The sequence below is a fragment of the Clostridium bornimense genome, from assembly GCF_018917145.1.
Taxonomy (GTDB): domain Bacteria; phylum Bacillota; class Clostridia; order Clostridiales; family Clostridiaceae; genus Clostridium_AN; species Clostridium_AN bornimense_A.
Genome location: NZ_JAHLOD010000025.1, coordinates 1 through 53508 on the forward strand (window position 1 = coordinate 1; position 53508 = coordinate 53508).

A 53508-nucleotide genomic window follows, 5' to 3' on the forward strand; every position below is an offset into this window, starting at 1 on the left:
ACCACCGCGAGTATTACCATACTTAATTCCAAGATCTAAACATATTTGACGACAACTTCTAGTTCCTGAAATATAATCTTTTGATGCCTTGATTTTATCTTCAAAAGAATATTTATATTGTCTTCCCATAAAAAATACCTCCAAAGTAGATTTTGGTTATTTACCATGTCTACTTTAGAGGTATCATATCAAAGTGTGACAGCTTTTTATTTAAATAAAATATAAATGTATTCAGACTAGATTTATTAAATTAGAAAACAGAGTAGATTGTATTTTATAACAAATATTATAATTAAAGTATAATTATTAATTTTATATAAGAAATTGATTAGAGGATGTGGGGGCATATGAGAATTGCATTGGCGCAAATGGATATAGCATGGGAAAATTTTAATGTAAACATAGAAAAAATAAAAAAGTTTACAAAGAAGGGAAAAGATGAGGGAGCTGGTTTAATCCTATTTCCTGAGATGTGTCTAAGTGGGTTTACTAATAATTTAATAATATTAGATAAAGATCAAGATGAGATAATAGGAAATATTGTAGATATAGCAATTGAAAATGATATAAACATAGGACTAGGATTTGCTATTAAGGTGGAGAACAAAGGAAAGAATAAGTTTGTTTTTATATCAAGAAGGGGAAAGGTTTTAAGTGATTATACTAAGATACATCCTTTTACTTTTTCTGGTGAAGATAAGGTATATCATAAAGGGAATATTATAAATTTTTGTGAAATAGATGGGGTTAAGTTTTCTTCATTTATATGTTATGACTTAAGATTCCCAGAAATTTTTCAAGTGGCTTCTAAAAATGCTGAAGTTATAACTGTTGCTGCTAATTGGCCCAAAGAAAGGGAAGAATACTGGATAACTTTATTAAAAGCTAGAGCTATAGAGAATCAGTGTTATGTATTAGGAATTAACAGAGTTGGTGTAGGAAATGGATTAAAATATGGTGGGGCATCTTTATTTGTGTCTCCCAATGGTAAAGTATTAAATGAAGTAAGTTCAAAGGAAGAAGTTATAGTGAGAGATATAAATATTAATTTGATACAAGTAATACGAAAAAGTTTTGATATAAAAAAAGATAGAAGAGAAGATTTATATATTAGTTTTTATTAAATTGAAGTGGGTGAATAATTTTATTTAGTATAGGAGGAGAAAAGTGGCAAAGATATTAATTGTTGAAGATGATAATGATATAAATTTATTAATTCAAAAGCTATTTAAGAAAGAGAAATTTGAGGTTATTTCAGCATTTTCTGGAACAGAGGGAAAACTATTAATAGATATGCATAATGTAGATATTGTTATTTGTGATTTAATGCTTCCAGGGTTAAGTGGTGAGGAGTTAATAAGTTATATTAGAAGTAAATATGATATGCCAATTATTGCATTAACGGCGAAAGGTAGTCTTGAGGATAAAACGAATATATTTCAACTTGGAGCTGATGATTATATAACAAAACCTTTTGAACCTAAGGAACTTATTTTGAGAATAAATGCACAGCTTAGGAGAATGGGAATTATAGCTGAGAATGTATTAAAAAAAGAGAGTATATTGAAATTTAAAGATATTGTTATTCATTTAGATTCAATGATAGTAGAAGTAAAGAAGAGTAAAGTAGAATTAACGTTAAAAGAATTTCAAATACTTGAGATAATGATGAGAAATCCTAATAGAGTATATTCAAAAGATTTTTTATATGAACAAATTTCAGGTAATGGATATTATGGAGATGACAATACAATATGTGTACATGTAAGTAACATCCGTAAGAAAATAGAAAAGGTAACAAAAGAAGAATATATAAGTACTGTTTGGGGAATAGGATATAAGCTTAATACTTAGAATCTTTAAACTTTCTTTAGACTTTTTTTAGTATTTATTTAAATGAAAAGATTAAAATGATGGTAATTAGAGAAGAAAGAAGGTACTAAAATGAGTGAAGTTATATTGTCGATGAAAGATGTTACGAAGATTTACAACGAAACGAAAGCGCTAGATAAAGTATCTATAGAGATAAATAGAGGAGATATTTACGGTATTATAGGTAATAATGGAGCAGGGAAAACAACAATTATGAGGATAATTTCAGGACAATCATTTGTTAGTAGTGGAACTATGGAACTTTTCGGAAGCAAAGATGATGATGTAAGAAAACAACGTAAAAGATTAGGCTGTCTAATTGAGAATCCAGGATTTTGTTATTCAATGACTGCATATGAAAACTTAGAGTATTTTAGAATTCAATTTGGTATACCAGGAAAAGAGAATATAAATAAAGTTTTAGAAGAAGTTGGACTTAGAGATTGCGGTAAAAAGAAATATAAAGATTTTTCTCTTGGTATGAAGCAGAGGTTAGGCATTGCACTAGCAATTCTTAATAGTCCTGAATTATTAATTCTTGATGAACCTACAAATGGTCTTGATCCAGAAGGAATTATTGAAATTAGAAATATATTAATAAATCTTAATAAAAAGAAAAATACTACTATACTTATTTCTAGTCATATATTATCTGAGTTATCTAATATAGCTACTAAATATGGATTTTTGAAAAATGGAAAAATAATAGAAGAAATATCAATGGAAGATCTTCAAAGAAAATGTGAAAGTTATATAGATATAACTGTAGATAAAGTAGAGGCAATGTGTATAGTGCTAGAAAAGGAACTTAATTATAAAAATTATAAGGTGTATGCTAACAATCATATTCATTTATATCAAGGAATAGATGATATTAAAAAAATATGTGAAACTGCTGTGTTAAATAATATAGGTATTTTAGAGGTAGTAAGGAAGGTAAAAAATCTTGAGAATTATTATATGAATATGATGGAGGAAAATTAATATGATTAATTATATTAAAAGTGAATTATATAGAAGTATTAAGAATTCTAATCTTAAAATAATGTTTATTATTTTTACTGTACTTATTGTAGCATCTGTATTACTGCTTAACTATATGATGAAAGTTGATCCAACATTTAGGTATGGTAACACAAGATTTTCATTAGGAAATGTTTACGCACAAATGACTATGATTTTTACCGTTATAGTTGCGTTTTCTGCAATAATGAATGATGGAGAAGGAAATAATACAACTAAACAATCTATTTCATTTGGTGTTAGTAGAAATAATATATATATATGTGGGTTTGTTGTACAAGCTATAGTTGGGATTTTAATATACACAATAATGTCTATTTTACTAATAGTATTATCATTTTTATTATTAGAACATAGTAATGTAAATGAAATTTCCATATTTATTAGAGTTACTATAGGTAGTGCAACATGTCTTTTAGCTGTACTTGCAGTTACGTATTTCTTCAGTATGAATAGTAAAAGTGTAGTAGGAGCATTAACTTTACCAATAATTATAATGGTTCTTATTCCAAGTGTTTTAAATATAATAGGAAGAAAAATAAGTTTAATTAAGTCAATTGCATATTACTTGCCTTATAATCTTGTAGGTTATGATAGTAAGTTAGTACAATCACAAAGTACTATAGGTATTGTTTTACCTTTGATAATAGGATTAATATGGTTAGTTATATTTATTTTTGGTGGAATATATCTTTTTAATAAGAAAGAAATCAAATAAGAAAAGATGGTGTATAAATTGATATTTGTAATAGTATTACTTGTTTTAATAGTGGTGTATTTGTTTATACACCTTATTTTATTAAAGAAATCTATAAAAGATTTAAAAAATGATTTTATTTCAATAAAAGATACCAAGGAGGTTGAAAGGTATCTTACTATTAATTTTCCTGATAAAAATTTAGAGGAATTAGCAATGGAAATTAATGATTATATAGATAGTTATTTTAAAAACAATTATCAATTAAAAAATACTATAAGAGAAGTAAGAGGAGAAATAACAAATATTTCACATGATTTAAGAACTCCATTAACTTCTATCTTAGGATATTTAGAACTTTTTAATGAAGAAGAATTAACAAATGAACAAAAAGAAATCATATCCGTTGTAAAAAGAAGGAGTATTGGCCTTAAAGATTTAATAGAACAACTTTATGAATATACTAGGCTAGAAAATAAGGAATATAATATTAAAATTGAAAAGATAGACTTATATAAAGTATTACAAGAACATATTCTTGAGTTTTATATGGAATTTGAGAAAAAAAACATAGATTTTAAGTTAAATATGTCTAAAGAAGCAAAGCCAATATGGATAAATGGAGATATAAAATGTATAAAAAGAATTTTAACTAACTTAACAAATAATGCTTTGAAATATACAAATGGAGAAGCAGAAGTTAACCTTAAGGTAAAAGGTAATATTGTAAGTTTTACATATATAACGACAAGAGGATCTTTAACAGATTATGATATTAAACATATATTTGATCGATTTTATAAAAAAGATTTATCAAGATCAGTAACTAATAGTAGTGGTCTTGGACTTACTATTACTAGAATTTTTACTGAGAGGATGGGTGGAAATATTTATGCCTATGGAGACGATGAATATCTGTATATAGTATGCATTTTTCCTATGGTAGATTCTATATAGTAAACTAGTATAATTAAGTGTTGTTTATTGATAGGTCAGTAAAAACAGCACAATTTGATTAATAAATGTGAATATTATTTGTCACTTTATCAGAAGATTGTAAGAAGCTACATGTAAAATATAAACCATAGTAGATGATGAGGTGATAAAAAAATTTAATCAAACTATAGTAATGATTACTCATAGTGAAGAAATAGCTCAACTAGCAGATAGAATTGAGTATACAAAGCGATGAGATGTTTGTAAGAATTGATATTGAAGATAATGGTATAGGAATAAAAGAAGAAGAACTCCCTAAAATATTTGCTAGATTTTATAGAGAAAAAGATGTTGGAGATATAGAAGGAATAGGAATAGGATTATATTTAACTAGGGAAATAGTATCTAAACATGAAGGATATATAAAGGTAAACTCTAATGATGAGGGATCTAAATTTTCTGTTTATTTGCCTAATAAATAAGTAAGGAATTAAACATATTAAGTTTGTTAATATTAGTACTCTATGATATTATATAAGCCGATATTAAATTGAAAACATAGGAGGAAATGAAAAGATGGATCAATTACCAAATTGCCCAAAGTGTAATTCAGAATATACTTATGAAGATGGAAATCTTTTAGTTTGTCCAGAATGTGCATATGAGTGGACACCAGGTTCAGAAAGTGAAAATGGAGATGAATTAGTAGTAAAAGATGCTAATGGAAACATATTAAAAGATGGTGATACTGTAACAGTAATAAAAGATCTTAAAGTTAAAGGAAGTTCATCACCAATTAAAATAGGAACAAAAGTTAAAAATATACGTTTAGTTGATGGTGATCATAATATTGACTGTAAAATAGATGGATTTGGAGCTATGAGTTTAAAATCTGAATTTGTTAAAAAAGCATAATTAAATTTTAAATAAGAAGGGTTGTCGCAATAACGAAGAGATTCGTGAGCGAGGCCTTTTTTTATTTATATAAAAATTTCATTTAGAGATGAATTTCACGAGGAAGCGAGGATAAAATTTTAATTTAGCTAACTCATCCTAAAATAAGGAAAAATATTATAATATATGGTAAAATAAAAGAAAATATAATATTAGTTTTTCAATTTGAAAGGAGGATAAAGTGAGTATAGTAAAAAGATTTTCGAATATAATGACATCTAATGTGAAGCAATTATTTAATAAATCAAAAGATCCAATGAAGGACATGACAAAATATATGAGGGAACTTGAAGAGGATGTAAGAACAGTAAAAGGTGAAATGGAGGCATTAGATTCTAATAGGGCAAGACGAAAAAGAGAGATGGATGAATATGAGGAAAAGATAGAGAAGTATGAAAGATATTCTGAAAAATATATGGAACAAGGTAAATCAAGGGATGCAAAAATATACTTATCTAAAAAAGAAGAATTAATGCCTAAATTTGAAGAATTGAAAAAAGTTTATGATTTAGAAGAAGACAATGCTGAGAAGATGAAAAAAATTCATGAAAAGTTATTGATGGATATAGAAGTATTAAAATCAACAATGAATAGAATTACAGTAGATGAAGGAAAGGGATTCTCTAAAGTTGAAGAGGTTCAGCAAAATGTAGATAAGATGGTATGTAGAGCTGAAGCTATAGAAGAGATTAATAATTTATCCAATAGTAAAAGTGATTTAGATAAGGAATTCGATGAGTTATTAAGACAAGATAGTAATAATTAGGGGGATTAATAAGTATGTCAGAGAAAACTAAAGTATATAGATGTGATGCTTGTGGTGGAATAATGGAATTTGACATAAAGACTCAAGGGTTGAAATGCCCTAATTGCGATAGTACAAGGGTAATTGAAAATGAAAAAGGTACTATAGTTGAACATGAATTAACATTAGATGCTAGAAGAAAAGTTACTGTAGAAGAGAAAACTACAAGTACTATGACTTGTAGTGGATGTGGAGCTAATATTGAGCTAGATTCTAATGATACAGCAGCAAAATGTCCTTATTGTGGTTCTAGTTATGTATTAGCAGAAAAGCAAGTTGAAGCATTAGTTCCAGATGGGGTAATACCTTTCAAGATTGATAAAAATGAAGTTGTTGTTAAATTTAGAACATGGATAAAAAGAAGATGGCTAGCTCCAAATGAATTGAAAAATTTATATCAACATGGAGGGTTTCAAGGAATATATATACCATACTGGACATTTGATGCAAATGTAAGTTGTGATTATAGAGGTGAAGGTGGACGAGATAGAGAAGTAGTTGTAAAAGATAAAGATGGAAATGATACTACTAAAACTGAAACAGATTGGTATCCTGTATCAGGCCATATAGATAACTTTTTTGATGATATACAAGTAGCAGCTTCATCTAGATATAAAAAGGGATTTTTTAATGGTATACAACCATTTAATTTCAAAGAAGTTAAATCATATTCACCGGATTATATATCTGGATATATGTCTGAGAATTACTCTATAAGTTTAGAGGAAGGACATGATGATGCCGTTGATAAGATGAAGAGAGAATTAAAAAGTATGGCAGGAAGCGAAATTAGGAGAAGTTATGATCATGCAAGAAATATAAGTATATATCCTAGATTTTATGATGAGACATATAAGCATTTATTATTGCCTATTTATGCCACATCATATTCGTACAAAAATAAAAATTATACAGTAATTATTAATGGACAAACTGGAAAAATTCAAGGAGATTATCCAAAGAGTGTTGCAAAGATCATAATATTAATTATTATAGGCTTAATTATTATAGGTCTTATTATGCACTTTAGTAATTAGATGTTAGGAGGATTATTATGGGTTTATTTTCAAAACAATTTGCAAATGTAGTAGAATGGGAAGAATATAGAGATGATTTATTATTTTGGAAGTGGAGTAATAAAGAAATAAAAAAAGGTTCAAGGCTTATTATACGTCCGGGACAAGATGCAATATTTATGTACAATGGAAAAGTTGAAGGTGTCTTTAAGGATGATGGTAGTTATGATATAGAATCAGAAATTATTCCTTTTTTATCAACACTTAAAGGATTAAAGTTTGGATTAAATAGTGGAATTAGAGCAGAAGTATTATTTATAAATACTAAGGAGTTTACAGTAAAGTGGGGTACTAAACAACCAATAAATATAGCACATCCTAGTTTACCAGGAGGGTTACCAATAAGAGCATTAGGAACATTTACATGTAAATTATCAGATTATATGAATTTTATAGATAATATTGCAGGTGTAAAAAAACAATATTCAATAGATGATGTAAAAGAAAGAGTTATGTCAATGTTAAATCAACTTCTTATGAAGTGGATTACTAAGGAAGGAAAGGATATCTTTAATCTTCAAGGAAATTCTTTTGATATATCTAATGGAATATGTGAAGATCTAGATATGGAAATGGGTAAGATCGGTATTGAAATTACTAGTTTTAGTATTAGTAATTTTTCATATCCAGAAGAAGTACAACAAATGATTACTAAAGCTGCATCACAAAGTATGTTAGGTGATGTAGATAAATATCAAAAGATTAGTATGGTAGATGCTATGGCATCAGGAAAAATGAACAATAATGGATCATCTATGGCAGCAGATATGATGAGCATGCAAATGGGAATGATGATGGGACAACAAATGATGAATAGCATGCAACAAAATCAGCAACAAATGCCAGGTACTATGCAACAAAATCAACAACAAGTACAAAATACTCAACCACAAGGTGGAAATAATGGAGCTGTTCCTAAGTTTTGTCCAGAGTGTGGAACTAAAACTAATGGAGCAAAATTCTGTTCAGAATGTGGAACTAAGTTAGTATAAATATAGTATTGCAGTATTATTTTTCACAAGTAGTAAGTAAAACATATACTATAAAGTAAATAATATTGTTAGGGGGAAGTATAGTTGGAGCATGAATATAATTATTATAACTTTAGTGAAAGCGATATAGAAAACTTAAAGTTACTATATGAGCAGCTTCGTGCTCAAACTATGTTTATATATTCTGATTTTTTATCATATCTAGCTACAATTGAAGGTATACAACTTATTTATAGTAAGTATGACCCTAATATTCCTTCCGATATATACAATCCAGATATTACAGCATTACAATCATTATATGTAGCTATTATCGCAAGGTTAATGATTGCCAATGTAGCATTCACTAAATATGATATTTTAATAAATAAATTTTATAATGGAGAGATTGATTTTTCACTTCAACCTAATATAGATATTAATATTTCAAATGTATTGTCTACATTAGGATATATGTATGCCTTACGTGGTGCTCGAGGAATTTATGAAAGGGATATTACTCAGCCGGTATTTGGTGTTAGATGATGTCAAGGTATAGTTTCATGTACCTTTAATTAAAATATGCTTATGTAATAAATATAGAAACAACGCTTAAGTATAATAGCCAAATATAGCAACTAAAAACATAAATATACAACCATAATTATGAAGTGTGAACTGCGAAATTATAATTAATATTTTATGTGTTACAAATAAAAGAATATATTATATAAAAAAGGAATTTAAAGATAAAAATTCAAATGAAAACCTTTGTATTTTAACTATATATGTATTAAAAGTAAATATAATGAATAAATTACTAAAAGTTGCATTATAAATGTACAAATAATATTAAAAATATACAACATCAACATGAATAAACTTGATAAAATATAATTGTCTTCAGAGGAAGCGATTTCAATATAACGTAACTAACAAATTATAAGTTATATAATAAATATAAATTTAAGGTGAGGGAAAGTATTATGTTAGAAAATAACTTAAATGAAATTTTAACAAAAAGATTTAACAAATCAATTAGTGAAGCTAGTAATGAAGAAGTATACTTAGCATTATTAGAATTAACAAAATCAAATATTAAGAAAAAGGGAACTAACAAAGGAAAGAAAAAGCTTTACTACATTTCTGCTGAATTCTTAATTGGTAAGCTATTATCTAACAACTTAATTAACTTAGGTCTTTATGATGAAGTTAAAGAAGTATTAGCTAAAAACGGAAAAGAATTAACTGATATAGAAGAAGTAGAATTAGAACCTTCTCTAGGAAACGGTGGTCTTGGAAGATTAGCAGCTTGTTTCATAGATTCTATTGCAACTTTAGGATTAAACGGGGACGGTGTTGGATTAAACTATCACTTTGGATTATTCCAACAAGTATTTAAAGATAACAAACAAACAGCAGTTAAAAATCCATGGATTACAAGTGAAAGCTGGTTAAATAAATCAGATATTAAATTTGAAGTTCCATTTGGAGGATTTACTTTAAAATCAACATTATATGATATAGATGTAACTGGATACAATGAAGCATCAAACAAACTTCGTTTATTCGATATTGATACTTTAGATGAATCATTAGTTAAAGATGGAATAAATTTTGATAAGACAGATATTAAAGAAAACTTAACTTTATTCTTATATCCAGATGATAGTGATGAAGCTGGTCACTTATTAAGAGTATATCAACAATATTTCATGGTAAGTAATGCTGCTCAATTAATTTTATTAGAAGCAGAAGAAAACGGATATGACTTACACAAATTACATGAACATGTAGTTGTTCAAATTAATGATACACACCCATCAATGGTTATTCCTGAATTAATCAGATTATTAGGATTAAAGGGAATTGGAATGTCAGAAGCTATAGAAATAGTAACAAAGACTTGTGCTTACACAAACCACACTATCTTAGCTGAAGCATTAGAAAAATGGCCAATAAAATACTTAGAAAAAGTTGCTCCACAAATTGTGCCAATTATCGTTGAATTAGATAACAGAGTTAAAGCTAAATATGACGATGAAAAAGTTTATATCATAGACAATGAAAACCGTGTTCATATGGCTCACATGGACATCCACTATGGATTCAGTGTAAATGGAGTTGCAGCACTTCATACAGAAATATTAGAACAAGAAGAATTAAAACCATTCTATGATATTTATCCAGAAAAATTCAATAACAAAACTAATGGTATAACTTTCAGAAGATGGTTATTACATTGTAATAATGAGTTAGCTAGCTATATTAGCGAACTTATCGGAGATGATTACAAGAAAGAAGCTACTAAGTTAGAAGACTTAATGAAGTTTGTTGATGATAAGAAAGTATTAGCTAAACTTGATGAAATAAAGAAACATAACAAATTAGCATTAAAGAAATACTTAAAAGAAACTCAAAACTTAGATTTAAACGAAAACTCTATATTTGATATTCAAATTAAGAGACTTCATGAATATAAGAGACAACAAATGAATGTGTTATACATCATTAATAAGTACTTAGAAATCAAAGGTGGTAAGAAGCCAGCTACTCCAATTACTGCAATTTTTGGAGCAAAAGCAGCACCAGCTTATATCATAGCTCAAGATATTATTCATACTATCCTTTGCTTACAAGAAATCATTAACAACGATCCAGATGTTAACAAGTACTTAAATGTATTTATGGTTGAAAACTATAACGTAACAAAAGCTTCAAAATTAATTCCTGCTTGTGATATTTCAGAACAAATTTCACTTGCATCTAAAGAAGCATCTGGTACTGGTAACATGAAGTTCATGTTAAATGGTGCTTTAACTCTTGGAACTGAAGATGGAGCAAACGTTGAAATTCATCAATTAGTTGGAGATGAAAATATCTACATCTTTGGTGAATCAAGTGAAACAGTTATAGAACACTATAAGAATGCTGATTATGTTGCTAAAGACTTCTACAATAAACCAGAAATCAAGAAGTTAGTTGACTTTATCGTAAGTGATGAAATGATGAAAGTAGGAGATAAAGAAAACTTAGAAAGACTTCATAATGAATTAATCAATAAAGACTGGTTCATGACTTTACTAGATCTTGAAGATTATATTAAGACTAAGGATAAAGTATTTGAAGATTATGCAGATAGAGAAACTTGGATGAAGAAAGTAGTAGTTAATATTGCTAAAGCTGGATTCTTCTCTTCTGACCGTACAATTGCTCAATACAACGAAGATATTTGGCATCTATAAGATAAATTACAAAGGAGTTGTCGCACAATGTTTGTGCTTCAACTCCTTATTTTTATATTTTGAAAAGTAGATATTATTGACATATGACAAGTTATCATATAAAATTTGAATGTGACATGTTGTCATAAAAATGTTTTTAGGGAGGAAATATGGGATTACTAAAGTTAAAAAATATTAATAAGAGATATACACTAGATAATAAAGAAACTTTTCATGTATTAAAAGATATAAATGTTTCTTTTAGTAAAGGTGAATTAGTATCTATTATCGGAGAATCCGGTAGTGGAAAGTCTACTTTGATGAATTTGATAGGTGGATTAGATTCAAATTTTGAAGGAGAATTATTTGTAAATGATAAAGATATAAATAAGTTTTCTGAAAAAGAATTAGATAGATATAGAAAAAATACAATTGGATTTGTATTTCAAAGTTGCAATCTTATACCGCATCTTTCTATATTAGATAACGTTACTATTGCATTGACTTTATCTAACGTGTCTAAGGAAGAACGTATAGAAAAGGCAAAAGTTGCATTAAAAGAAGTTGGTCTTGAAAAACATATTTATAAAAAGCCAAATCAATTATCAGGAGGGCAAAGACAAAGAGTTGCAATTGCAAGGGCATTAATTAATAACCCAGATATAATTCTTGCAGATGAGCCAACGGGAGCTCTTGATTCAGAAACTACAGAGCAAGTTCTAAATATAATCAAGGATATTGCTAGCAAAGGCAAATTAGTTATAATGGTAACTCATTCAGAGAAAGTAGCAAATCATTCTAGTAGGGTAATAAAAATATTAGATGGTAAAATAATTGAAGATGTACAAAAGGATAAGAAGAAAGTACATGAAGTTAAAGATGAACTAGCAAATACTTCTGTAGATAAAAGAAAAGAAGAAAACTTAAGTTTTATATCAGCAATAAAGTTAGCGTATAACAATATGAAACAAAAGCTTAAGAGAAATATATTGGTTTCTATTGGCGTTAGTATAGGGATAATGAGTGTTATTGCTATGTTAGCATTAGGTAATGGAGTAAAGTCTTATTTTAGTGATATGATTGATAGTTTTATGAATCCTTTAGTTGTTGAAGTAAGTATGAAGCAGGAACAATCAGAACCAACAAATCCAGCTGCTGCAATGCAATCAATGATGTCAACAACACCATTTGAAAAAGAAAATATTGATGAACTATCAAAACTTCAAGGAGTAAAGAAGGTAGAAAATGGTTTTCAATATATAACTATGCCTGGTACAAATAAATTAACATATAAAGATAAGAGTAGCGACTTAATGGTATTAGCTAGTATGTCTTCAGTTCTTACAAAAGATAATGTTAAGGATGGATCACTTCCAGGAAAGAATGAGCTTATAGTAAATGATTCAGTTATAAAGGATCTTGGTAGCGATGTTGTTGGTAAGACTGTTACTTTAAATGCTGTTATAGATGGACAACCTATAAGTGGTGATTTTGTAATTAGTGGTATTTATACTGTAGGGGAAAGTAATCAGTTATCTGATGGTAGTAACTTAGCTTATATTAATTATTCTGATATTGAGACACTCTTAAGTGATGCAGGTAAGGAATTAAAACCTACTATGGTTTACTTAGTAGCAGATAATGAAGAAGATGCCAGTGATCTTAAGTCAACAATTAGAGACTTAGGTTATAGTGGGTCAACTCAAGAAACTATGGGAGATCAAATGTTAACTATGCTAAACATTGTAACAATAGTTTTAGCAGGAATTGCTGGAATTTCACTTTTAGTTTCATCAATTATGATATTAGTAGTTTTATATATAAGTGTTGTAGAAAGAACAAAAGAAATTGGATTACTTAGAGCTATAGGAGCAAGAAACAAAGATATAAAAAGAATTTTTGTTTCAGAAGCATTCTTGATTGGAATCTCTAGTGGAATATTAGGAACAATAAGCTCATTTATTATTTCGATTTTAGTTAATAAAGCATCTATGAATGTATTTGATATGAAGGTAATGAATATTACTGGTGGATATGTTATTATAGGTATTGGAATTAGTGTGATTGTAAGTATGTTAGCAGGTCTTTCTCCAGCTAATAAAGCATCAAAACTTGATCCAGTAGATTCATTAAGAACAGAATAGAAAATATATTGAGGAGATTTATATGCCTAAAAATACATTTTTTAATTTACCTAAAGATAAAAGAAATAAGATAATAAAATGTGCTAAAAAGGAATTTAGTAAATATAATTTTTATGATGCATCTATAAATAGAATAATCAAAGAAGCTAATATTTCTAGAGGTAGTTTTTATCAATATTTTGAGAATAAAGAAGATTTATTTATATATTTATTAGGTGAATTTAGAGATAGAATTTTATCAGACTTAGAGCATAAAATTATTGATATAGATTGTGATATTTTTCAGTTTCAATTATTAATTTTTGATTATATTACAACTGAGGTTGTTAAAAGTAAGGATAAAGATTTTATTATTTCTATTATATGCAATATGGATATTAGGTTAGAAAAACATTTATCTCAATTTATTCAGTGTAAGGAGTTTACATCAGTAGATAAGTTACCTCCTCATATAAAATCTACAAAAAATATAAGAATTAATGAAGATAATGAATTAGAAATATTAAATAACTTATTAATATCATCGTTAATAAATGAATTAGTGGCTTTTTTTACAATATCAAAGTCACTAGAATCATGTAGAGAATCATTAATGGTTACAGCAGATATTTTAAAACATGGTGTTATTAATAATAAATAAATAGAAGGACTAAGTTACAAAAGTAGGAATTTGTGATTTAGTCCTTTTTTATATATAAAGTTATATTATTTTATTAAGTTTAAAATGATAAAATTTTATTTTTAATGCTTAAAATTTAATATAATGAAAATAATAGAAGGAAAATTTTAAAATATATCAATAAAAGTATCACAAACCTTAATTGTTTTATATAATTTAAATATGAAGAATATTAGGGGGAGGGAAGATAGATGGTTAAGCTAATGATTATTTGTGGATTAGTATTATTAATTTCTATTACATCTAGTAAGGTACTATATAAGTTTGGTGTACCAATATTATTAGTATTTATAATACTTGGAATGTTATTTGGTTCTGATGGAATTGTAGGAATATATTTTGATAATTATCAGCTTACTAGTGAACTGTGTTCAATGGCATTAGTGCTCATAATGTTTTATGGTGGATTTGGTACCAATTGGAGTATGGCTAAGTCTTCAGCTATTCCTTCAATACTTATGTCAACAGTAGGTGTAATAATAACGGCAGTATTAACAGGATTATTTTGTGATTTTGTATTAGGTACTACTTTATTAGAAGGATTGCTTATTGGAGCGGTGGTAGCATCTACTGATGCAGCAGCTGTTTTTGCTATATTAAGATCGCAAAGGTTAAACTTGAAAGGATCATTGGCGCCATTGTTAGAGGTGGAAAGTGGCAGTAATGATCCTATTGCATATATGTTTACATTAACAATACTAACTCTTATGAAAAGTAGTAGTATAGGAAGTATAGTACCTATGCTAATAAAACAAATTGTCTTTGGACTATTAGTTGGTACAATTTTAGCTAAGGGTGCTGTTTACATTATTAGAAAAGCAAATTTTGAGGTAGAAGGGTTCTATACAATATTTGTAATAGCCATAGCAATTTTATCCTATGCATTAAGCGAATGGTTGGAGGGAAACGGATATTTAAGCGTATATATGGCGGGAATCTTAATAGGAAATAGCAAGATACCACATAAAAAAAGTATGTTTCGTTTTTTAGATGGAATCTCATGGATTATGCAAATAGCATTATTTTTTACATTGGGATTATTATCATTTCCTTCAAAATTCCCTAGGATTTTTGGAACAGCTACATCCATATCACTGTTTATGCTATGTGTTGCAAGACCAGTAGCTACATTTTTAACATTGCATCCATTTAAATTTTCGATAAAGGAAAAAATATTTATTTCATGGGTAGGGCTTAGAGGAGCTGCTTCAATAGTTTTTGCAATATATGCTGTTACTTATGGAGTGCATATAGATGATGATATTTTTCATATAATATTTTTCATAGCATTATTTTCAGTATCAATTCAGGGAACGTTGATACCGGTAATAGCAAAGAAACTTGATTTAGTTGATAATACTACGACAGTATTAAAAACTTTTAATGATTATTCAGGAGATATGAGTACAAGGCTAATTGAACTTAATGTAGACAATAATAACAAGTGGATTAATAAAAGCATTATGGATGCAAATATACCAGAGGAAATATTAATAGTTATGATAAAACGTAAAGGTGAAGTATTGATTCCTAAAGGTGCAACAATTATAGAAAAAGGAGATATTTTAGTATTAAGTGGAGAAAATATAGAAAAATTAATAGAAAAAGAGCTGCAAAGAATTCCAAGTTAGAAAATATCTTGGAGTAGATTTTTTTTATAAACGTAAAGAAGTAGAACTTTTAATATTGATTAAATCGTATAAAATTTTATTGAAATATGTCAATATTCATAATATAATACGAAATATAACATAATGAATCTCGTATATAATCGATAATATGGATCGAAAGTTTCTACCTGCAAACCGTAAAAGTGCAGACTACGAGGAGTTGTATTTCATTTGTATAGCAAAAGAAGATAGCTTTTGAAATAGAACACCTCAATTTTTTTATTGAGGTGTTTTTTTATTAAAAGAAAAAGGAGTTTTATATGAGTAAGAACAATGAGAATACTATTGGCTTAACTTACCAGGTAGATGATAATCCTTCATTACCGAAGAAAATTTTATTTGGACTTCAACATATATTTGCAGCATTTTCAGGAATTGTTGTAGTTCCGTTGGTAATCGCAGGAAGCTTAGGCTTTGATAGTACAATGACAACAGCATTGATTAGTGCCTCTATTTTGGCATCAGGTATTGCAACTATAGTACAGGCAAGAGGTATTGGAAAAGTAGGATCAAAAGTTGCTTGTATTATGGGTACAGATTTTACATTTGTATCACCAGCAATTTCAGTAGGACAAACATTAGGAATGGCAGGTATAGTTGGAGCTACAATTTTGGGATCGTTTTTTGAAATTATTTTAAGTTATTTTATAAAACCATTAATGAAGTTCTTTCCTCCAATAGTTACTGGAACTGTAGTATGTTTAATTGGCCTAACATTATTGCCAGTGTCAATAGATTGGGCTGCTGGAGGAAGTGGAGCAGCTGACTATGGAAGTTTAAAAAACTTATCTATTGCAATGATAGTAATGGTAATAACTCTAGTTCTGAATAGTTATGGCAAGGGAATGTTAAGCAGTGCATCTATTTTAATTGGAATGACTATAGGATATTTAATATGTATTCCTCTTGGAATGGTTGATTTTTCAGCTGTTAAAGAAGCAACATGGTTTTCAATGCCTAAAATATTTCAATATGGAGTAGTGTTTAATTGGAAAGCATTATTAGCATTTATACCAGCATATTTTGTTACTACAATAGAAACTGTTGGATGTTTAAAGGCTATAGGGGAAACTTCTAATATAGAAATGGATGAAAAGAGAGTTGGAGCTGGAGTTTTAGCTGATGGAGTAGGTAGTATTGTTGGTGCTACAGTGGGTTCTTTCTCAAATACATCTTTTAGTCAAAATGTAGGATTAATTTCTCTTACAAAAGTTGCAAGTAGGCATGTAGCAGTAATGGCAGGGACACTTTTAGTGATTTTGGGATTATTTCCTAAGTTAGCAGGTCTGATCAATGGAATTCCACAACCAGTACTTGGTGGTGTTGGAATAGTAATGTTTGGAACTGTAGCTGCGGCTGGAATTAAAACATTAAGTAGAGTAAAATTAAATGATAGGAATCTTTTAATAATAGCTACATCAATAGCTCTAGGATTAGGCGTAACATTTAGACCAGAAGTTATATCACAGTTACCAGAAGGATTACAAATGATATTTGCATCAGGAATTTCAACAGGAACAATTGTTTCATTAATACTAAACTTAGTTTTAAAAGAGAGTAAAGATGAAATTTTAGAAAGTACAGAAGAGGTGTAAGAATAGTATGGAGTTATTAAAGAAACGTATTTTAGATGAAGGTAAAGCATTAAATGAAACGGTATTAAAAGTGGATAGCTTTTTAAATCATGGTGTAGATGCAAAACTTATGTATGAGGTAGGAACAGAATTTAAAAATTATTTTGAAAAACATAACATAACTAAGATTTTTACAATTGAAAGTTCTGGTATAGCACCAACAGTTATGACAGCAATGCAAATGAATCTTCCTATGGTTACATTAAAAAAACAAAGTTCAAAGATATTAAATGGTGAAGTATATCAAACTACAGTACACTCATTTACAAAGGCTTTAGATTATCAATTAACATTATCAAAAAAATATATTTCTAAGGAAGATAATATACTTATTATAGATGATTTTTTAGCTAATGGGGAAGCGGCACTTGGAGCTATAAGATTAGTTGAAGAAGCTGGTGCAAAGGTTGCTGGTATTGGAATAGTAATTGAAAAGTCATTCCAACCAGGACGTAAATTGTTAGAAGATAAAGGATATGAAGTTTATTCATTAGCAAGAATAAAAAAACTTGGTAAAGATTTAATTGAATTTGTTTAAAAATATATTGTGTGAAAGCTGCTACGCAAGAGCGTGGTAGCTTTTTTTATTCAGTGTACAGTTATTGATAAAATTACTTCACAAGAAGAATTTTTACCTAAATTGTGAAATTCTAATTGTAAATTATAATATATATATTTTAGGGAATTATATTAATATGTAATAAAGATTTTAAAATGAAATAAAATTATAGGGGAGAGATTGAGATGAAATATGATAAAATAACTTTGCCGTATAAATTTAATGATTTAGAGCCATATATAGATGGTGAGACCATAGAGATACATTATTCAAAGCATTTACAAAGTTATGTTAACAATCTTAATAGTATAGTAGAGAAGAATCAGGATTTTTTCCATGGAAAGGCACTAGAAGAAATTTTATCAGATACAAATAATATACCAGAATATATAAAGTTATCAGTAATAAATCAGGGTGGTGGAGTATTTAATCATAATTTATATTTTTCATTATTATCACCTAATGCTAAATTATCACCACAAGGTGATTTATTAAAAGATATCAATAATACATTTGGTAGTGTTGAAAACTTAAAAGAGCAAATTTCCAATGCATCATTGAGACAATTTGGATCAGGATATGGATGGCTTGTTATAAATAAATATGGTGTTTTACAAGTTATGATGATGCCAAATCAAGACAATCCTTTAAGTATTGGTGCAAAACCTATATTAACAATAGATGTATGGGAACATGCTTATTATCTTAAATACAAAAATTTAAGAGGCGATTATGTAAAAAATATATGGAACATTATTGATTGGTCCGCTGTGGAAAAGTTATATTTAAATTATAAAAAATAAGTAATTACAAAACTGTTACACTCTTTTTGGTGCAACAGTTTTTGTAGTATAAGATTATCTATTATATCTGATTTTTCACCATTTTCAAGTAGCATAAAAGGATTATGGCATAAATCTGCTACAGTACAATATTCTTTTTTTGATAAAGGATGATTTTCTGGTAAAATAGCAAGTAATCTATCTTGTTCTAAAAATATAGTTTCAAGTTCTGCATTAGCAGGCAAATGTAAGAAACCATAATCTACTCTGCCTTCTAAAATCCATTCTTCTATTTTTTTATAATCACCTAGGAGTAATTCATAATCAATATTAGTATAATCATGCTGAAATTTTTTAATAATATTAGGTAACCAATAAGTAGCTACATTAGAAAATGTTCCAATGGGTATTAAGTCAGATTGTAGACCATTTAGTTCATCAACATGCATTTGAAGCTAATGTAGGAACATTGTTTTTAGGTAAAAGTAATGTTTAGATAAAAATACACTAATTTTAAAATAGTAATAAAGATTCCCACGCCTTAATATTCTAAGTAATTTAAATTACAAGGTATGGGGATTTGTCTAAGTTAGTACTTTGAATATTTATTTAATTAAATTTTTATCCCAAATAAAAAGTTGTTCTGCGTTGTTTAATGCACCAAATATATTTCGTTTAAAACCAGGAATACGTTCATTTAATTCATTTATTAATTCTTTTACATCTTGTCTTTTAGTTTTTCCATCAGCAGGGCATGGATTTTTTATAACAGGCAAGTTGTATTTTTTTGCAACATTTTTTATAGAACCTTCTGATATGTAAACCATTGGGCGTATTAATGTAATAGTGTTTTTATCCATAAATGTTTTTGGAGAAAAGCAATTAATGCGACCTTCATAGCTTAATGATAGAATTAATGTTTCTATAGCATCATCTTTATGATGTCCAAGAGCAACTTTGCTACAACCAAGGTTTTCAGCAGTATTATTAAGTATACCACGTCTAAGTTTTGCACATAAAGAGCAAGGATTCTTTTCTTTTTTTAAATCAAAAACAATTTCTTTTATATCAGTTTGTATTTCGTAGAAAGGAACTTGAAGTTCTTTACATAAAGAGTGAAGAGGACTATTGTCTACTCCTCCAGGATTAAGAGTTATTGCTATAAGTTCAAATTTTTCTGGAGAAAATTTTCTATATAAATTTAAAAGATGAAGAAGAGTTAGGCTGTCTTTACCACCAGAGAGTCCTACAGCTATTTTATCGCCATCTTCTATTAGATTAAAATCATTTATTGCTTGCCTCATTTTACTAAGAAGTTTTTGCATAGTATCACCTCGTAAATTATTATAATACATATGTTTTACAATTTAAAATTAGTATGTAAATAATTTGGTGAATGAATAATTAATATATTTTACATAGGGATAAATTAACTATTCTTATATGCATTGACAATGTGTAATTATAAATTAATAATGAATTATAAGGGGTGGTTTTATGGAAAAGTGGTTAGAAAGTATATATAGTGATGGATCAAAATTTTTTGTTAGTAATCCATTACCTAAAAGGGGCGAGAAGATAAAAATTTTTATAAGAATGTATGATTCGTCACCTGTTAAAGCTGTTATGCTAAGAACTAAGCTGAATGGAATAGAGAATGTATTGAATATGGATAAGGAGTTTGTAGAAAATGGATTAGCTTATTATTCTACAGAAGTAACTGTTTATGAAGATGTATTGCATTATCATTTCTATTTAGTAACTGAAGATAAGATATATTTTTATAATCAAAAAGAAATCGTAGATTATATGCCAGCAGAAACATATGATTTCAAAATATTAATAGATTATAATCAGCCAAGTTGGGTAAAAAAATCTGTATTTTATCAAATATTTCCGGAACGTTTTTGTAATGGTAATACCGAAAATGATGTTAAAACAGGAGAATATTATTTTGATGGATATCCTGCTGTGAAGATAGAAGATTGGAATGCTGAGCCAAAAGAATATAACGAAAGTCATTGTCTTGATTTTTATGGTGGAGATTTAGAAGGAGTTAAAGATAAAATTCCGTATTTAAAAAAGTTAGGTGTAAATGCCATATATATGAATCCGATATTTTATGCAGCTACAGTACATAAATATGATTGCTTAGATTATTTTAATGTTGATCCTCATTTTGGTGGAAACAAAGCTTTTGCAGAACTAATGGATGAGTTACATAAAAATAATATGAAGTTAATGTTAGATGTATCAATAAATCATACAGGAACTGCAAATCGTTGGTTTAATAAAGAAGGAATTTTCTTTGATAAAAGTGAAGGTGCATATAATAATAAGAATTCCAAAGAAAGAAAATATTACTTTTTTGATGATGATAATAAATATAAGTCTTGGTTTAATGTTGATACATTGCCTACTTTAAATTATACATCAGAAGAACTTAAAGAGATTATCTACAAAGGTGAAAAGTCATTAGTAAAGAAGTGGCTTAAACCCCCATATAACATAGATGGTTGGAGATTTGATGTAGCGGATACCATGGCTAGAAATAATGAAATACAATTACATCATGAAGTATGGCCAGAAATTAGAAAGAGTATAAAAGAGGAAAATCCTGATGCTTATATTATAGGTGAGGATTGGTGTGATCATAATGAGTTTTTAAATGGTGATGAGTGGGATTCGGCGATGAATTATTTTGGCTTTGGAAGACCAGTTAGAAGTTTTTTAGGGGAAACAGACTTCTTTATGAGAGAAAATCCTAATCTTTCAAATATAAGTTGTAAGATTACATCTAAAAATTTTGCAAATAGAATAAAGGAACATTTATGTAGGTTACCATTTGTAATACAAGAAAATCAGTTTAATTTATTTGATAGTCATGATATTTCAAGACTTCATAATAATGAAAAAATAAGTTTTGAAGAATATCGTGGTGCTGTTATTATGCTATTTACGATGATAGGTACTGCTAATATGTACTATGGTGATGAAGCAGGAATTGATGGTAGATTAAATACAAATGAAGGATGTAGATATCCTATGCCTTGGAATAAAGATATAGAATCAACAAAATATTATAAGTTATATTCTAAATTGGCACATTTGAAAACTAGTGAAGAATCACTTCAAGATGGTGGATTCAAGATACTTTCCGATGAAGACTATGTATTTTCATATGCTAGATTTACAAGAAATGATTTATTTATAATTATTTTTTCTACTGATGATATGGACAGAAGATTGAAAATACCTGTAAAGATTTTTGGTAAGGATTCAAAGTCTACTTTAAATGAAGTATTTGGTACAAAGCTAAACTTTATTGTAGAGGGAGAAGAAATAAATTTAGAAGTTAAGGCTCATACTAGTTATCTAATAAAATTATAATAATACAAATTAGGATACAGTTATAAAGGAATTAGGTGTAAAAACTGTATCCTAGTTTATAATTATTTTATTTTGTATTAAATAAAAATTTACAAATTATTAGAAAAAAGAGATTTCAGAACTTTTCAAATATATGTTAAAATAGATATAATACACAATATTTGTTTTATACTGTTTCTATTTAAAGAAAGGGGAGGGGGCTATGACAACAGTAACAGAAATAAATTTTTCTGAAATCACACCAGCAATTAAAAAATTAAAAGATGTATGCATTAAAAATAGTACAATAGAACAAAATCTATATATAGAACATAAGGTTAATAGAGGATTAAGGGACATAAATGGTAAAGGAGTTCTTACTGGATTAACAGAAATCTCAGAAATATGTTCAAAAGAAATTATAGATGGCAAAGAAGTCCCATGTGATGGAAAGCTTTTCTATAGAGGAATAGATATAGAAAGTTTGGTTAGTGGTTTTGTAAAAGAAAAAAGATTTGGATTCGAGGAAATTGCATATCTACTTATATTGGGAGAATTACCTAATAAGGAACAATTAAAAGATTTTACAGATATATTAGCCGGTTATAGAAGTTTACCAACTTCTTTTGTAAGAGATATTATAATGAAAGCACCTAGTTTTGATATGATGAATACCCTTGCAAGAAGTGTATTAACATTATATTCTTATGATGAAAAAGCTGACGATACTTCAATTGATAATGTATTACGTCAATGTTTACAACTTATAGCAGTATTTCCACTATTATCAGTATACGGTTATCAAACTTACGATCATTATTATAATGGCAATAGCTTAATTATCCATACTCCACGAACTGATTTATCTACTGCAGAAAATATTTTATATATGTTAAGACCAGATAGTAAATATACAGAGTTGGAAGCAAGAATTTTAGATGTAGCATTAGTATTACATGCAGAACATGGTGGGGGAAATAACTCAACTTTTACAACTCATGTAGTTTCATCATCAGGGACAGATACCTATTCAGCTATTGCCGCTGCATTAGGATCATTAAAAGGGCCTAAGCATGGTGGTGCTAATATAAAAGTAGTAAAAATGTTTAATGATATGAAAGAAAAGATATCAGATTGGAATGATGAGGATGAAGTTAGAAGTTATTTAAAGGCATTACTTCATAAAGAAGCTTTTGATAAATCAGGACTTATTTATGGAATGGGACATGCAGTTTATTCTTTATCAGATCCACGTGCTAATATATTTAAAAAATTTGTAAAGAACCTATCAGAGGAAAAAGGTAGAACAGAAGAATATAATTTATATTCTTTAGTTGAAAAATTAGCACCACAAGTTATTGCAGAAGAAAGAAAAACTTATAAAGGTGTTAGTGCAAATATAGATTTTTATAGTGGATTTGTATATAGTATGTTAGATTTACCACTAGAATTATATACTCCTATTTTTGCAATGGCAAGAATTGCTGGATGGAGTGCTCATAGAATTGAGGAATTAATAAATACAGATAAAATTATTCGTCCTGCATATATGAATGTAAAGGATCATATGAGATATGTAAATTTGAATAACAGATAATTTTTATTTAAGAGAACCACATTATATAGAAATTAATATAATGGTGGCTCTTATTTTATTTTTTGAAAATAATATAATAAAAATATAATTAAGAAGTGAGGTAGCAAAAATGAGAATTGGTGTATTAATGGGTGGAATTTCATCTGAAAGAGAAATTTCTTTAAAATCTGGTGAAGAAGTTATAAATAATTTAGATAAAGAAAAATATGAAGTAATTCCTATAATAATTGACTCTAAAAAAGATGTTATTGATAAGGTTAAAGATATAGATTTTGCTTTTATAGCATTACATGGTGCATTTGGTGAAGATGGTACAGTACAAGGAATATTAGAAACTATGGGTATCCCATATAGTGGATGCGGGGTTCTTTCAAGCTCAATAGCTATGAATAAAGATTTATGTAAAAGAGTTATGTTATCAGAAAAAATAGATACAGCGCAATGGTTTGTAGCTGGAAGCTTAAAGGAAATTAATTATTATGGAATAAGAAAGATGGGATATCCTGTTTTTGTTAAGCCTAATAATGGAGGGTCTAGTGTAGCTACAACTCTTGTAGAACGTGAAGAAGATTTAGAAGATGCCGTTAAGGAAGCATTAAAGTATGATAATGAAGTTATAATTGAAAAATATATTAATGGAATAGAGATAACATCATTTGTATTAAATGGTGAAGTTATGCCTACAATTTCTATACAAAGTAATGGTAAAAACTTTTTTGATTATTCATCAAAGTATGATGAAGGTGGCGCAGAGGAAAAAATATTAAGATTAAATAGTCATTTACAAAGAAAAGTTGACAGAATTTCACACAAAATATGGAAAGTACTAAGATGCAAGGGATATATAAGAATTGACATGATATTACAAGATAGAATACCATATGTATTAGAAGTAAATACATTACCGGGATTAACTAGGTCAAGTCTTATCCCTAAGAGCGCTATGGAAAAAGGAATTGATTTTCCTAGTTTATTAGATAAGATGATAGAGTATTCCCTTGATTAAAAAGGAGTAAATGAATTAATGTTTCTTTCTAATAAAACTTTTAATGATAATGAGCCTATATATATTCAAATTGAAAATTATATAAAAGGAATTATAGATAAGAATTTGCTTGCACAAAATTCAAAGTTACCAGCTACAAGAGAAATGGCAAAGTTATTAGGTGTCAGTAGAAATTCAGTAATTACGGCATATGAAAATCTTGAAGCAGAAGGAATTTTATATACTATAAAAGGGAAAGGAACGTTTATTAGTAATAGAAATACAGATATATCAGTTAAGTGGAATGTATCATGGAACAACTATATTAATGAATACGGGACTAAAGCTAGTGAGTTAGATATAGTTAAAAGTGAGATTCCATGGAGTAAAGATCTTATATCATTTAAAAGTATATCACCAGAAGGAGAACTTTTTAATATAGAAGAAGTTAAAAAGGCATTTTTAAATACAATATCTAAAGAAAATCATAAGATATTAAATTATGGTTATGCAAGAGGGTATAAACCACTTATGGAATATATTTTAGAATATACTAAAAATAAAGGTATAGATATAAGTAACAAAGATATAATAATTACTAATGGATTTACAGAAGGATTGGATATTATTCTGACTTCATGTATTAAAAAAGGAGACAAGATATTATGTGAAAATCCTACACATAATACAGCAATAAAAATGATGAAAGTTCATGGTGCAGATATTGTTCCAGTAAAGGTAAATGAAGATGGCATTGATATAGTAGAGTTAGAGAATGAATTGAAAAAAGGTGGAATTAAATTTGGATATTTAATTCCATCGTATCATAATCCTACAGGTATAGTTATTAGTGCAGAAAAGAGATATAGGATATATGAAATTTTTAAGAAGTATAATGTTCCAATAATTGAAGATGGATTTAATGAAGAGTTAATGCATAATAGTAGTCATATATCACCATTGGCTGCTTTAGATAAGAATGCAAATGCAGTAGTTTATATATCAAGTTTTTCAAAAATATTATTTCCGGGAGTGAGAATCGGATGGATTATAGCTGATAAAGAATTAATTAATATTTTTGAAAGTGTTAAGAGATGTAAAAATATACACACATCTTTTTTAGATCAAGGAATATTATATGAATATTTATGTAATGGAATTTTTAAAAAGGATATAAAGAAAATTCGTCGCATATATAAGGAAAAGTATGACTTTGCTTTTAAATGTGTAAAAGAATATATAAAGCCTTCATTTATATGGGGAGAAGGGGGACTTCATATTTATATAGGTATAAATAATATAAACTCTAGGGAACTTCTTGAAAAATGCTATGAGAAGGGAGTTATATTTATGCCAGGAGATATTTTTTCTTTAGATAATAGTTGTGATAATACTTTAAGATTAGGATTATCTAGGTTGTCTTTAGATGATATAGAAAAAGGTATAAAGGTTATAGGAAAATGTGTTGAGGAGTTAAGAAATAAAGACATAAATATAAAAGTATGATATACTATAATTAATCTATTATGAAAGGAAGTGGTTTTTATGTTATTAGTTAGAAGTATTGTTTTAAAAATTAATAGTAAAGAAAAAACCACTTGTCTGTAAAAATATTTATATTGATTACATTGTCGTGGCTTTTTAGTTGCGACTTTTTTATTTTTACAGAATCATAATAAGGAGAATATGGTATATGAACAAAGTAGAAATAATAGCAAATAGTAAGTGTTGGATAGAAGATAATGCAAAAAATCAACTCAATGCAATAAGTAAGTTAAACGGTGTAGAAAGAATAGTAGGGCTTCCAGATCTACATGCTGGAAAGATTCCTATTGGTATAGCAGTAGCAACAAAAGGTGTTATATATCCCCATATAATAGGTGGAGACATAGGTTGTGGTATGACGCTTATCAAAACTGGTATTAAGAATAAAAAGTTTAAAATTGATAGATGTGTGAAAAAATTAGAAAAGTTAAGAGGATTAGAAAAATTAGAAATTGAAAATCCGTATGAAGACGAATCACCAATTTATCCATTAGGAACCATTGGTGGAGGAAATCACTTTGCAGAATTTCAAAGTTTAAATAAAATTTATGATAAAGAAGAATGGGATAAACTTAATATATGCGATGATGATATATTTTTATTAATTCATAGCGGATCAAGAGGATATGGTGAAAAAATATTAGATGAATATGATGTTTTTGGAGGATTAAATCCAGAAAGTGAATTAGGAAAAGCTTATATAGAAAAGCATGAACATGCAGTAGTTTGGGCAGAGAGAAATAGAAAATTAGTTGGAGATAAATTACTAGATTATTTAGGTTATTCCGTTGAAAGAGAATGTATTATTAGTTGTAATCATAATTTTCTTGAGAAAGATGGAGAATTTTATATTCATAGAAAGGGTGCTACTTCAACTAAAAGTGGTGCAGTTATAATACCAGGGTCTAGGGGGGATTTAACTTATTTAATTATGCCTAAAGCTAATACAGAGAAATCATTATCATCATTATCACATGGAGCGGGTAGAAAATGGCCAAGGTCATTATGCAAAGGAAGATTGGAAAAGAATTTTACATTAGAAAATATTAAATCAAACAAATTCAATAGTAGGATTGTATGTAAAGATGTAGAACTAATTTATCAAGAGTCACCAAAGGCATATAAAAAAATTGAGGACGTTATAGAATCTTTAGTAGAATTTGAATTAATTACAGTAATAGCGACATTTAAGCCAGTACTTACATTTAAAGGGTAGGGGTACAATTGATTTAAGTAGCAGTTTGGATTATAATGTAATAATTAGAAATGAGGTGTTTAAAGCTATGACTCTAAAAAAACAAAAGAAAATCGCTATAGTAAATGACATGACTGGCTTTGGAAGATGTTCAATAGCAGCACAATTACCAATAATATCGGCAATGAAAATTCAATGTTGTCCATTACCTACAGCAGTATTATCTGCACATACTGGTTTTCCAAGTTTCTTTTTTGATGATTATACTTCTAAGATGAAGGAGTATATGAATAATTGGAAGGAACTAAATATTAGTTTTGATGGAATTGCTACAGGTTTTTTAGGATCAAAAGAGCAAATTGATGTTGTTGTTGAATTTATGGAGAAGTTCAAGGATAATAATACTATAGTTGTTGTTGATCCTGTAATGGGTGACTATGGAAAGTTATATGCAACATATACCAAAGAAATGTGTAATGAAATGAAAAAGTTATTAAAATATGCAGATATAATTACTCCAAATTTAACAGAGGCTTGTAGACTTCTAGATATAGAATATCCTAAACGACAATTAAGTGAGAAAGAGCTAGAGGAAATAGCAAAAGCTCTTTGTAAAAAGGGACCTGATAAAGTTGTTATAACAGGACTTCAATATGATGGAGAAATACAAAACTTTGTTTATGAAAAAGATAGTGGGTATAATGTTGTTAATGTAAAGAAGATTGGTGAAGATAGATCTGGAACAGGAGATGTTTTTACTTCAATTATAATATCTAGTGTTGTAAAAGGTACGTCACTTGTAGATGCTGTAAAAAAGGCAACTGAATTTATAAGTAAAACTATTAAGTATACAGCTGAGCTTAATACTCCAGTTACTGATGGACTATGTTTTGAAGAATATTTAACAGAATTAAAATAATTTTAGGGGGATATATATATGGTTATATTATATACAGCTAAAAATGGAGAATATACAAGCCTTCAAGGGCAAAGTAATATTAAGGATAATGTTTATGTTAATTTAACTAATCGTTGCCCAGCAGCATGTACTTTTTGTTTAAGAAACACAAAAGAAATGGCAGAGTCAAATAGCTTATGGTTAAAGAAAGAACCAACAAAAGAAGAAATTATATCAGAATTTGATAAATATGATTTAAGCAATGTTAAGGAAGTTATATTTTGTGGATTCGGTGAACCGATGGAAAGAGTCTACGATATAGTTGAAATTGCTTCATATGTAAAGAAGAAATACAATGGTATGTCTATTCGTATAAATACTAATGGACTAGCTAATTTAATTCATGAAAAAGATATTACACCATTACTTAAAGGATGTATAGATACAGTTTCAATAAGTTTAAATGCTTCTAATGCAGAAGAGTATTATAAAATAACTCGTAATAAGTTTGGAATAAAATCTTATGATGAAATGTTAAAGTTTGCAGTAGAGTGTAAAAAATATGTGCCTAATGTTGTAATGACTGTAGTGGATTGTATTGGTGAAGAAGAGATAGAAGCTTGCAGGAAAGTATGCAATAAAATAGGATTGCCATTAAGAGTGCGTCCGTTTGAAGAATAGAAGAGTATAAAAGGAGTTATCATTAACAAAAGAAGGTTTGTTAGAGATAGCTCCTTTTATAATTCAATCAATTTGCAATTTAATCAGTTTAGATAATCTGCTATATATACTGATATTTTATGTTATAAACAATTTTATTTTGTTTAAATTATAAAGAAAAATGTATATCTAGGTAATACAGTTTTCATACTAATATTATATAGAAGTGGAGGAGATATAAAATGAAAAAGTTAGTTTTAATTAGACATGGTGAAAGTCTTTGGAATCTAGAAAATAAGTTCACTGGATGGACTGATGTAGATTTATCAGAAAATGGACTTAGAGAAGCAAGAATGGCGGGGAAGATACTTAAGGAGAATGGCTTTCAGTTTGATATAGCATATACATCTGTTTTAAAAAGAGCTATAAGAACATTGTGGATAGTATTGCATGAGATGGATTTAATGTGGATACCAGTTTATAAGTCTTGGAAGCTTAATGAGAGACATTATGGTGCACTACAAGGGTTAAACAAAGCAGAGACTGCAGAAAAATATGGTGAAGAACAAGTTCATAAGTGGAGAAGATTTGTAGATGTAAGACCACCAGAATTAACTAAGGATGATCCAAGGTATCCTGGACATGAATTTAAATATCATGATTTAAATGAAAGTGATTTACCACTTACTGAAAATTTAGCTGATACAGAAAAGAGAGTTCTACAAGAATGGAATGAGAATATAGCACCAAATTTGAAAAAGGATAAAAGAATTATTATAGCAGCTCATGGGAATACATTAAGAGCATTAGTAAGATATTTGGATAATATATCTAGTGATGGAATTGCTGATTTGAATATACCTACAGGAACTCCTTTAGTATATGAGTTAGATGATGATTTAAAACCTATAAGAAGTTACTATTTATCTTTAGATGGTAAGGTATCTAAAGATGTTATACCAAAACATATATAATTTTAATAGGGATATTTATTTTAATAGAATATCCCTACTGTTTTGTAATTTTATGTCGAAATAAAACAAAAAGTTGAAAAATTCGTCAAAATACCTTATAATTGTATTTATTTAGAAATACAACCTTATGAGGTGAAGATATGAGAGAGAGAAACAAATTTAACTTAACTAAAGAAGACCCTAAAATAGAGATAGATGATACTATTGAACTTTCTGTAACTGGTGTATTAGATGAAATGGAAAAGGGTAATAAAGCTTTATTTGAAGAAAGTCATAATGTAGATTTAAAAGAAAATAAGATTTCTAATAAAGCAAAAAAGATATTATTAATTGTAGCAGTATTTATAGTTATTATATCTTCTAGTGTAATTGCATTGGCAACGTTAGAAAAAAATAAGTCAGAAGCAAAAAATAACAAAGAAAATAAAGTAGTTAGTAAAGTTAATAAAAATAACAAAGAAAATATTAATGATGAAGAAAAAAAAGAAGAGGAAAATAAAGAAGAAAAAGAGGACAATCAAGAAGCTGTAGAAAATAAAGACGAGGATAGCAATAAAACAGAAGTAAGTAATAATACAGTGCAAGAAAATAATATTCAAGAAAATAAAATACAAGAAGAAAAGAAAATAGAAACTAGAAATGATAATACGAAAACAGTAGAGACAAAAAATTATACTACAACAGTTATGCCGGTAGGAGAAAATTTCTTGTCAGAAGTTGAAAACATAGTATATCAAAAAATTAATGAAGAAAGAAGTAAAGCAGGAGTTCAAAGTTTAGTTAATAGTGAAAGAATTAAAAAATATGCAAGGGTAAAAGTAAAAGATATGGCTGATAACGGATATTTAGCAAGTAAAGATTTAAGTGGAAACTCAATTACAGTATATATGAAAAATGATGGTGTAACTTATGGTAGTTGGGGTGAAAATATAGGTTATGTTACATATAATTCAGATCCAACAACTTTAGCAGAAAAATTTACGAATAATTTTATGAATTCAACTAGTAGTAAGGATAAAATTTTATCAGGAACTTATTCAGAAGTCGGTATAGGAATATATAAATCTGGAGATAGAGTTTATATTGCTGAAGAATTTATTAGATAAAATATAATAAAATCTTATGAAAATATAAAAAATTACAATATAATGTATAAAAACGGGAAAAGTTTGATAAAGTAACTACTTTATAAAATAAATTACTGTAGTATAATAGTATATGTAATAAAATTATACATAAGTAAGGTTTTAAATGGTGAAAATATGAAAAAAAAGATTACTACAGTATTAGTTGTATTATCAATTTCTACAATAGCATCGGTATTTTTTGGTGTTATATCAGGAATTACACATTTAGCTAAAGAAAAGGTTGCTGTGAAGCCTTTGAAAAGTAAAGAAAAAATAGTAGCATTGCTAGTAGAAGAATATAATGAAAATTCTAAGTTTTATAATATGAAAGTTGTAGATGAGAAAGATAATAATGAAGAAAATAATAATGAAGATACTACAGAGGAAAAATCAGATATAGAAAAAGAGAATAATGTAGTTAATAATAATGTAGAAGAAAAACAAGATAATAAAGTAAATGGACAAGCAGTCATTGCTGAATCAAACAATAAAGCAACTAATACAACAGAGGATTCATCGGTAACAAATACAGAGGAAGATAATATAATGAATATTTCTCAAGAGCCTATTAGTAATAACTTTTTTTCAAATATAGAAAGTATTATTTTACAAAGAGTAAATGAGGAGAGAGCTAAAGAAGGACTTGCTGCATTAACATATAGTAGTACAATGAGAAAATATGCAAGAATAAAATCTATGGACATGGGCGACAGAGGATATTTTGAGCATAGAGATCCAGAAGGTCGTTTAATGAGTGATATAATTAAAAAAGATGGAATTACATATAAAGCATGGGGAGAAAATATAGCATATATAGGTGGAATGACAGATGAAGCTGCAATAGCAGAACGTTTTGTGAATAACTGGATGAATTCGCCGAGTCATAAGGCTAACATATTATGTGATAGATTTGGAGAAATTGGTATAGGTGTGTATAAAATAGGAAATAGATTTTATGCTACACAAGAATTTTTCAAATAAATGCTGTGGTAATTATACCCAATGAATAAAATGGAATAACTTATGTAAAGCAAGTGATAGATTAAATATCACTTGCTTTCTTTTATTGCAATATAAGGAATAAAAATCATACAAGGGAATATGTAGCCTATGATGGAAGTAATCTTAACTAAGATAACTGGACAATCTATGTTATAACTGTAAGTACGGCGTTAGAAAAAGTAAAAAGTACTTTTACTAATAAGATATTGGATTTCTTTACAAGAGAAGTTCGAAAAAATAAAAAGGAGTGGTACCGATGAAAAATAAACTAATTGCCATAGTATTAACAACATCTATTATAGGGGGAGTAGGAAGTACAGCTTATGCTGCTGGAATAGGTTCTAATGATACTTCCAATGTAGTAGTACGTAAGTGTAGTTATAAGAAAAGACATGATAGGTTGTTTAAGAAGAGACATCCATTCTACAATGGAGGATGCACTAACAGACCTAATAACGGCACAGAAAATGGAGATATCGATGAGATAATTCCACCTATTATAGGAGACAAACCATCAAAGGATGATGTAATCCCACCAACAACAGAGGATAAACCATCAATAGATGAAGTAATCCCACCGACAACAGGAGATGAGTCATCAAAGGATGATGTAATTCCACCAACAACAGGAGATGAATCATCAAAGGATGATGTAACTCCGCCAACAACAGACAATACACCAAGTGTTAATGATAAGTTTATGGCGCAGGTGGAACAAAAAATATTTGAAAAGGTTAATGAAGAGAGAGCAAAAGCTGGAGTTTCAACATTATCATATAATAGTACCATGGAAAAGTATGCAAGAATAAAATCTCAAGATATGGGAGATAAAGGATACTTCAATCATACAGATCTAGAAGGTAATCTAATAACTGTCCAAATGCAAAAAGACGGTGTAAGTTATAATGCTTGGGGAGAAAATATTGCATATATAGGCGGAGTATCTGATGCAGATGCTTTAGCAACACAATTTATGAAAAATTGGATGAACTCACAAGGACATAGAGAAAATATTCTATCAACTAACTTTGCATCAGTTGGAGTTGGAGTTTATAAATCAGGAAATAGAGTTTACGCAACACAAGAATTTTATAGATAAAAAAATAGTACAAGCTATTAAAAAAAGCTTAGTAAAATAAATAGAGGACCATCGAAGTTACAATTTGAATTTGTAATCGATGGTCCTTTTTAATTATTTAATAACAAAGAAATATAGAAGTACTAATATACCTAATACTATTCTATAGTATCCAAATACTTTGAAATTGTGTTTCTTTATGTAATCCATAAGGAACTTAATAGCAAAGATTGATACTAAAAATGCAACTACTGATCCAGTTAATAATACTATCCATTCAAAAGATGAAAATGCAAAACCAGCTTTAAGTAGCTTTAAAGCACTAGCACCTAACATTGTTGGAACAGCTAAGAAAAATGAAAATTCAGCTGCTATAAATCTTGAAGTACCTAAAAGAACAGCACCTATAATTGTTGCGCCAGATCTTGATGTTCCTGGAATTAGTGCTAATACTTGAAACATACCTATAAAGATAGCAGTTTTGTAAGTTAACTCTGAGAAACTATTTATTGCAGGTTTTTTATTTCTATTTTCGATAAATATAAATAATATACCATATATAATAAGAGTTATTGAAACTACAGTAGGATTAAAAAATACTTCTTCAATTTTATCATCAAATAGAAGACCAATTATTCCAGATGGCGCTACTGCTACAATGACTTTTAGCCATAAACTAATAGTATCAGTTCTTTCAGCTACACTTTTTGATGGTGAAAAAGGATTTAGTTTATTAAAAAATAAAACTAATACTGCTAATATTGAACCAAATTGTATAACTACAAGAAATGTACTTATAAATGTAGAGCTAAAATTTAATTTAATAAATTCATCTACTAAAATCATATGACCAGTACTACTTACTGGTAGCCATTCTGTAATTCCTTGAACAATTCCAAGAATAATGGCTTTAAAAATTTCTAAAAAGTCCATTTAATTTACCCCCGATAAATTTTCTATATTTCTATCATTATTATTATAAAGGTAGTTGTAGAAAATTTAAATGAAAATGTTGAGATTTGTAATGAAAATAATAAATTTTTAATAATTTAACATAATATAAAATAACATTTAAAACTAGTAAAAAATTATTAAAAACTATAATATATTAGATACAAATTAGGAAAGAAAAGGTATAATAATAAGAAGAAGAAAGTACATTATATTTTTTATGACTGATTATAGTATAATAATGAATTATAAAGTTTATTTTTATTGATATTATGAAAGAGAGGGATATAATGGAGATGATACATAATATGGATGATAACGTTTTAAATTTTATACAAGAACATTTTAAAAGTTCATTCATGGATACTATTATGCCAGTAATAACTTCTTTAGGAAATAGGGGAATAGTATGGATATTAATAACTATTGTATTAATAGCTGTGAAGAGATATAGAAAGTATGGTTATATGTTAGCTTTGGCACTAATCATTACTTTGGTTGTTGGAAATCTAACATTGAAACCGTTGATAGCTAGGACACGTCCTTTTGATGCTAATGATTTAAAGAATATTTTATTAATAGAGGCTCCAACAGATTATTCATTTCCATCGGGACATACTATGAGTTCTTTTGCAGCGGCAATAGTATTAATTTATATGGATAAGAAAGTTGGAATAATTGCTATGATACTAGCAGTATTAATAGCTTTCTCAAGACTTTATTTATATGTACATTATCCATCAGATGTTTTTGCAGGAATGATTTTAGGTATTTTATCAGCAATTATATCTATAAAATTGTTGTCTAAAATAAAAGTTTAATTAACATTAGGGGGTTACATATATGGAGATTAGTGAAAATTTAAAGAAAATTATTGAGGAGTTTTCAAAACTAAAAAGCGTTGAGGGAATACTTTTAGCTGGATCTAAGGCAGTAAATACTGATGATAAAAATTCTGATTATGATGTATATGTATATACATCTGAAGAAATTCCAGTAGAGTACAGAAAGAATATATATGATAAGTATTGCAGCTATATGGAAGTAAATAATACATTTTGGGAAACAGAAGATGATGGTATTTTAAAGGAAGATAATGTTCCAGTTGAAATAATATATAGGAGTTTAGACTGGATAAAAGATAGCCTTAATAGAACATTAGTAAAATGTGAGGCTGATGTAGGATATACTACTTGTTTTTGGTACAATATAAAGAATTCTATAATTCTTTATGATAAAGAGGGAAAATTAAAAGAAATACAAGATAGCTGTAATGTAGAGTATCCTAAGAAATTAAAAGAGAATATCATAAAGAAGAATTATCCTCTTTTAAATAAGCAGATGCCAGCTTATTATTTTCAAATAGAAAAGGCAATAAAGAGAAATGATATTGTAAGTGTAAATCATAGAGTAGCGGCGCTTTTAGCTAGTTATTTTGATATAATTTTTGCAGTAAATGAGATGCCACATCCAGGAGAAAAGAAGTTAATAAAGATTATTAAGGATAAAAACTTAACAATACCTTTTGAGATGGAGAAAAATATAAGTAATATTTTAAAATATTCTGCTGAAGATAATGAAAATATTTTAAGTGAAATAGAAATTCTTGTGGAGAATCTTGATAAATATTTAGATATGAATAATTAGAAATAAAAATTTTAAAAATTAAATAAAAGTTATAAAGAGGCTATAGTAAAAGAATTTAAAAGACTAAAAAATAGCCTCTTTTTTATATAACTTTTATATATCATATTGGACTACAGTAAACATGCCACCTACTCCTGGCGCGCCGTTATTAGTTGTATGGTGAGGCATATGACAATGCATAGGCCAAATTCCAGGATTTTTAGCAAGGAATTCTATGTCCCAAGTCTCACCAGAAGCTACTAATATGGTATTTTTATAGATTTGAGTTTCTTTTTTTATAGGAAATCCATCAGCACCTACTACTTTAAATTGATGTCCATGAAGATGTATAGGATGATGATGCATTTGAATATTCCCAAATCTAACTTTAACTTTATCACCATAAGACACATGAAGAGGTTCTGTTGAAGGATAACATTTTCCATTCATAGTGAAAAAATTAAATTCTGGCATTTTAAAAGTAAGATTATAAGTGCCAGAATCAATATCACCCCAAGGAAGGCTATTAACAGCCCATTCTTGTAACAAAATAAGATAATCTTTATAATGTTTTTTATTGCAATATTTTGGATCTTCTATAATCAATCCACCAAAGAGACCAGCATTATCTTGTACAGCTACATTGACATGAGAATGATACATGTAGGTTCCAGGGGGATTTTTTATTGTAAATTCATAGTCAAAATATTCTCCAGGATATATGAATGGAGATGGCTCTATTGGGGGAACTCCGTCCATGTTGTTAGGTACTTCTAATCCATGCCAGTGTACGCTGGTTTTTTCAGGAAGATTATTTATTACTCTTATACAGATTCTATCACCAGGGAAAACTCTAATAGTTGGTCCTGGGACAGAACCATTATATCCCCAGGCTTTAATGAAAAGTCCTGGAATTAATTCATTTAATACTTCTTCAGCTATTAATGTGAAGTGTTTTACTCCATTTTTATAAGTAAAAGATAAGTTTTCTATACCAGGCGTTATTACCATAATTTACTCCTATAAATAGTATTTATTATATTAATATTAAGATTAGATAGATTGTGTGATTATTATTAGTTATAATGAAAATAAAATTAGTGAATATAGGAGAGAAGATATGCTTATAGTAATTTCACCAGCAAAAAATCTAGATTTTAATAGAGTAAATGAAACTTTACCAATGAGTGAGCCAAGATTTTTAAAGGAATCTAGAATTATCATGGAAGAATTAAAAAAATATGATAGTTATTCACTAACTAAGTTAATGAAAATAAGTGATAAACTAGCTAATTTAAATAGAGATAGATTTGAAAAATGGACAGATTCAATAGAGGATGCTAGACAATGTCTATTAGTTTTTAAAGGGGAAGCTTTTAGAGGGATGGATGTAGGGGGTTTTAAGGCAGAAGATTTCTTTTATGCTGATAATCATCTTAGAATTTTATCAGGACTTTATGGAATATTATCTCCTTTTGATGGAGTGCATCAATATAGATTAGAAATGGGTACAAAGATATCTATTAGAGGAAAGAAGGACTTGTATGATTTTTGGGGAGATACTATTAGTAAGGTTGTAATAGAAGATATTAAAAATACAGGTGATAATGTATTAGTTAATCTTGCGTCAAAGGAATATTTTAAAGTTATAGAAAAAATAGAAGAAATAGATGATGAAATTAAAGTCATAACACCCGTATTTAAGGAATATAGAGATGGAAAGTATAAAATTATTTCAACAAAAGCTAAAAGAGCTAGAGGATTAATGACATCATTTATTATAAAAAATAAAATTGAGTCAATAGAGGCTCTGAAGGAATTCAAAGAAGAGGGATATGAGTTTTGTGATGAAATGTCAACAGATAGTGAACTTACTTTTATTTTGAATGATGCTATATATGTGGAATAGGAATAGTATCTATAAACTTGCAAGGAGCTGTCGTACAAAGGAGTTAGAGATTAGAGTGCGGCAGTTTTTTCAGCAAAATAGAATATCAGGGCACAAGTACGAGGGCACAAGGCACAGGTATGTATCAGTGCACAGCATCAGAGCTGTGCACTAAATTGTGCCTTGTTCCATCTAACCTGTGTCATGTCTTTTCTATAATAAAAGGAGGTATCGCTGCTTTTCCTTTCTTAATGCGACACCTCCTTGTATAAGAAGACTGAGTAAGTATTAATTTGGTAGAGTTGATAGTGTTTCTGCTAAATCAATAAATTTATTTTGAAGATAACGTTTATAGATAGGTTCACCTTGGCCTACTACTTCAATATGATCTATGTTATTTATTTTATATAGGTAATTCCAAACACCTTTTTTAGGAGTTCCATCAAAGTTAATGATTTTATCAGTAGAACCTACAGTTGGACCAATGGCAGATGAAACGCTTACGATACCATCATTTTCCCACCAACTATTATCTATTGTAACTTCATCAGGATTATTACAAGTATATGAACCTAGAAATACAGAGCTTTTTTTCAAGAAAGAAATCATATTTATATTTGGGAGTTCATGACCTGTTGTTAAGTTTTTATGGGTGTCTGAACAAGCTATTGATAAGTAGTAAATATCACTTTGTGCAGATACCCAAGAGTTTAGTTCCTTTGCGCCTTCTGGAGATAGGTCCCAGATGCTTAAATCTTTAGTTTCATTCCAAATATTACTTTGAGATATTCTTGTATAGTAGTCTTCATAGGATTCAATGGGTTTTCTTTTTAATCCCCATTGATCTAATTTGAAATCTAATTTAGCATTATCAGGATTAGATCCATATGTTGCAGCAATAGCAGCAACAAGTTGATGAAATAGTGGTTCTATGGTTAACGGTTTTTTAGTTTCTTGACTACCATTATGAGGAGTAGCTATAGTTGTTATACTTTCAATCCAGTGATGATTACCAGTAAATAATGGACTAGTATTCGATCCAGAAGAATTAATTTCATTTTTGTCACCTTGTTCTAATAGTTGAGCTAGAACTCTAATGGTTTCACCACCCATACTGTGACCAATTAAATGAATTTTTTTTACATCATTTTTTGTATTATCACCAAGTTCAGGATATATACCTGGATAGGTTGCACCATATCTATTATGTCCATATTTTTTTGAGTGGTATTCACCATAATCTACGGTTCCACCTTTAATATAAGCATATAATTCGCAGGCTCTATCCCAATTGCTAGATACAGGTCCTATTGTTGGGGTATGAACAATATATCCTTTACTTTCTAATAGTTCTCTTAAACTTGACTTACCACCCCAATAATTAAGACCCAATTCATCATTACCCCATCCAAATAAGCCATGGACCATTATTATAGGATAATTATTAGTTTTATTTTTTGCATATGTTGGAGCAGGTATAGACAATAGAAGTGATAATAATACTAATATAGAAGTGATTTTTTTTAGAAATTTGTTCATATTAAATAACTCCTTTCGTAAATTTAATTTCATTATACAAGCCAATGGAATAAAATGGAAATAACTTTTAATATGATATAGTTTAATTGGATGAAAATAGTGTCTATTATCTTGTATATACTAGTCAGTATAAAAAGATAATAAGTTATTCTATATATATAATTTTTATGAGATAATATAATCAAAAATTATAAAATTGGGGATAAAAAGTTATGATTGATTTAAATAAATTAATTTCAGGTGATATATCTAATTATAGTGAAGAAGAAGTGTTGTATATAAAGGAATTTAGAAGTATTCTTAGAGATGTATTAATTGATGAAATTGTTAAAAATAAAATATTTAAGTTTGAAAATGAAATAAAAAACAATAAGAATAAGTTTGAAGAAGAGATATCTAGTATTATAATTAATGGTATTAAAGGATTGAATGATATGACTACAGAAGTTATATTAAATATATATCTTGAAGATAATAATCAAGAAAACTTTATTGCTTTAATTGAGAAAGTAGAAAAGGATACTATAAGTAAGTTTAGTTAATTTACAAAAGAAGAGGAGAAAAATATGATTTATATACAATATCCTAAATGTACTACATGTATAAAAGGAAAGAAATTTTTAATAAATAACAATATAGAATTTGAAGATAGAAATATAGTGGAAAATAATCCAACTAAGGAAGAACTTTCGTTATGGATAAAAAAGAGTGGATTAGATATAAAAAAGTTTTTTAATACATCAGGAAAGTTATATAAAGAGATGGGATTGAAAGATAAGCTTAAGGATATGTCTCATGAGGAAAAGATAGATTTATTATCAACAAATGGTATGTTAGTTAAGAGACCTATTTTAATAAAAGATGATGTAGTACTTGTAGGATTTAAGGAAGATCAATATAGAGAATTAATAAAATATTAGACATATTATAAAAGTTATAACATCTTATTTAGCACTAGACTATGATATAATAAATACAGTAAAATTAAGTAAAGAGTATATAACGGAAATTCTTTTGATATTGAAATAGATGTGATCAGTACATTATTTTTATAAAATTAATGGGGGGAAGTAAAAGTGGATAAGTTAAGGTTATATTTGGTAACGGATTCAGAAATATTAAAGGGTAGAGACTTTTATGCAGAGATAGAAAATGCTTTAAGAGGTGGAGTAACTGCAGTTCAACTTAGAGAAAAGAACTGTGATGGAAAAGAGTTTTTGGAAAAAGCTATTAAGCTTAGAGAACTTACAAGAAAATATGGTGCATGGTTTATAATTAATGATAGAATTGATATAGCACTTTTATGTGATGCTGATGGTGTACATGTTGGTCAAAGTGATATCCCTGCCATAGAAGCTCGAAAGATTTTAGGGAATAATAGAATAATTGGCGTATCTGCAAGGACAATAGAAGAAGCAAAAGAAGCTGAACTTCAAGGAGCAGATTATCTAGGAGTTGGTGCTATTTTCCCAACAAGTACTAAGTCTGATGCAAAAATTGTTACTATGGAACAATTAAGAGCTATAAGAGAATCTGTAAGTATTCCAGTAATAGCTATTGGTGGATTAACCTTAGGAAGGGTAAGATTACTTAAACAATATAATATAGATGGATATGCAGTGATTTCTGCTATATTGAAAAAAGATGACATATATGAAGAGTGTGTTAAGTGGAGTAATATGGTTAGATAGATTTCCAATTAAAATAGACCTGAAGCAAAATATATTAATTTTATGCTTCAGGTCATTTTATATTATTTATCATTTAAAACAATAGTTGAAATTTTATTTACAGTTCCATCATTATCCATTATTGAATATTTACTTTTTAATTTAGATTCTATCTTAGGTGATAAATTGGAATCGATATATATAGAATCTATTCCAAAATTATAGGATCCTTCAATATCAGCAATATAGTCATTGCCCACCATAATTGTTTCATTTTTGTCTAAATTAAGCTTTTCTAGTAATTGATTATAAAATAATGTATCTGGTTTACAAACTTGAAAATCAGAAGAAAATAATATATCATCAAAATAATCTTTAATACCTAAAATTTTCATTTCATATAATGTAAATATTCTTTGAGCATTTGATAATAAATAAATCTTTTTACCTTTCTTTTTTAAAAGTTCTAATAATTCTATAACGCCATCATAAAGTTTTATATAATTTATAGAAAATATTCTAAATAAATGTGCTGTATCATACAATGTGTCTTTTGATACATGAACATTTTTATCTTTAAAAAGTTCATCAAACACCTCTTCTATAACGATATCTGGATAATTGGTATTAGTTATGGCATTTTGAGCTTTTTTTACTTTCTTAATATAGGCTTTTTTTAGAGAGATAGGAGAATAAGCTGCTCCTTTAAATTTATAAAATAAAGATAGTTTTTCCCATAAAAGATCTGAATCTTCATCGGTATCTATATCTACTAATGTTCCATACAGATCAAATACATAGTTTTTATACATAAGCAAATTCCCACTTTCTTTATATAGTATATATAATATTCTATATAAGTTAAAAAAAACCTTCCTTAATTGTAAATTAAAAGGGCAGGAACTGTGTACAAAGAAGTCAGATTAGAGTGCAGCAGTTTTTTCAGCAAAATAGAATATCAGTGCACAAGTATGAGGGCACAAGGCACAGGGATATATCAGTGCACAGTGATGGATGAAGTTCCCTTTGGGGAATTTCTGAGATTTTAAGTGCCACAATTTTGTACATAGAATAAGTTAGTTTTCTTAAGGTACTTGTATTTGATATAGAACTGTTACGGGAGGCTAATGAAGGTTGCACCTTCATATAGCTTGTAGTGGGAACCCATGATTAATGAAAACAACACTTAAGTATAATAGTTTTATATATGCACTAAACATATCTATAAACACAATTCTAATTCGCTGTCCGCAGGACTTATAATATTTTCTCCACAGGGGAAAATTAACCGACATTGTGAACTGTGAATTGAACATAGGATATTTTTCCCATCGAGGAAAATTAACTGAAACTGTGCACTGAATTGTGCCATAAGAAAAGGAGGTATCGCTCTAACAACTTTTTATGTGTTAATGCGGCACCTCCATATTTTTATTAGTTTTCACTAAAGCCAAAAATATTTCTTTTATTATAAATAAATATAAACATAAGTACAGGTAGAACAAGTGATATTATTAATCCTAAGAGATTGAATCCATTAAATATTATAGATGAAATAATAGAAAGTATTTCACCTATAAAGTAACCATAGACTCCTATAGATTTTTTCATGAGAATTAATATTGTAGATATTCCAATAACTATAGATAAAATTAAACTTACTATTAAAATAGAGTTTGAGGGCATTTCCATACCCATTGATGTATAAGCTTTCTTTATAGAATCATTGAAAGCAAATATAGCAAAATAGCTAATCAGATTAGAAGCAAAACCAATTAGTGTTAACACAGATATTGTAATAATTCCTCCGCCTAGTTTATTTTCCATTAGACATCACTCCTTTTGAAATATTATACATTAAAGTAACAAAATGTTCAAACATCATATTAATTAATTATATATAATTAAATTACAAATATAATTAAATTACAAATATAATATAATTTTACATAAAAGAATAAAATTGATATAATTAGTGAAGTAATTTTAAATAAAGGGGGAAGAAATAAAAAATGCAAAAGAAATATATTAGAATTATAATTATTGTGGCAATAATAGTTGTTTCTACAATAGGATTTTGTTTAATTAATGCATTTAGTAACAATTCAAAAGAAGATGGATCAGATAAAATTAAATTTACAACAGTAAAAGGTCCTAAAAAAATATATGTAAATGGTACTGTTGAAGCAGTGGAAAGCAAAAACATATATTTAAATGCGGAGAAAGGAAAAATTGATACTGTATCAGTTACTGATGGACAAACAGTATCAAAAGGAGATGTGTTATTTTCATATAAAAATGAAACAATAACATCACAAATCGACGAATATAACAATGAAGTTAATAGCTATAATAAGAAAAAGTCTAGATTACAAAGTAAAAGAGAAGAAGCAAAGAAAACTCTTAGTGAAAAGAAAAATCAGCTTTCAAAAATGAAAGATCAATTTGGTTATAATGATGAAGCTAGTACTAATATATCTTCATTAGAAGCAGAAGTACAAAGTTCTGAAGCTACTGTAGCTTCACTTGATAGTGAGATAGAAGGTGTTGATGATTTAATATCTCAATCAAATAGTAAGTTATCCTCTATTAGAGGAAAAGAATATGAAAAGATAACAGCAGATGTTTCAGGGGTTGTAAGGATAGTAGGATCTCAAGATGATTATACAAATCCATATATCATTATTGATAGTAAAGATATGCATATAAAAGGTAGTGTAAATGAAAAGTACATAAGAAAGTTGCAAAAAGATCAACAAGCAGATGTATTAATTATAGCAACAGATAAAACTGTTAAAGGAAAAATAGAAGATGTAAGTGATAAGCCAATGATTAACAAGGATATTGCAAATGCAAGTAGTAGTAGCAGTAACTTATCAAATTATGAAGTAACACTAATTTTAGATTCACAAGATAATATCTTAGAGGGATATCACATACAAGCTACTATTTATGATGGAAATAATGATATAAGTATTTCTAAAAAATCAATACTTACAAAAGAAGGTAAGAGTTATGTATTTATTAATGAGGATGGTATTTTAACTAAAAAGAATGTTACTTACGAGAAAAAAGATAATAATAATGTAAAGATTTTAAGTGGATTAAAAGAAGGGGACAAAGTAGTTGCTAATCCATCTAGTACTACGAAAGAGGGAATGAAATGTGAGTAATTTAATGGAGTTAAAGAATATTAATAAATATTATGATTTAAATAAAGATAAGTTACATGTATTAAAATCTCTAAATTTCAGCATAGAAAAAGGTGAATTTGTAATGATAATGGGTAAGTCTGGGTCAGGAAAGACTACTCTTATGAATTCATTAGGTTTTTTAGATAGATTTGATGATGGTATTTATAATTTTAACGGTGAAAATGTAACTAATATTAGTGAAAATAAGAAATCTGAATTGAGAAATAGATACATGGGGTTTATTTTTCAACAATTTCATTTAATTGATTCACTAACAATCGGAAAGAATGTTGAGTTACCGCTTTTATACAAAGGAGGGGTACCTCATAAGGAAAGAAAAGAATTAGTGGAAAAATATTTAAAACTAGTAGGTTTAGAAGAGAAAATAAATAGATTTCCCAAAGAACTTTCTGGTGGTCAACAACAAAGGATAGCTATAGCTAGATCTTTAATAAATGACCCATATGTAATTTTTGCTGATGAACCTACAGGAGCATTAGATAGTGAAACAAGTACACAGATTATGGAGATTTTGAAAAAGTTAAATGAAGAAGGAAAAACCATTATTATGGTTACTCATGATGGTGATTTAGTACAATATGCTACTAGAGTAATTAGAATAAAAGATGGTGTAATAGTTGAGTAGAGGAGGGATGGTATATGTCTATAGTAAATTTAATAAAAACTTCTCTATATAGTATTAAAGCACATAAACTTAGGGTATTTCTTACGATGATTGGTATAATTATTGGAATAAGTTCTACCGTTGCTATTAAATCAATTGGTGATGGATTATCACATTATATAACCTCGTCTATGGAAAGTTCTAATTCTAATAGATATCAAGTATATTTCAATTATGATAATGTGGATATGAGTTCAGATATGCTTGAACCTTTTGATGAAAATGATATTAATGATATTAGAGAGATAGAAGGAGTTACTGATGTAGCAGCATCTACAGGAATGGGATCTACAGATCAAGGATATGGAGAAGCAAGGTTTTTTTCAAATACAAAACAAATATTTTATACTAGTTATGAAAATGTAAAGCCAGATATTCAAAGTGGTAGATGGTTTTATGAAGGAGAAGATAAAGATAAAACAATTGTAATTAATGAAGATACGGCAAAGACATTGTTTGATAATGTAAATGATGCGGTAGGAAAAGGTATAACAATTAATGATGATACATATGAAGTAATAGGCGTTACAAAAAAATCTGAGAGTTTATTTGACTATGAAACATCTTATTATTGTTTTATATCTAAATATAATCTTGAGAGTTTTAATAAAGCAGATTATATTTCATCAGTTTATTTCTCCGTTGATCCTAATTATGATACAGAAAATATATTTAGTAAAGTAGAGAACACATTAAGCAAAAATCATAACAATATTGGTGGAAAATATGATGTATACGATCCATCACAAGATGTACAATTGATAACAACAATGGTATCTGCAATAACAACATTTGTAACAGCGATTACAGGAATAGCCTTATTTGTAGGTGGTGTTGGTGTTATGAATATAATGTATGTATCTGTAACAGAGAGAAAAAGAGAAATAGGAATAAGAAGAGCAATTGGTGCAAAACCAATTACAATATTATTTCAATTTCTATTTGAAGCAATAATTGTAACATTTACTGGTGGCCTAATAGGGATTTTATTAGGATACTTATTAGGAAAAGGAGTAGGAAGCTTTATCCCAATTGATGGATTTAAAGCAGTGATGACAATGAAGACATTCTTAAGTTCTTCTATTATTTCAATTATAGTTGGAATAGTTTTTGGAATAATTCCAGCAAGAAATGCATCAAAGTTAGATCCTATTAAAGCTATTTATCAATAATAGTTTGTAGTGTGTTTTTTATGTAGGTGGTAAGTATAAGAAGGTATCTTATTAGCAGAATTTCATTTGCTAGTAAGATACCTTTAGTTTTATTAATAATATTTACTTTTTATTGCATTAATAATATCTTTAGAATTGTTACCAACTTGCTTTATGGAAAAGCCTAATAAAAGTGGAGAGGTAATAAATCTAGGAGCAATTTTGCAGATTATTTTTCCTTTCCAATCATAGAAAAATAGATTATAGCTATCACAGGGAGCATAATAGTCATTTAATATATATTTCACTATTCTTTGTATATTGTCAGAAAACTCATTTAGATAATCTAATGATTCTATAATTACATTAAATTCTGTAAAACAGTTTAGAGGTTCCTGTGATAGTGTTACAGTACAGTTGTTAGTTTTATGAATTATAGCGCCTTCGAAATATTTATCATCTAGTTTATCTCTATAATTAACATTTTTAAGTGCTACTAATTGCATATGTGAGTGTGATATAGAACCACCAGAGTGAGGCCCAAAATTTTTAAAGAATAATACAGATTTATAATTATCATCAGATTCTAACTTTAACCAGTGCTCTATTGAAAACTTCATGAGATTGAACATTTCTTCTTTAGAGTACATAGACATATCTTTATTACACCGATATGTTTCTATGATTACTAGTAAAAGAGCATCTTCTAAAGTTTGATATTTATTTTTTAATAATAATAGAGGACCTTCAGAATCAATTATATCCACTAAGGTTTCACGATGACAAAAGGGACAAATTGTTTTCGTATTATTCCAACTATTAGGTTTATTTTTGCTTACTTCTGATATAAATTTTAAATATATATCATTATTCATATTATTCACCTACTTAAATGAAGTATATGGCCATAAAGATTAAGAAAACGTTATAAAATAATTATATCACTAAGATTAAAAAAATATAAAAATAGTTTTTTAATTTAACTATTGACTTTTTAATATAAAATTAATATAATAGTACTTGCTTGAGATTTATTTTTTAAGTGACATGTATGGGAGCATAGCTCAGCTGGGAGAGCATCTGCCTTACAAGCAGAGGGTCACAGGTTCGAGCCCTGTTGTTCCCACCATATATGGCTCAGTAGCTCAGTTGGTTAGAGTGCCAGCCTGTCACGCTGGAAGTCGAGGGTTCGAGCCCCTTCTGAGTCGCCAAAGGTAAAGTCGTTACACAATAGTGTAGCGGCTTTTCTTTTTTTATAAAAGTATATAGAAAATTAAATATAGGTAAAATATAAATATACTTTTATATTGAGGTGAAGATTATGGAAAAACAGTTTTTAGCCATAGAGAAAATTCTACTACAAGAAGAAAAACCGTCTATATTTATAGAAAAACTACTGAAATCTAATAACTTAAGTAAATATCCTTTTAATATGATAGCAGACCTTAATAATATACAACAAAATCCTAAATATCACCCAGAAGGAAATGTTTTCAAACACGTTATGATGGTAATAGATGAAGGTGTACCATATAGAGAAAAAGTTACAAATAAAAGAGCATTTATGTGGGCATTATTATTGCATGATATAGGAAAGACTCCAACTACAAAAATGAGAAAAGGAAGATTAACTTCTTATGATCACGATAAAGTAGGGGCAGTTATGGCAAGAGAATTTATGGAGTATTTTAATGAAGATGAAGAATTTACATCATTAGTATCATCATTAGTTAGATGGCATATGCAAAGTTTATATGTTAATAAGAACTTGCCATTTAAAGAGATAGATAAAATGGTTAGTGAATTAAATATAAATGATATAGTTCTATTTTCATTAGCAGATAGATTGGGAAGAGGGGGCGTAGATAAAGAAAAAAGAAAAGAGATATATAATGATATTGAAAAGTTCAGAAGAGTAATAAGTAAAAGTAATGAATAGGAAAAAACATCAATGGGAAAATTAAGAGAATACTATAATTATTTTTGATTGATGAGGTAGAGATATGATGAAAAAAGTTATATGTTGTGTACTTATTATTTTTAATATTTTAACTTTTACGGGAAAAGTATATGGAGCGGAAGATGATTATGATATTACGATGAAAAGGGATTTACTTATTTTAAGTATAGCTTATCCAGGATATATAGTTGATTTTGAAAAGAATGATAAGGGAAATATATTTGTTATTATGAAGTCTGGACAGAAGCATATTTATGATGATAAACGAGTAAAAACTTTTGAAGAGAAATTTGCAAATCCAGATATACAAGATGTAATGGAGCAAATATATCCATTAGGATCAATTGATAAGGTTATGGATAAAAATATAGATCCAGGAAGGATACGACATTATGGGATTCTTAATGAAGTTTATGGAAAAAGTCGTGGTGAAATAGAAAAAAATTTAAAAGCTACTACTGAAGGTGTAACATTTAATAATAAAAATGGTGCTGTAGAGCAACTAAATAAAGCTTTTAAAGGAGCTAGGGATTTATGCAAAAGGGACGGAAAAGCAGCAGCATGTTTTTATCCTATAAATGGTACATATAATTATAGAGTTATATCTGGTACTGGTATGTTAAGTCCTCATGCTTATGCCATAGCAATAGACCTAAATAGAAATAATAAAGATTATTGGAAGTGGGCTACATTACAGCAAGGTAATGAAAGAATAAAAGAGTATTCAAAAGAATTACCTAAGGTTTTCGAAGAAAATAATTTTGTTTGGGGAGGAAAATGGAGTCACTTTGATATACTTCATTATGAATATAGACCAGAAATTATACTTAAAGCAAAATATTTTGGAGATGAATCAGTAAAAAGAGAGCATTGGTATGATGGGGTACCAGAAGATATAGAAAACTTACAACAATTTATTGATAAAATAGATAAACTTTAAAGGTGGTAACTTATGAAAAATATAAGTAAGATATCAAGAATAGTACTAATTATTATAACTATAATGCTATTAATTCAATTAGGTGTAGGAAATTTAGTAAGTGCGCAAGATGGAGGTGAAAACGAAGAAAAAAAGTTACCGCTTCCTGAAAAAGAAGAGATAACAAAAGTTGTAGAAGAAATTTTTAATGATAGGAATAGGGCAATTTTAGAACATGATTTGAGCCTTGTAAAAGATCATTATAACACTGATAGTAAATATGGTATGTGGGCTTATGAGTATGAGGAAAAAAAGGCAAATTATCTTCATAATTGGGAAGAGAAACAAGGTGCTATCTTTGTAGAAATAAAGCCTAAGGTAGTAATTAAGAGCTTAAAAGGCACAGCAGACAAAGTAAGAGCATATCTTATCTGTTCTACAGAATATCAATATATGTATGAAGATAATATGGAAGTAACAAATGTATTTAGAATAGGAACTGATCATACATTAACTTTAGCAAGAGATGGTGATAGGTGGATAATTGTTAAGGAGTGGTATAAGGATCCTTTTGGTGATTCTTTAGAATTAAAAAATTTAAAAAGTGATGATGTAAAAAGTTTTATAATGTCACAGGAGACAAAGGATTTAGAAGGAATTAATGAAAGAAGAAAAGGCATTATAGAATATGGTAAACAATTTTGTGGTGGTGCTACAGAAGAACAATATGGATTTAAATATAATAAAAAGTATAGAAATTATAATCCAGAAGGTGGGGATTGTGCAAATTTTGCATCACAGATGTTGCATGAAGGAGGAAAGTTTAAAAAGAATTCTTCGTGGAATTGTGATGGTAGTGGAGCCACAGGACCTTGGGTTAATGCAGGAGGATTCAAAAATTATATGGTTAACTCAGGAAGAGCATCAGTAATTGCTTATGGAAATTATGAAAAGGTATACAAACTTGCATATAAGATGCTTCCAGGAGATTTTGTAGCTTATGAAGCTAAAGGAGATGTAAATCATATTTCAATGGTAACAGGAGTAGATTCAAAAGGATACCCTTTAGTTACTTGTCATAATACCGATAGATATATGGTACCATGGGATTTAGGATGGAGTAATCCTAAGATAAAGTTTTGGTTAGTGAGAACACATTGCTAATTACAATAAAATGGTATGGACCTAAAAATCCATACCATTTTCATATACAAAAGATATAATTATATGGGGTGATAAACATGAAAGCAAAAATTTTAGTGGTTGAGGATGATTTAAATATACAAGAATTAATTTGTGAATTTTTAAAGTCACAAGAATATGAAGTTGATTCTGCAAATGATGGAATAGAGGCTTTAAATAAATTTAACAGTAATGAATATGATATGATTATTTTAGATTTAATGCTTCCTAATTTAGATGGACATTCTACTTGCAAAATGATTAGAAGTAAATCTGATGTACCTATAATAATATTGACAGCTTTAAATGATGAAGATAATCAATTGAAGGCATTTGAATTCCAAATAGATGATTACATAACAAAGCCATTTTCTTTTAACATATTAGTAAAAAGGGTAGAGGCTGTTTTAAGAAGACATAATAAGGTAGAAGCTAATAGTATTAGTTATGAAGGGTTGAAAATTAATTGTGATGAATATAAAGCATATGAAGATGGAGAGGAAATTCAACTTACAACTCGTGAATTTGAAATACTTAACTTGTTAATTAGTAATATTCATAAAGTATTAACAAGAGAAATGCTATTAGATAAGGTATGGGGATATGATTATTATGGAGAAACTAGAATTGTTGATTCGCATATCAAAAATATAAGGAAAAAGTTAAAAAAATCATATATTCAAACTGTTAAGGGAGTAGGATATAGATTGGAGCTTAAGGATGAAAAAGAATAGTATAAGATTTAAGATTTTTTTAACTACAGCAGCATTATTAACTTTTTGCGCTTTTATAATATATTTATCATTATATTTAGTGTTACCACAATATTATTTTAAGTATAAGAAAAATAGTACAAGTGTATTAGTAAATAAGTTGATAGAAGAATGTAAAAGCAAAAGTAGTGGTGATGGATTTTTAACTATAGATAAATTTGTTAGAGAAAATAATGTACATGCAAAAATATACCATCCGGATGGAAGTATATGGATAAATTTCCCTACTTTTTATAAAGAAAATCTTATTCCACCGAATAAAGATATAATAGGAGATGGCAATAATCCCGTAAATAAAAATGATGTGGATTCTAATTCTGATAATATTATAGAAAAAAATAATAAAAATAATATTAAGGTTCCAATAGGAGATAAAAGAAAAAATAATGAAAAGATTATAAGGATAACAGGGAATATTAAATTCACTGATTTAGATGAAAAATATGTATTAGAAGTTAATACTCCGTTACAACCAATAGATGAAGCATCTACAGTCATGGCATACTTAATGCCTTATATGATGGGAATTATAATTATTGTATCATTGATAGCAGCATTTTTATATTCAAAAACAATAGCACGTCCTCTTATAAAGATAAATAGGACAGCAAAAGAAATGTCAAAGTTAGATTTTTCAGTAAAATGTGATGTTAAATCTAATGATGAAATAGGAGAATTGGCAACTAGTCTTAATGAATTATCTTTTAATCTTAAAGAAACTATGGATAGTTTACATAATGCAAATGAAAAATTGAAAATAGATATACAAAGGCAAAAAGAACAAGAAGAAGAACGCCGAGAGTTTGTTGCAACTATTTCTCATGAACTAAAATCTCCTATAACAGCTGTAAGTGGGCAAATAGAGGGAATGCTTTATAATATAGGCGCTTACAAGGATAGAGAAAAGTATTTAAGAAAATCGTTGTATATAATGAAGGATATGGAGAAATTAGTCTATGAATTATTAGATGTATATAGGTTAGATAATAAAAAAACATTAAAAAATAAAGTGAAAATAAACTTATTTGATTTGATAGATAAAATAATTTCAGATGTTATGTATTTTATAGAAGAAAAAAACTTTAAATTAACAGTAGATGTAAGTAAAGAATATTATATTGAGGGAAATTTAGATATGATAAAAAAAGCATTTTCCAATATAATAATTAATGGAATAAAGTATTCAGAAGGAAATGAAGAGTTAATTATAAAGCTAGAGGGCAATAGTTTTCAAATTATAAATACTGGAGCTCATATAGATAAATCCGATTTAGATAAGATTTTTGAACCATTTTATAGAGTTGAAAAATCAAGAAATAGAAAGACCGGAGGAAGTGGCTTAGGATTACATATTGTAAAAAAAGTTTTAGAAGTACATGATTATAAATATACTATAGAGAATATAGAAAATGCTGTTAAGTTCACAATAGAATTAGTACAAGTATAATAGGATAATTTATATTTCACAATCGTTAGAAAAAGAGGTGTCGCATTAACAAATGAAAAATTGTTAGCGATACCTCTTTTTCAATTAAGACAATTTAATCAATTTACAATTCACAATTTTAAGGCAAAGGTAAAGGTAATTTACAATTCACTCAATTCAAGCAATTCGCAATGGTGGTTAATTTTCCCCTGTGGGGGAAATTTTATAGTCCTGCGGACGGCGAATTACAATTGTATTTATAGATGTATTTAGTGCATATATAAAACTATTATACTTAAGTGTTGTTTTTCATAAATTATGAGTTCCTACTACAAGCTACATGAAAGCAAAGCTTTCATTAACTGTGCCCTGATATATACCTGTACCTTGTGCCGTCATACTTGTGCCTTGCTAAAAAAGATGCTGCATTTCTTTGTATTACAGACCCTTTTTTAAATTAATGGATTTCCATCTGAATCAGTAGTTATTCCTGATCCGCATAAAATTAAAATTCCTTCTATAAATCCCCATAAAGAAGATATACCACAAGTAAATATTGATAAGAATAGTTGAAGAATACCGATACCTACGTAACCAAGGTACATTCTATGAATACCTAAGCCTCCAAGTAGTATTCCTAAAATACCGGCAGCAACTTTTGATTTACCATTAACAGCTAGATTTTTAAGTTGCATTCCGCAATTTACACAAAAATCAGCATTTGGATTAGTTTCCTTACCGCAGTTTGGACAAAATAAATCACCATTGCCAGTTTTAACCCCACAATTTAAACAAACATCGGCATTATTATTGATTTCATTACCACAGTTTCTACAATACATAATAAAAAATCCCCTTTAATATTTTACATTTAAACTAATAATATCAAAAAAGAGAGGAGGTTTCAATTACTTTTAAATTACAACTTGAATCCATGTTGAATTCATATTAAAAGTCTAATATAAATTTAAAGACGACTGGTAATATGTCAAGATAAAAAAACTTTAAAATTGGAAATTTTCTAGTTTGTCTTATTAAAAAAAGGGTAACTTTAATAAAGCTCATTCTGATTCCAAAATTTTACAGGG

51 protein-coding genes, 2 tRNA genes, 1 pseudogene and 1 riboswitch are annotated in these 53508 nt (G+C 28.1%); of the genes and pseudogenes, 45 read left to right on the plus strand and 9 right to left on the minus strand.

Features of this window, described 5'->3' with window-relative positions; translation table 11 throughout:
• The first annotated feature begins 347 nt into the window (after positions 1-347).
• The 18 genes from KQI30_RS09910 to KQI30_RS09995 all read left to right on the plus strand — a co-directional run bounded on the left by KQI30_RS09910 (position 348) and on the right by KQI30_RS09995 (position 19047).
• Positions 348-1124: a nitrilase-related carbon-nitrogen hydrolase gene (locus KQI30_RS09910; RefSeq protein WP_216463145.1), complete on the plus strand. Its 777-nt coding sequence runs from the start codon at positions 348-350 to the stop codon at positions 1122-1124.
• Positions 1125-1167: 43 nt separating this feature from the next.
• The gene (locus KQI30_RS17580; protein ID WP_216463146.1) at positions 1168-1854 is read left to right on the plus strand and encodes a response regulator transcription factor; all 687 of its coding nucleotides are present in this window, start codon (positions 1168-1170) and stop codon (positions 1852-1854) included.
• 90 nt (positions 1855-1944) lie between these two features.
• Positions 1945-2856, plus strand: coding sequence for an ABC transporter ATP-binding protein (locus KQI30_RS09920; protein ID WP_216463147.1), 912 nt, complete (start codon positions 1945-1947; stop codon positions 2854-2856).
• Between the two features lies 1 nt (position 2857).
• Positions 2858-3613, plus strand: coding sequence for an ABC transporter permease (locus tag KQI30_RS09925; protein ID WP_216463148.1), 756 nt, complete (start codon positions 2858-2860; stop codon positions 3611-3613).
• Positions 3614-3631: 18 nt separating this feature from the next.
• Positions 3632-4549, plus strand: coding sequence for a sensor histidine kinase (locus KQI30_RS09930; RefSeq protein WP_216463149.1), 918 nt, complete (start codon positions 3632-3634; stop codon positions 4547-4549).
• A gap of 215 nt (positions 4550-4764) precedes the next feature.
• A complete protein-coding gene (locus tag KQI30_RS09935; protein WP_367397846.1) occupies positions 4765-5010 on the plus strand; it encodes a sensor histidine kinase in 246 nt (81 codons plus the stop codon).
• Positions 5011-5104: 94 nt separating this feature from the next.
• A complete protein-coding gene (locus KQI30_RS09940; RefSeq protein WP_216463150.1) occupies positions 5105-5443 on the plus strand; it encodes a zinc ribbon domain-containing protein YjdM in 339 nt (112 codons plus the stop codon).
• A gap of 220 nt (positions 5444-5663) precedes the next feature.
• Positions 5664-6248, plus strand: coding sequence for a PspA/IM30 family protein (locus KQI30_RS09945; protein ID WP_216463151.1), 585 nt, complete (start codon positions 5664-5666; stop codon positions 6246-6248).
• 14 nt (positions 6249-6262) lie between these two features.
• On the plus strand, positions 6263-7324 hold the full coding sequence (locus KQI30_RS09950; protein ID WP_216463152.1) for a hypothetical protein: 1062 nt from the start codon (positions 6263-6265) through the stop codon (positions 7322-7324).
• 17 nt (positions 7325-7341) lie between these two features.
• Positions 7342-8355 carry an SPFH domain-containing protein gene (locus KQI30_RS09955; RefSeq protein ID WP_216463153.1) on the plus strand — a complete coding sequence of 338 codons (1014 nt, stop codon included), beginning with the start codon at positions 7342-7344 and terminating at the stop codon, positions 8353-8355.
• Positions 8356-8439: 84 nt separating this feature from the next.
• Entirely contained in the window at positions 8440-8880 is a 441-nt protein-coding gene (locus KQI30_RS09960) for a hypothetical protein (RefSeq protein ID WP_216463154.1), read from the plus strand.
• Between the two features lie 440 nt (positions 8881-9320).
• Positions 9321-11579, plus strand: a complete 2259-nt coding sequence (locus KQI30_RS09965; RefSeq protein WP_216463155.1) for a glycogen/starch/alpha-glucan phosphorylase — start codon at positions 9321-9323, stop codon at positions 11577-11579.
• A gap of 149 nt (positions 11580-11728) precedes the next feature.
• Positions 11729-13702: an ABC transporter ATP-binding protein/permease gene (locus tag KQI30_RS09970; RefSeq protein ID WP_216463156.1), complete on the plus strand. Its 1974-nt coding sequence runs from the start codon at positions 11729-11731 to the stop codon at positions 13700-13702.
• A 22-nt stretch (positions 13703-13724) separates the two neighbouring features.
• Positions 13725-14342, plus strand: a complete 618-nt coding sequence (locus KQI30_RS09975) for a TetR/AcrR family transcriptional regulator (protein WP_216463157.1) — start codon at positions 13725-13727, stop codon at positions 14340-14342.
• Between the two features lie 230 nt (positions 14343-14572).
• Positions 14573-16012 carry a potassium/proton antiporter gene (locus KQI30_RS09980; protein WP_216463158.1) on the plus strand — a complete coding sequence of 480 codons (1440 nt, stop codon included), beginning with the start codon at positions 14573-14575 and terminating at the stop codon, positions 16010-16012.
• 110 nt (positions 16013-16122) lie between these two features.
• Positions 16123-16224: riboswitch (purine riboswitch) on the plus strand.
• A gap of 87 nt (positions 16225-16311) precedes the next feature.
• Positions 16312-17646 carry a uracil-xanthine permease family protein gene (locus KQI30_RS09985; protein WP_216463159.1) on the plus strand — a complete coding sequence of 445 codons (1335 nt, stop codon included), beginning with the start codon at positions 16312-16314 and terminating at the stop codon, positions 17644-17646.
• Between the two features lie 7 nt (positions 17647-17653).
• Positions 17654-18223 (plus strand): xanthine phosphoribosyltransferase, encoded by a 570-nt coding sequence (locus KQI30_RS09990; protein ID WP_216463160.1) that lies wholly within the window; start codon positions 17654-17656, stop codon positions 18221-18223.
• Positions 18224-18429: 206 nt separating this feature from the next.
• Positions 18430-19047 carry a superoxide dismutase gene (locus KQI30_RS09995; protein ID WP_216463161.1) on the plus strand — a complete coding sequence of 206 codons (618 nt, stop codon included), beginning with the start codon at positions 18430-18432 and terminating at the stop codon, positions 19045-19047.
• 62 nt (positions 19048-19109) lie between these two features.
• Here the strand turns inward: KQI30_RS09995 and KQI30_RS10000 are convergent.
• Together KQI30_RS10000 and KQI30_RS10005 are read right to left on the minus strand one after the other, a co-directional pair.
• Positions 19110-19481 (minus strand): annotated as a pseudogene (locus tag KQI30_RS10000) (LysR family transcriptional regulator substrate-binding protein); the annotation flags it as partial.
• A 150-nt stretch (positions 19482-19631) separates the two neighbouring features.
• Entirely contained in the window at positions 19632-20351 is a 720-nt protein-coding gene (locus KQI30_RS10005) for a tRNA 2-thiocytidine biosynthesis TtcA family protein (protein WP_216463163.1), read from the minus strand.
• Positions 20352-20523: 172 nt separating this feature from the next.
• On the opposite strand from KQI30_RS10005, the gene KQI30_RS10010 reads away from it, so the two are divergent.
• The 11 genes from KQI30_RS10010 (at position 20524) to KQI30_RS10060 (ending at position 33477) form a co-directional block, all read left to right on the plus strand.
• Positions 20524-22416 (plus strand): alpha-amylase family glycosyl hydrolase, encoded by a 1893-nt coding sequence (locus tag KQI30_RS10010; RefSeq protein ID WP_216463164.1) that lies wholly within the window; start codon positions 20524-20526, stop codon positions 22414-22416.
• 202 nt (positions 22417-22618) lie between these two features.
• On the plus strand, positions 22619-23992 hold the full coding sequence (locus KQI30_RS10015; RefSeq protein ID WP_216463165.1) for a citrate/2-methylcitrate synthase: 1374 nt from the start codon (positions 22619-22621) through the stop codon (positions 23990-23992).
• A gap of 109 nt (positions 23993-24101) precedes the next feature.
• Positions 24102-24998: a D-alanine--D-alanine ligase gene (locus tag KQI30_RS10020; RefSeq protein WP_216463166.1), complete on the plus strand. Its 897-nt coding sequence runs from the start codon at positions 24102-24104 to the stop codon at positions 24996-24998.
• A gap of 18 nt (positions 24999-25016) precedes the next feature.
• Positions 25017-26483: a PLP-dependent aminotransferase family protein gene (locus KQI30_RS10025; protein ID WP_216463167.1), complete on the plus strand. Its 1467-nt coding sequence runs from the start codon at positions 25017-25019 to the stop codon at positions 26481-26483.
• Positions 26484-26670: 187 nt separating this feature from the next.
• Positions 26671-27738: an RNA ligase RtcB family protein gene (locus KQI30_RS10030; protein ID WP_216463168.1), complete on the plus strand. Its 1068-nt coding sequence runs from the start codon at positions 26671-26673 to the stop codon at positions 27736-27738.
• A 67-nt stretch (positions 27739-27805) separates the two neighbouring features.
• Positions 27806-28636: a pyridoxamine kinase gene (locus tag KQI30_RS10035; protein ID WP_216463169.1), complete on the plus strand. Its 831-nt coding sequence runs from the start codon at positions 27806-27808 to the stop codon at positions 28634-28636.
• 18 nt (positions 28637-28654) lie between these two features.
• Positions 28655-29296, plus strand: coding sequence for a TIGR04100 family radical SAM protein (locus tag KQI30_RS10040; protein WP_216463170.1), 642 nt, complete (start codon positions 28655-28657; stop codon positions 29294-29296).
• A 221-nt stretch (positions 29297-29517) separates the two neighbouring features.
• Positions 29518-30249 (plus strand): 2,3-diphosphoglycerate-dependent phosphoglycerate mutase, encoded by a 732-nt coding sequence (gene gpmA / locus KQI30_RS10045; RefSeq protein ID WP_216463171.1) that lies wholly within the window; start codon positions 29518-29520, stop codon positions 30247-30249.
• A gap of 140 nt (positions 30250-30389) precedes the next feature.
• Positions 30390-31355: a CAP domain-containing protein gene (locus KQI30_RS10050; protein WP_216463172.1), complete on the plus strand. Its 966-nt coding sequence runs from the start codon at positions 30390-30392 to the stop codon at positions 31353-31355.
• Between the two features lie 156 nt (positions 31356-31511).
• A complete protein-coding gene (locus tag KQI30_RS10055) occupies positions 31512-32357 on the plus strand; it encodes a CAP domain-containing protein (protein WP_216463173.1) in 846 nt (281 codons plus the stop codon).
• Between the two features lie 277 nt (positions 32358-32634).
• On the plus strand, positions 32635-33477 hold the full coding sequence (locus KQI30_RS10060) for a CAP domain-containing protein (RefSeq protein WP_216463174.1): 843 nt from the start codon (positions 32635-32637) through the stop codon (positions 33475-33477).
• 93 nt (positions 33478-33570) lie between these two features.
• Here KQI30_RS10060 and KQI30_RS10065 read toward each other — a convergent pair whose 3' ends face one another.
• Positions 33571-34389 carry an undecaprenyl-diphosphate phosphatase gene (locus KQI30_RS10065; RefSeq protein WP_216463175.1) on the minus strand — a complete coding sequence of 273 codons (819 nt, stop codon included), beginning with the start codon at positions 34387-34389 and terminating at the stop codon, positions 33571-33573.
• Positions 34390-34697: 308 nt separating this feature from the next.
• Between KQI30_RS10065 and KQI30_RS10070 the strand changes: the two genes are divergently transcribed.
• Both KQI30_RS10070 and KQI30_RS10075 read left to right on the plus strand, forming a co-directional pair.
• Positions 34698-35228: a phosphatase PAP2 family protein gene (locus tag KQI30_RS10070; protein WP_216463176.1), complete on the plus strand. Its 531-nt coding sequence runs from the start codon at positions 34698-34700 to the stop codon at positions 35226-35228.
• 22 nt (positions 35229-35250) lie between these two features.
• Positions 35251-36054 (plus strand): DUF4037 domain-containing protein, encoded by an 804-nt coding sequence (locus tag KQI30_RS10075; protein WP_216463177.1) that lies wholly within the window; start codon positions 35251-35253, stop codon positions 36052-36054.
• A 93-nt stretch (positions 36055-36147) separates the two neighbouring features.
• On the opposite strand, the gene KQI30_RS10080 is transcribed toward KQI30_RS10075, so the two are convergent.
• Complete coding sequence (locus KQI30_RS10080; RefSeq protein ID WP_216463178.1) at positions 36148-37044, minus strand: multicopper oxidase domain-containing protein; 897 nt, start codon at positions 37042-37044, stop codon at positions 36148-36150.
• A gap of 109 nt (positions 37045-37153) precedes the next feature.
• Between KQI30_RS10080 and yaaA the strand changes: the two genes are divergently transcribed.
• Entirely contained in the window at positions 37154-37942 is a 789-nt protein-coding gene (gene yaaA, locus KQI30_RS10085; protein ID WP_216463179.1) for a peroxide stress protein YaaA, read from the plus strand.
• Between the two features lie 267 nt (positions 37943-38209).
• Here yaaA and KQI30_RS10090 read toward each other — a convergent pair whose 3' ends face one another.
• On the minus strand, positions 38210-39460 hold the full coding sequence (locus KQI30_RS10090) for an esterase/lipase family protein (protein ID WP_216463180.1): 1251 nt from the start codon (positions 39458-39460) through the stop codon (positions 38210-38212).
• Between the two features lie 212 nt (positions 39461-39672).
• Between KQI30_RS10090 and KQI30_RS10095 the strand changes: the two genes are divergently transcribed.
• From KQI30_RS10095 to thiE, 3 genes are all read left to right on the plus strand, one after another.
• Positions 39673-40002, plus strand: a complete 330-nt coding sequence (locus tag KQI30_RS10095; RefSeq protein ID WP_216463181.1) for a hypothetical protein — start codon at positions 39673-39675, stop codon at positions 40000-40002.
• Positions 40003-40026: 24 nt separating this feature from the next.
• Positions 40027-40380 carry an arsenate reductase family protein gene (locus tag KQI30_RS10100; protein ID WP_216463182.1) on the plus strand — a complete coding sequence of 118 codons (354 nt, stop codon included), beginning with the start codon at positions 40027-40029 and terminating at the stop codon, positions 40378-40380.
• Positions 40381-40536: 156 nt separating this feature from the next.
• The gene (gene thiE, locus KQI30_RS10105) at positions 40537-41151 is read left to right on the plus strand and encodes a thiamine phosphate synthase (protein ID WP_216463183.1); all 615 of its coding nucleotides are present in this window, start codon (positions 40537-40539) and stop codon (positions 41149-41151) included.
• A gap of 62 nt (positions 41152-41213) precedes the next feature.
• Here the strand turns inward: thiE and KQI30_RS10110 are convergent, their stop codons facing one another.
• Positions 41214-41942: an HAD family hydrolase gene (locus KQI30_RS10110; protein ID WP_216463184.1), complete on the minus strand. Its 729-nt coding sequence runs from the start codon at positions 41940-41942 to the stop codon at positions 41214-41216.
• A gap of 622 nt (positions 41943-42564) precedes the next feature.
• On the minus strand, positions 42565-42957 hold the full coding sequence (locus KQI30_RS10115) for a hypothetical protein (protein ID WP_216463185.1): 393 nt from the start codon (positions 42955-42957) through the stop codon (positions 42565-42567).
• A 185-nt stretch (positions 42958-43142) separates the two neighbouring features.
• Here KQI30_RS10115 and KQI30_RS10120 point away from each other — a divergent pair, with 185 nt between their 5' ends.
• Genes KQI30_RS10120 through KQI30_RS10130 form a run of 3 tightly spaced genes read left to right on the plus strand, consistent with a single transcriptional unit; the run spans position 43143 to position 46181 of the window.
• Positions 43143-44303, plus strand: a complete 1161-nt coding sequence (locus KQI30_RS10120) for an efflux RND transporter periplasmic adaptor subunit (RefSeq protein WP_216463186.1) — start codon at positions 43143-43145, stop codon at positions 44301-44303.
• Entirely contained in the window at positions 44296-44970 is a 675-nt protein-coding gene (locus KQI30_RS10125; RefSeq protein ID WP_366936893.1) for an ABC transporter ATP-binding protein, read from the plus strand. Before KQI30_RS10120 ends, KQI30_RS10125 begins: the two co-directional genes overlap by 8 nt.
• 14 nt (positions 44971-44984) lie before the next feature.
• A complete protein-coding gene (locus KQI30_RS10130) occupies positions 44985-46181 on the plus strand; it encodes an ABC transporter permease (RefSeq protein ID WP_216463187.1) in 1197 nt (398 codons plus the stop codon).
• 92 nt (positions 46182-46273) lie between these two features.
• On the opposite strand, the gene KQI30_RS10135 is transcribed toward KQI30_RS10130, so the two are convergent.
• On the minus strand, positions 46274-47035 hold the full coding sequence (locus tag KQI30_RS10135; protein WP_216463188.1) for a DUF4931 domain-containing protein: 762 nt from the start codon (positions 47033-47035) through the stop codon (positions 46274-46276).
• 178 nt (positions 47036-47213) lie between these two features.
• Here KQI30_RS10135 and KQI30_RS10140 point away from each other — a divergent pair.
• From KQI30_RS10140 to KQI30_RS10170, 7 genes are all read left to right on the plus strand, one after another.
• Positions 47214-47289: transfer RNA gene (locus tag KQI30_RS10140), tRNA-Val, on the plus strand.
• A gap of 5 nt (positions 47290-47294) precedes the next feature.
• Positions 47295-47371: transfer RNA gene (locus tag KQI30_RS10145), tRNA-Asp, on the plus strand.
• Between the two features lie 110 nt (positions 47372-47481).
• On the plus strand, positions 47482-48099 hold the full coding sequence (locus KQI30_RS10150) for an HDIG domain-containing metalloprotein (RefSeq protein WP_216463189.1): 618 nt from the start codon (positions 47482-47484) through the stop codon (positions 48097-48099).
• 67 nt (positions 48100-48166) lie between these two features.
• Positions 48167-49060 (plus strand): M15 family metallopeptidase, encoded by an 894-nt coding sequence (locus KQI30_RS10155; RefSeq protein WP_216463195.1) that lies wholly within the window; start codon positions 48167-48169, stop codon positions 49058-49060.
• A 12-nt stretch (positions 49061-49072) separates the two neighbouring features.
• Positions 49073-50203, plus strand: coding sequence for an amidase domain-containing protein (locus tag KQI30_RS10160; RefSeq protein ID WP_253287464.1), 1131 nt, complete (start codon positions 49073-49075; stop codon positions 50201-50203).
• A 77-nt stretch (positions 50204-50280) separates the two neighbouring features.
• A complete protein-coding gene (locus tag KQI30_RS10165) occupies positions 50281-50955 on the plus strand; it encodes a response regulator transcription factor (protein ID WP_216463190.1) in 675 nt (224 codons plus the stop codon).
• A complete protein-coding gene (locus KQI30_RS10170; protein WP_216463191.1) occupies positions 50942-52441 on the plus strand; it encodes a sensor histidine kinase in 1500 nt (499 codons plus the stop codon). Before KQI30_RS10165 ends, KQI30_RS10170 begins: the two co-directional genes overlap by 14 nt.
• Before the next feature lie 431 nt (positions 52442-52872).
• On the opposite strand, the gene KQI30_RS10175 is transcribed toward KQI30_RS10170, so the two are convergent.
• The gene (locus KQI30_RS10175; RefSeq protein WP_216463192.1) at positions 52873-53262 is read right to left on the minus strand and encodes a TM2 domain-containing protein; all 390 of its coding nucleotides are present in this window, start codon (positions 53260-53262) and stop codon (positions 52873-52875) included.
• Positions 53263-53508: the final 246 nt, after the last annotated feature.

Coding starts and splice junctions, on each gene's coding strand:
- KQI30_RS09910 (WP_216463145.1), top strand. CDS start 348: ATGAGAATTGCATTGGCGCAAATGGATATAGCATGGGAAAATTTTAAT.
- KQI30_RS09920 (WP_216463147.1), top strand. CDS start 1,945: ATGAGTGAAGTTATATTGTCGATGAAAGATGTTACGAAGATTTACAAC.
- KQI30_RS09925 (WP_216463148.1), top strand. CDS start 2,858: ATGATTAATTATATTAAAAGTGAATTATATAGAAGTATTAAGAATTCT.
- KQI30_RS09940 (WP_216463150.1), top strand. CDS start 5,105: ATGGATCAATTACCAAATTGCCCAAAGTGTAATTCAGAATATACTTAT.
- KQI30_RS09950 (WP_216463152.1), top strand. CDS start 6,263: ATGTCAGAGAAAACTAAAGTATATAGATGTGATGCTTGTGGTGGAATA.
- KQI30_RS09955 (WP_216463153.1), top strand. CDS start 7,342: ATGGGTTTATTTTCAAAACAATTTGCAAATGTAGTAGAATGGGAAGAA.
- KQI30_RS09965 (WP_216463155.1), top strand. CDS start 9,321: ATGTTAGAAAATAACTTAAATGAAATTTTAACAAAAAGATTTAACAAA.
- KQI30_RS09970 (WP_216463156.1), top strand. CDS start 11,729: ATGGGATTACTAAAGTTAAAAAATATTAATAAGAGATATACACTAGAT.
- KQI30_RS09975 (WP_216463157.1), top strand. CDS start 13,725: ATGCCTAAAAATACATTTTTTAATTTACCTAAAGATAAAAGAAATAAG.
- KQI30_RS09980 (WP_216463158.1), top strand. CDS start 14,573: ATGGTTAAGCTAATGATTATTTGTGGATTAGTATTATTAATTTCTATT.
- KQI30_RS09985 (WP_216463159.1), top strand. CDS start 16,312: ATGAGTAAGAACAATGAGAATACTATTGGCTTAACTTACCAGGTAGAT.
- KQI30_RS09990 (WP_216463160.1), top strand. CDS start 17,654: ATGGAGTTATTAAAGAAACGTATTTTAGATGAAGGTAAAGCATTAAAT.
- KQI30_RS09995 (WP_216463161.1), top strand. CDS start 18,430: ATGAAATATGATAAAATAACTTTGCCGTATAAATTTAATGATTTAGAG.
- KQI30_RS10005 (WP_216463163.1), bottom strand. CDS start 20,351: ATGCAAAAACTTCTTAGTAAAATGAGGCAAGCAATAAATGATTTTAAT.
- KQI30_RS10010 (WP_216463164.1), top strand. CDS start 20,524: ATGGAAAAGTGGTTAGAAAGTATATATAGTGATGGATCAAAATTTTTT.
- KQI30_RS10015 (WP_216463165.1), top strand. CDS start 22,619: ATGACAACAGTAACAGAAATAAATTTTTCTGAAATCACACCAGCAATT.
- KQI30_RS10020 (WP_216463166.1), top strand. CDS start 24,102: ATGAGAATTGGTGTATTAATGGGTGGAATTTCATCTGAAAGAGAAATT.
- KQI30_RS10025 (WP_216463167.1), top strand. CDS start 25,017: ATGTTTCTTTCTAATAAAACTTTTAATGATAATGAGCCTATATATATT.
- KQI30_RS10030 (WP_216463168.1), top strand. CDS start 26,671: ATGAACAAAGTAGAAATAATAGCAAATAGTAAGTGTTGGATAGAAGAT.
- KQI30_RS10035 (WP_216463169.1), top strand. CDS start 27,806: ATGACTCTAAAAAAACAAAAGAAAATCGCTATAGTAAATGACATGACT.
- KQI30_RS10040 (WP_216463170.1), top strand. CDS start 28,655: ATGGTTATATTATATACAGCTAAAAATGGAGAATATACAAGCCTTCAA.
- gpmA (WP_216463171.1), top strand. CDS start 29,518: ATGAAAAAGTTAGTTTTAATTAGACATGGTGAAAGTCTTTGGAATCTA.
- KQI30_RS10050 (WP_216463172.1), top strand. CDS start 30,390: ATGAGAGAGAGAAACAAATTTAACTTAACTAAAGAAGACCCTAAAATA.
- KQI30_RS10055 (WP_216463173.1), top strand. CDS start 31,512: ATGAAAAAAAAGATTACTACAGTATTAGTTGTATTATCAATTTCTACA.
- KQI30_RS10060 (WP_216463174.1), top strand. CDS start 32,635: ATGAAAAATAAACTAATTGCCATAGTATTAACAACATCTATTATAGGG.
- KQI30_RS10065 (WP_216463175.1), bottom strand. CDS start 34,389: ATGGACTTTTTAGAAATTTTTAAAGCCATTATTCTTGGAATTGTTCAA.
- KQI30_RS10070 (WP_216463176.1), top strand. CDS start 34,698: ATGGAGATGATACATAATATGGATGATAACGTTTTAAATTTTATACAA.
- KQI30_RS10075 (WP_216463177.1), top strand. CDS start 35,251: ATGGAGATTAGTGAAAATTTAAAGAAAATTATTGAGGAGTTTTCAAAA.
- KQI30_RS10080 (WP_216463178.1), bottom strand. CDS start 37,044: ATGGTAATAACGCCTGGTATAGAAAACTTATCTTTTACTTATAAAAAT.
- yaaA (WP_216463179.1), top strand. CDS start 37,154: ATGCTTATAGTAATTTCACCAGCAAAAAATCTAGATTTTAATAGAGTA.
- KQI30_RS10090 (WP_216463180.1), bottom strand. CDS start 39,460: ATGAACAAATTTCTAAAAAAAATCACTTCTATATTAGTATTATTATCA.
- KQI30_RS10095 (WP_216463181.1), top strand. CDS start 39,673: ATGATTGATTTAAATAAATTAATTTCAGGTGATATATCTAATTATAGT.
- KQI30_RS10100 (WP_216463182.1), top strand. CDS start 40,027: ATGATTTATATACAATATCCTAAATGTACTACATGTATAAAAGGAAAG.
- KQI30_RS10110 (WP_216463184.1), bottom strand. CDS start 41,942: ATGTATAAAAACTATGTATTTGATCTGTATGGAACATTAGTAGATATA.
- KQI30_RS10115 (WP_216463185.1), bottom strand. CDS start 42,957: ATGGAAAATAAACTAGGCGGAGGAATTATTACAATATCTGTGTTAACA.
- KQI30_RS10120 (WP_216463186.1), top strand. CDS start 43,143: ATGCAAAAGAAATATATTAGAATTATAATTATTGTGGCAATAATAGTT.
- KQI30_RS10130 (WP_216463187.1), top strand. CDS start 44,985: ATGTCTATAGTAAATTTAATAAAAACTTCTCTATATAGTATTAAAGCA.
- KQI30_RS10135 (WP_216463188.1), bottom strand. CDS start 47,035: ATGAATAATGATATATATTTAAAATTTATATCAGAAGTAAGCAAAAAT.
- KQI30_RS10150 (WP_216463189.1), top strand. CDS start 47,482: ATGGAAAAACAGTTTTTAGCCATAGAGAAAATTCTACTACAAGAAGAA.
- KQI30_RS10155 (WP_216463195.1), top strand. CDS start 48,167: ATGAAAAAAGTTATATGTTGTGTACTTATTATTTTTAATATTTTAACT.
- KQI30_RS10160 (WP_253287464.1), top strand. CDS start 49,073: ATGAAAAATATAAGTAAGATATCAAGAATAGTACTAATTATTATAACT.
- KQI30_RS10165 (WP_216463190.1), top strand. CDS start 50,281: ATGAAAGCAAAAATTTTAGTGGTTGAGGATGATTTAAATATACAAGAA.
- KQI30_RS10170 (WP_216463191.1), top strand. CDS start 50,942: ATGAAAAAGAATAGTATAAGATTTAAGATTTTTTTAACTACAGCAGCA.
- KQI30_RS10175 (WP_216463192.1), bottom strand. CDS start 53,262: ATGTATTGTAGAAACTGTGGTAATGAAATCAATAATAATGCCGATGTT.